Below are 57,061 nucleotides of genomic sequence, written 5' to 3'. Positions count from 1 at the left end.
CCGAACGGGCCTTGTTCGGTGAGATCGCGCCGGTGGCGCCGCATGACGAAGTCGACTTTATCGCGCTGCGCGAGGCGATCGACCGCTATTTCCGCAAGCGTATACTGGATGGCGGCGACGACCAATTGCTGGCCGAATTGCTGGAGGCGCTAGCGAAGATCTTGCGCCAGGCAAGCCCGGCAAGCTTGGCGGCGGCGACCGCCCATTCGGTGCTCAGGCTGATTGCCATGCCGGATACCGAGCGCATGAAGATCTGCGGCAATTGCGGCTGGCTGTTCATCGACCGCAGCAAGAACAAGAGCCGCGCCTGGTGCGACATGGCGATCTGCGGCAACCGCGCCAAGGCGAACCGTCACTATCGCCGTAAGAAGGAGGAGACGCCATGAGAAAACGTCTAATCGTAACAGCGGCGGCAACAAGCCTTCTGCTGTCCGCCTGCCAGCGCCAGGCCGAAAATCTCGTCGAAGTCACCGGCCATCTTTTTGTCTTCAATTATCGCGTCGCGAGCGCCACCTATCTGCTGACGCTGAAGAAGACAGGTCCTATCCCCGACGGTTCGGTCATCATCGCCGAATTCGAGAACCCGCAAGGCGGCGACCCGCTGGTGCTGAACCAGAAAATCTACCCGATCGACGACAAGATCGCGCTGCAGAGCGAAAACCTGCACTGCGTGCGCAAGGACCGCCCCTATTCGGTGAATGTTCGGCTGGTCGACAAGGACGGCAAGGTGCTGCAGCAATTGAAGACGGAGTTCCGCTCCGACCTCGACCAGACGGTGCTGCCGAGCAAGCCGCTCGTCGTCGGCGCGCTTTACGACAAGAACCCGGAGGTCTTCAAGCCTGACGGCAGCGTCGATTTCTCGAACACCGACAAGTGCCCATCATAGAAAAAGCCGGGGCGAGGCCCGGCTTTCGAGTCAATTCAACGCATTGCGCAGCAATGCCGAAGCGCGACCTCAGCCGACGATTTCGGTGTCGGAGAACCAGTACTTGATTTCCTGGGCAGCCGTTTCCGGAGCGTCGGAGCCGTGAACGGAATTTTCGCCGATCGACAGGGCGTGAACCTTGCGGATCGTGCCTTCGGCAGCGTTTGCCGGGTTGGTCGCGCCCATGACTTCGCGGTTCTTGAGGATCGCGCCTTCGCCTTCCAGGACCTGAACGACGGTCGGGCCGGAGGTCATGCCTTCGACGAGTTCGCCGAAGAACGGACGGTCCTTGTGAACGGCGTAAAAGCCTTCAGCTTCGCGGCGGCTCATCCAGACGCGCTTGGAGGCGACGACGCGCAGGCCGGCATCTTCGAGCATCTTGGTGATGGCGCCCGTCAGGTTGCGCTTGGTTGCGTCAGGCTTGATCATCGAGAAGGTGCGTTCAATCGCCATAGTCAAATCCTCTGTTTTCTCGGGAAAAGTGGGCGGTCTTTACCCGCCCCAACGGCCGAAAACAAGAGGCTGGCGGCAATTTCACGCCGCTGTCACAGTCCTGCCGCGGCTTTCGTGGAGATCGAGGCAGCGTTCGAACCAGGCCATGACGGGATCGTCGGCGGCAAGCATGGTCAGTCCTGCGGACACCCGCAGCCATTGCAGCGCGCCAAAGACGATATAATCGGCAAAGAGCGGCGATTGCCCGCCGATGAAGGGCTGAAACTTCAGCATGTGACGGAGCGGCTCCAGCTTGGCGCCGAAGGCAGCCTTCTCCGGCTCGCTGTCGGCGGCAAAGACTTCCAGAGGCTTGCCGAGCCTGACCTCGCGGCTCTGACGAAAGTAGGCCTTGTCGCCTTCGTCGAGGATCGCGTGGATATCGAGAAGGGCGATCCGCATGATCGCCGGGTGGATGATCATCTGCGAATAGCCCTCAACCATGCGCGACAGCGCCTTGCCGCCCTCGCCATTGAACAGCGACGGCCGCTCCGGATATGCCTCTTCGAGATAGAGGGCGATAGCAAAACTGTCCGAGATCAGCCGGCCATCATCATCGAGCACGGGCAGGGTCGACGAGACGCCGCCGCCGATGTCGCGGATGCGGGCGTAAGTCGTCGGGATCTCCTCGAAATCGAGCCCCTTATGCGCGAGCGCCATCACTGCTTTCCAGCAATGGGGCGAAAAGAAGCGCCGTTCGTCAGCGCCGCAGAGGGAATAGAGGGCTCTAGTCATGACAATCCTTTCGAGGTCTGATCTGCCTCCATTCGACGACAGAAAGCGAACGCGATCAAATCAGGAAATTTCATGGCGCCATCACTCGGATTTCTCGGGAAAGCGGCTAGACTGCACCAACAACGCCAGGGGGACCATATGCTTAGACATTTCAGGATGCTCGCGGCCTATAACCGCTGGGCCAATGCCCAAGTCTATGCGGCTGCGGCCGAACTCAGCGAGGCGGAGTTCCGCAGCGACCGCGGCGCCTTCTTCGGCTCGCTGCATCGCACGCTCAATCACCTGCTCGTCGCCGACCGCATATGGATGAAGCGCTTCACCGGCATCGGCGAAGCGCCTGTGACCCTCGATGCCGTGCTTTTCGAAGAGCTGGACGCGCTTGCAGCCGCGCGCAAGGGGGAGGACGAGCGCATCATTGCCTGGACGGGTAGTCTCGATGAGGCGAGCCTCGCAGGCGACTTCACGTATGTCCCGGTGACGCAGCCGATCCAGATCACTCAGCCGCTGTCGAGCGCGCTCGCGCACCTCTTCAATCACCAGACGCATCACCGCGGCCAGTGCCACATGACGCTGACGGCGCTGGGCAAACCGAGCCTCGGGCTGGACCTTATCTATTTTCTGCGCAGCGAAGGCCGCGAGTGGCTGTGAGGCAACGGCTTCATCAAGACTGAATTAACCGCCTTCGCCGGTTCCCATCGCCAATCCGGCGCTTCCCTTCGCAAGTTCAGCTTCTTTTAAAAGCTTGAGAGCATAGCGGAAGTGACAAATGAGGCCGGGCGCGAGGGATCGTCATGCAGAATGCAAGCACAAACGCACTGGTGGCGCGCGAGGCTGTAGGCCCAGGGTCAATGACGGATATCCAAAAGATCGCGCATCACATGGCGCGGCTCAACGTTGCCGCGCTGCCGCGCAACTACGAACTCTTTCATGAGGCCATCATCGGCCACAATCCTGGTCTTGCGCAGGATATCGCCGCGCTCGGACCGCAGCCGCAACAGGCGATGCTCGACGAACTCGGACTGAAATACCGGCTTGTCGGCCATTGCGGACTGGCGGGCGAGACGTCGCGCAACGAGGCCAGCCTAACGCTGCGCGCGGTGGCGGAAAGGCTTGCCGAAGGATTGCGGCACAGAGACGCCTTTGCCCGCGCCTGCGGCATGATCCTGAGATCTGTCGGCGGTCATGAGGACCAGAGCCTTGCCGCCTTCATCGGCGAGGTCGATTACCTCTCCGCCTCGCTTGCAACTGTAATGTCGGCGGAGATGGAAATCAGCGCCAGACTGCAGGACGACATCAACAAGCTGGACACGCTGGAGCGCGGCATTTCGGCGATGCAATCGGCCACCGTCGCCGACAAGATCACCGGCCTTGCGAACCGCATCGCGCTGAACCGGCAGATTACCGAACTCTACGAACGTAAAGAGGGTGCCGCCGGCAGCGCGCTGATCATGGTCGATATCGACGATTTCACCGAGTTCAACGACAGATACGGCACTCAGGCAGGCAACAAGCTCTTGAAGAAGCTTGCCGCCCTGTTTCGGAAATCGGTGAAGAAGAACGACTTCGTCGCGCGCACAGAGGCCGACGAATTCGCCTTGCTGTTTGCCAATGTCGGCATGCAGGATGCGATTGCCATCGCCGAGCGCTTGCGCGCCTCGGTCGAAGAAAATCTCGTCTTCGCCACCTCAGACAAGGATGACAGCGGCAGGCTGACCATCTCGGTCGGCGTGGCGCTCAGCGCCGATGCGGCGACACCGGGACATCTCCAGGCCAACGCCCGGGTCGCGCTGCTTGCCGCGAAATCGAACCGCCGCCTGCCGGTGCAAGCTTTCGGCCGCTGAGGCGTATGAACGCTGTCGGTGCGGCGAGCAAGCTCGCGGCCGGACGAGCAAGCTCGCCGCCGAGCGAGCTCGCCGGGGGATAAGCGGTCTTGCCTTGCCGGGCGGTTTCGGCCAAAAAGCCGGCCATGATCACAATTACCGACATTTCCGCCCGCATCGCCGGACGCCTGCTTCTCGATAATGCCAGCGTTTCGCTGCCTTCGGGCACGAAAGCGGGGCTGGTCGGGCGCAATGGCGCCGGCAAATCCACGCTGTTTCGCGTCATCACTGGCGAGCTCGGCTCGGAGACCGGCTCGGTGTCGATTCCGAAGGCGGCGCGTATCGGTCAGGTGGCCCAGGAAGCGCCGGGAACCGAGGATTCCCTGATCGAGATCGTGCTTGCCGCTGACAAGGAACGCGCGGCCCTGCTTGCCGAAGCAGAAACGGCAAGCGACCCGCACCGCATCGCCGAAATCCAGATGCGCCTCGTCGATATCGATGCCCATTCGGCCGAGGCGCGGGCTGCGAGCATCCTCGCCGGCCTCGGCTTCGACAAGGCGGCGCAAGCCCGCCCCGCCTCCTCCTTCTCCGGCGGCTGGCGCATGCGCGTAGCGCTCGCCGCGGTGCTGTTTGCCGAGCCGGACCTGCTTCTGCTCGACGAGCCGACCAACTACCTCGACCTCGAAGGCACGATGTGGCTGGAGGACTATATCCGCCGCTATCCGCACACGGTCATCATTATCAGCCACGACCGCGATCTCCTGAACAATGCGGTCAATTCCATTGTCCATCTCGACCAGAAGAAGCTCACCTTCTACCGCGGCAATTATGACCAGTTCGAGCGGCAGAAGACGGAAGCCGACGAGCTGCAGACGAAGGCCAGGGCGAAGAACGAGGCAGCGCGCAAACATCTACAGAGCTTCATCGATCGCTTCAAGGCCAAGGCTTCCAAGGCCCGGCAAGCGCAATCGCGCGTCAAGGCGCTCGAGCGGATGGGGACGGTCGCCGCTGTGATCGAAGACCACGTTCAGCCGATCAGCTTTCCCGAGCCCGAGAAGCAGCCGGCCTCGCCGATCGTCGCGATCCAGAACGGCGCCGTCGGCTACGAACCCGGCAAGCCCATCCTGAAGAACCTCAACCTGCGCATCGACAACGACGATCGCATCGCCCTGCTCGGTTCGAACGGCAACGGCAAGTCGACCTTCGCCAAATTCATCTCAGGGCGACTGGCGCCGGAGAGCGGCGAAGTGAAGCTCGCACCGAGCCTGAAGATCGGCTTCTTCGCCCAGCATCAGCTCGACGATCTGATCCCCGAACAGTCGGCGGTGGAACATGTGCGCCGGCTGATGCCGGCCGAACCGGAGGCCAAGGTGCGCGCCCGCGTTGCGCAGATGGGGCTGGCGACCGAAAAGATGGCTACCGCCGCCAAGGATCTTTCCGGCGGCGAGAAGGCACGCCTGCTGATGGGGCTCGCCGCCTTCCATGCGCCGAACCTGCTCATTCTCGACGAGCCGACCAACCATCTCGACATCGACAGCCGCCGTGCTCTGATCGAGGCGCTGAACGATTACAACGGCGCCGTGATCCTGATCTCGCACGACCGCCACCTCATCGAGGCGACCGTCGACCGGCTGTGGCTGGTCAACGGCGGCACTGTCACCACCTTCGAAGGCGATATGGACGAGTATCGCGACCTCATCGTCAGTTCCGGTAAAAAGAAGGAAGACAGGCCGCAGACCAGCGACGATACGACTTCGAAGGCCGACCAGCGCAAGCTCAACGCGGAAAAGCGCGCCTCGCTGACGCCGCTGAAGAAAAAGATCAACGAAATCGAATCCTTGACGGCGAAGCTGGAGAAACAGATTCAGGCTCTTGATGCGGAGCTTGCGGATCCGACTCTTTATGAGAAGACGCCCGCCAAAGCCGCCGAAAAGGCAAAACAGCGCGGCGAGGCCGCGGCAAAACTCACTGCTGCCGAGGAAGAGTGGCTGATGCTGTCGTCCGAATATGAAGAGGCAATGGCAGGATAGCCACAGTCTTTTAGGAAACGCCGCGGACTGCCACGCGTTACGAGAATTCCTGCCGATCTCAACCGATCGTTAATCATAATTCGAAAGGTTGTCTCAACATTCATTACTGATTTGTTGAGCCCTTTCCATGCATCGATTTCTCGTTCTTTCCTGGATCGCCCTTGCGGCCGCCCTCTCCGCCTGCAGCACGACCAGACAAGCTCCCGACACCTCGATCAAAACCGCCTCCGTAGTTGCGCCCGAGGGGCGGACGCCTTCCGGCAATCCGGCCAAGGATGATGATGCAACGCCGCTCTTTCTCGGCCCGCATCACCTTTCCGGGAGGACGCTGGAGGTCTCTTCACTTGCCGATTTCAAGCTCAACGACAAGGAAGTGATCCTGAGCTTCGACGATGGCCCGATCCCCGGCCGGACGGACAAAGTGCTGGCGATTCTCGACCAGTTCGGCGTCAAGGGCGCCTTCATGATGGTCGGCGAGATGGCCGAGATGCATCCGGCGCTGGCGCGCAAGGTGGCAATGGAGGGCAATGCGGTCGGCAGTCACACCTATGACCATGCCAACTTGACCTCGCTGAGCTTCGATGCGGCAATGGACGAGGTGCTCAAGGGCGAGCTGGCGGTGACCAAGGCGACGGGAACAGACGTCTCCTTCTTCCGCTTCCCCTATCTCGCCGAGAGCCAGAGGCTGCGCGCCGCTATCGCCATGCGCGACATGGTCGTCATGGATGTCGACATCGACAGCAAGGACTACTTCACCAGCACACCCCTGTCCGTGACGCAGCGGACGATGAACCTGCTGCACAAGCGCGGCCGCGGCATCGTTCTGATGCACGACATCCACAAGCGCACCGCGAGGATGTTGCCGACCCTGCTTTCGAAACTCGAAGCCGAAGGCTACAAAGTCGTGACGCTGAAGTTCAAGAAGCCGCAGGTACCGAACGATCTCGTCGCCTCGGCCGATGTGGTGATGACCCGCTAACGCGCCTTGCCAAGGCGGAGCAGGCTGCCTAGATCTGGGCGACGTCAATGCAAGCGGCAGCTCAGATATGAACCTTCATCTCGAAACGGACGAAGATCCGCGGACCCGCCAGTTCATCGCTGAACACAATGCGCTCTCCGAGGCCGCATTGAGAACGCAGCAATTTGCCGAAGATCGCGACGCGATCAAAGCGCTTATCGAGCGGCAGGACAGGCTGATCGTGCCGATGCGCCGCGGGGGCTGGCTGTTCGATTTCCGGCAGAGCAAGGACAATCCGCTCGGCGTCTGGCTCCGCCTGCCGGCGGACCAGGCTCCCCTGCCCGATGCAGCCTGGGAGCCGGTCTTCGATCTCGATGCCTTCTGCGCCGGCAAAGGCAAGCGCTGGAACTGGCGCGGCGCCGTCACCTGCCCGTGGGAACCGACCCGCGTCCTGCTCATGCTTTCGGACGGCGGTTCCGACCTCATCCGCCTGCTCGAATTCGACGCCGAACACAAACAGGTCGTGAAGGGCGGTTTCGACACGCCCGCCGCGCGGTCGCATGGCACGTGGCTCAGCCGCGACGAGATCTGTTACTTCGGTTCGATCGACCGATTTTCGGCGACCCGCTCGGGATGGCCGCGCGTCGGGCGGCGGTTGAAGCGCGGGCAGCGGCCGGAAGAGGCCGCCATCATGTTCGAAGCCGCAGACGAGGATGTCTATGGCTTCAATCTCGTCATCGACCCTGCCCTATCGGGCGGTTCGACAGATACCGGGCTGATCGACATTTTCGTCGCCAGCCATGAAATCGGCGTGGCCAGCGCTTTCCTCATTGCCGATGACGGCGCGCAACGGCGCATCGATCTGCCCAAGGAAGCCGATTTTCAGTTCAATCATAATCATTGCCTCTGGCGAGCAAAGACCAAGGAGCGCGTTGCGACCGGCAGCCTGGTGCTGCAACGCTTCGACCCCAGTTCGGAGACGATGCCGCTGGGGCCGGAGCGGATCCTGTTTCAGCCCGGCGAAGGCCAGTCCGTCGCGCAGATGATGCTGATGCGCGAATGGTGTGTCTTCATCGTTTCCGACCGGCTGCGGCCGCGACTTCTGGTGCTCGACCTCACAAAGCCTGATGCCGAACAGCGGGAAATCGCGCTGCCGGCGGAGATGCAGACGGCTTATGTCAGGCCCCTCTATGCGGATCTGCATCATGGCGACGACACACTCCACATCGTCGGCCAGGGTTTCCTGCAGCCGCCGACCTGTTACCGTCTCGAACTCTCCGATCGCAGCAGAGAGCCCGAGCCGATCTTCACAGCGACGGCGCCGAGCTATTTCGATGCGACTGATATGTCGTCGGAACTGCTGGAGGCTGTGTCCGAGGACGGAACCAGGGTCGCCTACCGGCTGGTGCTGCCGCGGCAGTGGACCAATGGCGCACTGCCGGTGCTGATCTACGGCTATGGCGGATTCGACGTCTCGCTGTCGCCGAATTACTCCGGCGTAACCGGCCGCTGGCTAGAGCAAGGTGGCGCCTATGTGCAGGCCTATATCCGCGGCGGCGGTGAATTCGGGCCTGACTGGTATCGCAGCGCCAAACGGCACGGGCGAGACCGGGCCTTTGCCGATTTCGTCGCCATCGCCCGCGATCTGGTCGCTCGCGGTTACACCATGCCATCCCGAATTGCCTGCCAGGGCGGCAGCAATGGCGGCCTGCTGACGGGCGTGATGCTGACGCGCTACCCGCATGATTTCGGCGCGGTCTGGTGCCAGGTGCCGGTGCTCGACATGACACGCTTCCACCTGTTCAGCGCCGGCCAGGCGTGGATGGATGAATATGGCGATCCAGATACGCCGGCGGACAGGGAATTCATGCTCGGCTATTCGCCGCTTCACAATATCCGGCCGGCCAGCGAGGTCACTTATCCGCCGATCTATATTGAAAGCTCCAGCAATGACGATCGCGTGCATCCCTCGCACGCACGCCGTTTTGCTGCGCGGCTGGAGGAAGCGGGACATCAACTGCTCTTCCACGAATTCGGCTTAGGCGGGCATGGCGGCGACGGCAGTTCCGAGGAGCGCGCCGCCCGCGCGGCGATGGGTTACAGCTTCCTTCGCGAGACCATCATGCGATAGGATAGAAAGGAATGGGAGGAGCAGAGCTTGTCGGCGCTCTTCTTTCTGCTACAACACGCCCAATAAATCATACTTTTCATACAGGCACGAGCGAAACACATGTCCCCTATCAACCTCGCCATCGTCGGCGTCGGCAAGATCGTCCGCGACCAGCACCTCCCTTCCATCGCCAAGAACCCGGACTTCAAGCTCGTCGCCACGGCAAGCCGTCACGGCACGGTCGAAGGCATCAACAGCTACACCACGATCGACGCGATGCTCGACGCCGAGCCTTCGATCGATGCCGTGTCGCTCTGCATGCCGCCGCAATATCGCTATGAAGCCGCCTATAAGGCGCTCGTCGCCGGCAAGCATGTCTTCCTGGAAAAGCCGCCGGGTGCAACGCTGAGCGAAGTGGCCGACCTCGAGGCGCTGGCGAACAAGCAGGGTGCTTCGCTGTTTGCCAGCTGGCATTCGCGTTATGCGCCGGCCGTCGAATCCGCCAAGGCCTTTCTTGCTTCGACGACGATCAAAAGCGTGCATGTGATCTGGAAAGAGGATGTCCGCCACTGGCATCCGAACCAGGACTGGATCTGGCAGGCCGGCGGCCTCGGCGTTTTCGATCCCGGCATCAATGCGCTGTCGATCGTCACCCATATCCTGCCGCGGCAGGTCTTCATCACCGGGGCTGTGCTGGAATTCCCAGAAAATCGTGATGCGCCGATCGCCGCCGACATTCACTTCCGCGATGCAGACGGCCTGCCGGTTCATGCCGAATTCGACTGGCGCCAGACTGGCAAGCAGAGCTGGGACATCGTTGCGGAAACGGCAGCCGGCCAGATGGTCCTCTCCGAGGGCGGCGCCAAGCTTTCCATCGACGGCACGCTGACATTCGCCGAACCGGAACAGGAATATCCTTCGCTCTATCGCCGCTTCGCTGAGATCATCAAGGCGGGCAAATCGGATGTCGATCTCGCACCCCTGCGCCACGTCGCCGATGCTTTCATGCTCGGCAAGCGGAAATTCGTCGAGGCGTTCCACGACTGAGCCATTTGAGGTCCTTGCCTGTCGGCTCCGACGGCAAGGACCCGCTCAAGCCTTCTTCTCCCACCGCCCTTCCGGTGTCTGCTGCCAATAGGTGAGGTTATGCCCCTCGCCTTTCAGCTTCTTCCATTGCGCGCGGGCAGTTTCCAACTGCTCCTGATCGTGACCGTCGAACATGAAGACGACGCGCTCATAGGCATCGGCCGGCGGCGGCTCGGCACCGTCGACAACGAAACGAACCGTCGCCGCATTGGCATTGTCCCCCGTCGCAGTCAAAAGCACCGGCTGGCTTTCGGCAAAATCGCCTTCGTCGGTCCCATGCGGCAGGAAACTCTCCTCCCGGAACGTCCAAAGATGCGCATCGAGTGCATCGCGCCGCGCCGCCTCGCGCGTCTGGACGACGACGCGCCAGCCGCGCTCGACACTTTTGTCGAGGAGCGGTGGAAGCGCGTCTTCCAGCCTGGTTTCGGTCAGATGATAGAAGAGAACGTCGGTCATCGGGATTCATGATGCGCGCGAACGAGCTCGTCGAGCAGGCGCACGCCGAAACCGGAACCCCAGGACTGGTTGATCTCATCCTGCGGCGAGCCCATCGCCGTGCCGGCGATATCGAGATGCGCCCAAGGCGTCTCCTGCACGAAGCGTTTGAGGAAATGCGCCGCGGTGATCGAGCCGGCCTGGCGGCCGCCGGTGTTCTTCATGTCGGCGAATTTGCTGTCGATCAGCTTGTCATAATCCTTGCCGAGCGGCAGGCGCCAGAGTTTCTCGTTTGTGGAAAGGCCGGCCGCCGTCAGCTGTGCGGAAAGCTCGTCGTCATTGGAGAACAGGCCGGCGTGCACGTTGCCAAGCGCCACCACGATTGCACCGGTCAGGGTGGCCAGATTGATCATGAACTGTGGCTTGAAGCGATCATTGCAATACCAGAGCGCATCGCAGAGCACGAGGCGGCCTTCGGCATCGGTGTTGATCACCTCGATCGTCTGGCCGGACATGGAGGTGACGATGTCGCCCGGGCGCTGGGCGTTGCCATCGGGCATGTTCTCGACCAGGCCGATGATGCCGACCGCGTTGACGGCGGCTTTGCGGGCGGCGAGCACGTGCATCAGGCCGGTCACGGCGGCGGCACCGCCCATATCCCCCTTCATATCCTCCATGCCGGCGGCCGGCTTGATCGAAATGCCGCCGGTATCGAAAACGACGCCCTTGCCGATGAAGGCGACCGGACGGTCCTTGCTCTTGCCGCCCTTCCACTGCATGACCGCCAGACGCGGCGGACGCACGGAGCCCTGCGCAACACCGAGCAACGCACCCATGCCGAGACGGCGCATTTCCTTCTCTGTTAGGATCTCCACCTCGACGCCCAGCTTTTCCAGTTCCTTCGCCTTGGCGGCGAATTCGACAGGTCCAAGCGCGTTCGGCGGTTCGTTGACAAGGTCACGGGCGAGATTGACACCGCCTGCGATCGCTTCGGAATCGGAAAACGCCTTCCTGGCGCCGGTCGCATCGGCGGTGACGATCGTCACCTTAACGGGTTTTGCCGGCTTTTCCTCGTCATCATTCCTCTTTGTCTTATAGGCATCGAAGCTGTAGGCGCGCAGCAGCATGCCGAGCGCGAAATCAGCGGCGGCGCGCGCGTTCGTCTCAAGGCCGGGCACGTCGACGAAGATGGCGGCCTTGTCGGTATTCTTGATTTTCGACGCCGCGGCGCCGCCGGCTTTCAGCCAGTCGTGAGCGGTGAGTTCGCTGGCCTTGCCAAGCCCGACGACAACGATGCGCTCGACGGGGGCTCCTTCCGGGGCGACAATATCAAGCGCGGCCATTGATTTAGCGGAGAATCGAGCGATCTTGGCAGCCTTGGCGATCACGCCTGCCGGATCAGCCGTTTCGGTGCCTGCGGCGCTGTCGGCCTCCGCAGTTTTCAGCAGGATCGCGAGCCCGCCATTGAGCTTTACCGACTTCGAGAATGAAATTTCGAACTTTACTGACATGTCTTCTCCGCTGGGATTCTTGAAATCCGTCCCTGGCGGATAATTTCGCGTTTGGCGGGTCTGTCAATGGCTCGCGACTATTGTTATGGTCGCCCGCGGCCGTCCAGGCTCTCGTGTTTTCGTCAGTTTCGTAGATATTCGCGTTGACAGTTTTTTCGAAAAATCGATGGCAGGGCCCTGTGATCCGCCTGCCGAAAACGACTTTCGGTGCATTCCTGTTTCTGTTCTGGGCGTGGTGGGCGCTGCTTGCCATCTTTCGCGCCTTCCCTGGAATAGACGTTTATTTTTCCCAGCTTTTTTTTGTGGGCGCAGATTGTGACGCGACTGCCGCTGCCGGGAGCATCTGCGGCGGCTTTCCCTATCGCGACTCGGGGAATTTCGACCTGCTGCGAACCATCTTCTTCCGCCTGCCCTACGTCGTGGCGATCGTCATGGCGTGGAAACTGATCGAATGCTACCAGCAGCACGGCGCGACCTTCAACGCCGAGCGGGCGCGTAAGCTCAAGGTCGCGCTCGGAACGCTGCTGATCGGGCCGGTGCTGCTCGTCAATGTTATCCTGAAGGAACATTGGGGCCGGCCGCGGCCGGTGCAGACGGACATTTTCGGCGGGAGCCTGCATTTTGTCGAGGCCGGCTCACTTGCCGGCAAATGCGTCTCGAACTGCTCCTTCGTGTCCGGCGAGGCGGCGAGCGCTGGATGGCTGTTCTGCCTTCTGCTCTTCGTCCCGAAATCGCTGCGTTATGCGCTGGTGCCACCGGTCGCCGCGATCTCGCTCCTGACGCCCGCCATGCGGCTATCCTTCGGCGCGCATTATCTTTCCGACGTGACGCTCGGATGGCTCTCCTCGCTTGTCATCTTCGCAGCGCTGCTGGCGTTAACTGAGTCGCAACAGGGCCAAAAAAATTCTGAAAATTGAATGAATTTTTGACACCTGCTTGTCGCAAAAGCGCGACAAAGAGCGTAGAGGGATTCTCCTGCAAGCCGTTTTGGCGTGCAGGTGCTTTCAAGGGCCGGCATGAAACTACTCGAGACATACATATTGCGGCGCGTCGGCCAGATGTTTCTCGTGGCGCTCCTGCCCGTGTTGGCAATCATCTGGACGACACAGGTCCTGCAGCGCATCAATCTCGTCACCGACAGCGGCCAGTCGATCGGCTCGTTTGCCAAGCTGGCGACGATGATCCTGCCGTCGATCATTCCCGTGGTGCTGCCCTTCGCCCTCGTCATCGCCATCACCCAGACGCTGACGACGATGAACAACGATTCCGAGCTGACCGTCATCGACGCGGCCGGGGCACGGCGCACCATTCTGGTCCGGCCGATCCTGCTGCTTGCCGCCGTCATCAGCGTTTTTTCCTTTTTCGTCGACAACATCGTCGAGCCACGGGCAAAGACGGTGGCGCGTCAGATGATCGCCGAAACCTACGCCGATCTCCTCTCCTCGGTTATCGAAGAAAAGACCTTCCGCAAGCTCGACGAAGGTCTCTATGTGCAGATCTCACAACGCCTGGCGGGGCGGATGCTGAAGGGCCTATTCGTCGCCGACGAGCGGGACCCTGCCTACGAGCTCATCTATTACGCCAAGGAGGGCGCCGTCGACGATACCGGCACGACGCTGATCATGCACGACGGCGAGGTGCATCGCAAAACGCCCGACGGCAACGTCTCGGTCATCAATTTCGATTCCTATTCCTTCGACCTCTCCGACATGACGGAGAGCCGCGGTCAGGCGACGCTGAAAGCCAGCGACCGTGACCTGTGGTTCCTGTTCAATCCGGATCCGAACGACAAGGACTATACGATCCGCCCCCAGAGCTACCGCGCCGAATTGCATCGACGGCTGACGGACTGGATCCTGCCCGTCGTCTTTGCATTGTTCTCACTGGCGATCGCCGGCGACGCGCGCTCGCACCGGGAAGCGCGACTGCATCCGATGGTGAGCGCGCTCGGCTATGCTTTCGCGCTACGATGGGCTGCTTTCTACGCGGCAAACCAAATCGACACCGATCCGGAATATATCGCGGTTCTCTACGCCATCCCGATCGTCAGCAGCATCATCTCGATCATCTTCCTCGGCCTGCACAAGCGACTGGTCATGCCTTCGTTCGTCTGGGACCGGATATCGGTTTCCTGGAGACGCATGCAGGAAAGACTGCTTACCGCGACCAGCAGGTCCGGCGGGGGCGCGGCCCAATGATGTTCGGGACATTGTCGCGTTATTTCTTTCGCCGTTATCTGGCGACGACCTGCTGGTTTCTGATCGGCGTATCGGCGATCGCCTTCCTGCTTGATTTCAGCGAGACGGCTGGGCGCATGTCCGGCCTGCCCGGCTACACGATCGGCGGCGGCATCGTGATGACCGCCGTGCGCTTGCCGCTCATCCTGCAGCAGACTATCCCCTTCGTCGCCCTCTTCGTCGGCATGACGGTGCTGATCGGGCTCAATCGGAAATATGAGCTCGTGGTCACGCGCGCGGCCGGCATCTCGGTCTGGCAATTCATGTTTCCGTTCATCGCCGGCTCAATTGCGCTCGGCGTGCTGACGATGACGGCGCTCAACCCGCTTGCCGCCTGGGGACAGCGCCAGGCGCTGCTGGTCGAGTCCGACTGGCGTGGCGAAAACGCGGTTCTGCGCAAGGCGCCGCAGATTCCGTGGCTGCGCCAGATCAGTGGCCGCGACGATGTCATCATAGGCGCCCAGACGGTCCAGGAGAACGGAACCAAGCTGATCGACGCCGTATTGATCCATTTCGATTCAAGCGGCCGAGTCATTTTGAGACAGGATGCCGCCACGGCAAAGTTGGAAGATGGTTACTGGCAGCTTAACGGCGTCGTCGAGCGCAAGCCTGGCGAAATCCCACTGCGCAAAGCTTCGGTCCAACTTCGCACCAATCTGAAACAGGATTTTGTTCAGGAGCGGCTGACAGCGCCGGAAACAATTGGTTTCTTTGACCTTTCCAATCGCATTGCGGCGGCCAAATCCTTCGGCATCTCGACCAAGGCCTTGGAGACGCAATTCAACTCCCTGTTGTCTCAGCCTTTGCTGCTGGTGGCCATGACTCTCATTGCTGCAACAGTGTCCCTAAAATTTAGCCGGTTCAACCAATCCCGCTCCGTGATTCTGGGTGGAATCCTGTCAGGCTTCATGCTTTATGTCGTCACCGTGCTTGTTAAAGCATTCGGAAGCAGTGGAGTCGTGCCTCCCTTCGTGGCGACCTGGATACCGGTTGTCGTCGCGTTGGCCTTGGGCGCGACTATTTTGCTTCATCAGGAGGACGGCTAGTGGCGGTAGGCGACCGCAAGTATTTTAGTAAACAGTTGGTTGCCCTGCTTGTCGGTGCGGCTCTATGTTCCTATTTCGGCAGCGCCCCGGCCTCCTATGGCCAGGCCAACACGCCTGAACAAAATATCGAGAATAAGATTCCCGAAGGGGCCAAGCTTCTGCTTTCGGCCAATGAACTCGTCTATAACCGTGACGCCGAACTCGTGTCGGCGATCGGCGGCGTGCAGATCAACTATGGCGGCTACAAAATGGTCGCGCAGAAGGTCGAGTACAACCAGAAGACCGGCCGGATGATGGCGCTCGGCAATGTCGAGCTCGTCAGTCCGGACGGCAACCGCATCTATGCCGACAACCTAGACGTGACCGACAATTTCGCCGACGGGTTCCTGAACTCGCTGCGCATCGAAACTTCCGACAATACGCGTATCGTCGCCGAAAGCGGCGAGCGGGTCGGCGGCACGAAGATGATTCTCAACAAGGGCGTCTATACCGCCTGCCTTCCCTGCGCCGAAGATCCGAAGCGCGCACCGTTCTGGCAGGTCAAGGCCAAGCGCGTGATCCAGAATGGCGAAACCCATACGATCCGCCTGGAGCGGGCGCGTTTCGAGCTGCTTGGTTACCCGATTGCCTTCGTGCCGTTCATCGAGGTTCCCGACAATACGGTGAAGCGCAAGTCCGGCTTCCTGTTCCCGACGATGAGCCTGTCGCAGAACCTCGGCTTCGGCCTTTCCATTCCTTATTATTACGTGATCTCGCCGAGCATGGATGCGACGGTCACGGCGACCGGCTACACGGCCCAGGGCTTCCTGGTCGAAGGCGAATTCCGTCAGCGATTCGAAAACGGCACGCATATCCTGCGCGTCGCCGGCATCGACCAGGCAAAGCCGGACAATTTCAGCTCGGGCACCAGCGATGCCGAAGCCGAGCAGCGCGGCATGGTGGCGTCAAAGGCGGAGTTCCGCATCAATCCGCGCTGGACGTTCGGCTGGGACGTCATGGTGCAGAGCGACAACAATTTCTCGAAAACCTACAAGCTGCGCGGCCTGAGCGGCACCGATCGCACGAACCAGATCTACCTGACGGGGCTCGGGAAACGGAATTATTTCGACATGCGGGCGTTTTATTTCGATGTCCAGGATGCCGATCGGACGAACACGGCCGAAAAGCAGCAGGCCATCGTCTATCCCGCGCTTGATTATCACTATGTCGCGCCTCAGCCGCTTGCAGGCGGTGAACTTTCTGCGGACGTCAACCTGACGAATATTTCGCGCACACACGACGATTTCTATACCGTCGACGGATTCGACCGGTTCCGTGGCCTGAAGGGCCAGACTTCGCGTCTGACGGCCGAACTTCAATGGAAACGCACCTATGTCACGCCGACCGGTCTGGTGATCACGCCGCTTCTGGCCGCGCGCGGCGACGCTTTCGCGTTGAACATGAACGACCCGACCGGTTACGCCGGCAATTATCTTGACGACGAATCCGCCACTCGCTCGATGTTCACCGCCGGGCTGGAGATGCGGTATCCGATCCTGATGACGACTGATAACAGCACGCATATTCTGGAGCCGATCGTCCAGATCTATGCGCGCCCCGACGAGCAGCTCGCCGGCCGGCTGCCGAACGAGGATGCACAGAGTTTCGTTTTCGATGCCACCTCGCTCTTCGACCGCGATAAGTTCTCCGGTTACGACCGCGTCGAAGGCGGCACCCGCGCCAATGTCGGCTTCCAGTATACCGGGACGTTCGACAGCGGTTACAAGCTGCACGGCATTTTCGGCCAGTCTTATCAGATCGCCGGCCAGAACTCGTTCGCGACCGATGACCTCGTCAATGTCGGCGCGGATTCTGGCCTCGAAACCGACCGCTCCGATTATGTCGGCCTCGGCGGCGTCGAAACGCCGTATGGTGTTTCCGTTGCGGCCTCCTACCGGCTCGACGAGAAGGATTTCGAGTTTCGCCGTGGCGACCTGACGACAGCCTACCAGAACGACACCTTCCAGACGCAGGTGACTTACACGCATCTCAGCGCCCAGCCGGCCTATGGCTTCGCCGAGGACAACGACGAGATCCAGACCAGCAGCAAGGTCAAGTTCAAGGACTATTGGTCGATCTTCGGCGGCATCGCCTGGGATCTGAACAACGATGTGATCAGCCGCCGGACACTCGGCCTTTCGTATGAGGACGAATGCACGATCTTCACGATCGCCTATACGGATAGCAGGGATTCCGACGACGAGTCGGCAAGCGACTGGACGATCGGCGCGCGGCTGACGTTCCGCACGCTCGGCGACATCAAAATCGGCTCCGACACTCTCTCCAACTAGCCGGTGGACGGCGTAAACATGGCCTCAAGTCATTCTTTCGCCGTAAGCCTGTGCAGGACATTGCCGCCAGTCGATATCCGAGGCATAGGAGTTTCGCGCCGCGATGGAAGCGATTTCCGCGTGTCTCGCACTGTGGTAAGGACGCCGCGATCAAAGTCTCGCGGCGCTATTGGGAGGTCAACAGATGATTGACGCGAAAAAAGCCATAACCGCCTTTCTCGCCGGCGCAGCGATCGCTTTGCTGACGGGCCTTGCCGGCCCGGCGCTGGCGGCAAGCGGAGTCCAGGCCGTGGTAAACGGCACAGCCATCACCAGCGGCGACGTCGCCAAGCGTCAGGCCTTCCTGCGCCTGCAGCATACCAAGGCCGACGCCAAGACCGCCACGGAGCAATTGATCGACGAGACGCTCAAGCGCCAGGAGGTCGCCCGCGTCCATATGTCGGTTTCGCAGCAGGACGTCGATGCGTCTTTCGCACGCTTTTCGGCCGGCAACAAACTTTCCGTCGAACAGATGTCGCAGATCCTCGATCGCGCCGGCGTGGGCGTCGACCATTTCAAAGGCTTCATCGCCGTGCAGATGAGCTGGCCGCGCGTCGTCAATGCCCGCTACGGTTCGACCTCGCGACTGTCGAATTATGATCTCGTCTCGCGCATGATGCAGAACAACAAGCAAAAGCCGGTGACGACGGAATATATGCTGCAGCAGATCATCTTCGTCATTCCTGAGGCCAAGCGCGGCGCCATCACCGGTAAGCGCAAAGGCGAGGCCGAGGCATCGCGCTCGAAATTCCCCGGCTGCGATCAGGCAAAGACCTTTGCCGCAACGATGCGCGATGTTTCCGTGCGCGATCTCGGCCGCATGCTTGCTCCCGAGATCCCGCCGGATTGGAAACCTCTGGTCGAGCAGGCCAAGGGCAACACGACAGGCACCCGCGTTACCGAGAAGGGCGTCGAATATCTGGCGATCTGCAGCCAGCGCCAGGTCTCCGACGACCAGGCCGCCGAAATGGTCTTCCGCCAGGAGGATCTCGACAAGTCCAAGGCCGGCAAGAACGGCCCACCGGAAAACGAAAACAGCAAGAAATACCTGGACGAACTGCGCAAGAAAGCGCAGATCGCCTATCGCTGACCGACGATGGCGATACCCTTCTCACGACCGCTTGCGCTGAGCCAGGGCGATCCCGCCGGCATCGGACCGGATATCACCCTGACGGCCTGGCTCCGGCGGCGTGAACTCGGGCTTCCGCCTTTTTTCCTGATCGGCGATCCGGATGTTTTGGCTCTACGGGCCCGCCAGCTCAATCTGGCGGTTTCCATACGTGAGGTCGACACGGCCGGCGTGGCCACCGGCATATTTGCCGATGCTCTGCCCGTTATGAGCGTGCCGGCCGGCATTGAGGTGGTGGCCGGCGAGCCGCATGCGGCAACGGCGAAGGGCACGATCGCGGCGATCGAGAAAGCAGTCTCGCTTGTCATCGGCGGCGAGGCACTCGCAGTCGTCACCAATCCGATCGCCAAGGGCGTGCTCTACGAGGCGGGTTTCAGGTTTCCCGGCCATACCGAATTTCTCGCCGATCTTGCCGCCAGGGCGACCGGCAGGCCGGTGACGCCGGTCATGATGTTGTCGGGACCGAAACTGAGGGCCATTCCAGTTACCATCCACATTCCTGTCCGCGATGTGCCGCAAGCACTGACCGGCGAACTGATCATCGAAACCTGCCGGATCGCCGATGCGGATCTCAGGCAGCGCTTCGGTATCGACGCGCCGCGCCTTGCCGTCGCCGGCCTCAACCCGCATGCTGGTGAAGGCGGAGCGATCGGCACGGAGGATGAGGACATCATCCGTCCATCGATCGAGCAACTGCGTGACGAGGGTATCGACGCGATCGGCCCCCTGCCCGCCGATACGATGTTCCATGACGATGCGCGGGCGCGATATGATGTCGCCATCTGCATGTACCACGACCAAGCGCTGATCCCCGCCAAGGCACTCGGTTTCGACGACAGCGTCAACGTGACCCTCGGACTTCCCTTCGTGCGAACCTCGCCGGACCACGGCACCGCTTTCGGCATTGCCGGCAAGGGACTGGCGCGCGAGCAGAGCCTGGTTGCAGCACTGAAGCTTGCCGCCCAGCTCGGCCGCACCGCCGAAGGCCGCCGCTGATGGCAGCACTCGATGGCCTGCCGCCGCTTCGCGACGTCATTCAGCGTCACGGCCTCGATGCGCGCAAGGCGCTCGGGCAGAACTTCCTGCTCGACCTCAACCTCACGCAGAAGGTCGCCCGCACCGCAGGCGCGCTCGAAGAGACCACCGTTTTCGAGGTCGGCCCCGGCCCCGGCGGGCTGACCCGGGCGATTCTGGCGCTCGGCGCCAAGAAGGTCATCGCCATCGAGCGGGACGCGCGCTGCCTGCCGGCGCTTGCCGAGATCGCCGACCACTATCCCGGCCGACTGGAGGTGATCGAAGGCGATGCGCTGAAGACGGATTTCGAGTCACTGGCGCCGGAAGGACCCGTCAAGATCATCGCCAACCTGCCCTACAATGTCGGTACGCAGCTGCTGGTCAACTGGCTGCTGCCGAGGGCCTGGCCGCCATTCTGGCAATCGATGACGCTGATGTTCCAGAAGGAGGTCGGCGCCCGGATCGTTGCCGGCGAGGACGACGACCATTACGGCCGTCTCGGCGTGCTCTGTGGCTGGCGGACCGAGGCGCGCATGGCCTTCGACGTGTCGCCGCAAGCCTTCACACCGCCGCCGAAGGTGACTTCGACGGTAGTGCATCTTGTCCCCAGGGCGAACCCGATCCCGTGCGCCATCGCCAATCTGGAAAAAGTAACGCAGGCCGCCTTCGGCCAGCGCCGCAAGATGCTGCGCCAGAGCCTGAAGCCACTCGGCGGCGAGAGCCTGCTCATCAAGGCGGGAATCGATCCGGCGCGGCGGGCGGAGACCCTCTCAGTCGAAGAATTCTGCCTTCTCGCAAATAGCCTTTAGCGCCACATCTCCTGTTGGATGCACAAAGGACGTGCCTTAGGTCGCAGGCCGTCCCTTCGCACAGGCGATCGGACGGCTGGGTTGATGAGGAGCGCTTTACCTGCAGATCGCTTCGGCCAGAAAGGCGCGCATCGCCTCGCCGAAGGGCGGCCGCATCATAAGTTCCGCCTCCACCATCTTGCTCTGGTGATAGACGGCGCGCGGATGCGAGAAGGCGAGGAAACCGAACTTGCCGTGATAGGCGCCCATGCCGGAATGACCGACGCCGCCGAAGGGCAGGCCTTCCGCCGTAACGTGGCTCATGCAATCGTTTATGGTCACGCCGCCGGAGATCGTATTGTCAAGAACGCGACGCTCCTCTTCGCCATCCTGGCTGAAGTAATAAAGGGCGAGCGGACGCGGCCGGGCGTTGATCCGATCGATGACGTCGGCGACATCGCGGTAGGAAAGAACCGGCAGAACCGGCCCGAAGATTTCCTCCTGCAGCGCGCGCATATCGTCGGTGGGATCGAGGATCAGGGTCGGTGGCATGCGGTGGACCGGTTGCTGCGAGAAGTTCTCTCCTGCCGGGTTGATTTCGACGATGCGGGCGCCCTTGGCCCTGGCGTCGTCGACCAGGCCCTGCACGCGGCCATGATGACGGGCATTGACGATCGAGGTGTAGTCAGGATTGTCCTTCAGCGTCGGATACATCGCACCGACCGCCGCAACGGCGTGCTCGGCAAAGGCTTCAACGCCTTCCTCGGGCACGTAGACATGATCCGGGGCCAGACAGATCTGGCCGGCGTTCAGCGTTTTGACCGTCATGACCCGACGCGCCGCGTCTGCGAGATCGGCCGAACGGCCGACGATAACGGGCGACTTGCCCCCGAGTTCGAGCGTCAGCGGCGTCAGATTTTCCGCCGCCGCCCGCATGACCTGATGGGCAACCGCCGTGCCGCCGGTGAAGATCAGATGGTCGAAGGCAAGCGAGGTAAAAGCGGTGCCGGTCGCCGGTCCGCCTTGTACCACCGCAATTTCCGTTTCGTCGAAGGAGCGGGCAACGAGTTCCGCCATCAGCGCGGCCGAAGCCGGCGTCACCTCCGACGGTTTGATCATGGCGCGGTTGCCGGCGGCGAGGATGCCGGCAAGCGGGGCAAGGGCGAGCTGATACGGGAAATTCCACGGGCTCAGGATGCCGACCACCCCCTTAGGCTGATAGACTACCTCGGCAACAGCGTCCGGGAACAATGCCTCATGCTGCTCCGGCTTCAGCCATTCGGCAAGATGAGCCTTGGCATATTTGAGCGAACCGACGCAGGTGAAGACGTCGAGAAGCAGGCTCGCCTCGACGCTGCGGCTGCCGAAATCATCCGACAGGGCCGCCGCAATTGCATCCTTGTGATCGACGAGAAGGGCGATGACGCGGTCGATGCGGTCGATGCGGGTCTCGATATCAGGCGGCCCCTCCCTAAGGAAAGATGCCCTTTGCCGGGCAAGCAGCGCCTTCATGGTGTCAGCACTGGTATCGGTGGCGATTGGGGTGACGGTGTTCATTGATTCCTCCCTAAAACGATGTCAGGCGGCAGGCTGGCGCACGATCGGTTTCAGCACGATGCCTCTTTCCGAGTCCTCCACCGCCCGGTTGATGTCGGCAAAATCGTAGAAGCAGACGAGCCTGTCGAACGGGAATCGCCCTTGGCGATGAAGGTCGATCAATAGCGGGATCAGCACGTCGGGATTGGAATCGCCCTCGACGATGCCGCGCACCCGGCGTCCGCCGGACAGGATATGGGTGAGGTCGAGCGTCAACGTCGCCCCGTGCGGCGAAGCCCCGACGATGCCGCATGTGCCACGCGGCGCCAACACCCGCACGCATTGGTCGATGACGGCCGGCACGCCGGAGGCATCGATAGAATAGTCGACGCCGGCACCGGTCAGCGCCATAATCGCGGTGACGGCGTCGATCTTCTTGCCGTTGACGATGTCGGTCGCCCCGAGTTCGGCGGCAAGCGCCAGCCGCGTCTCGTTGACATCAACCGCGATGATTCGTGACGCGCCGACGACGCGCGCCGCCATCACGGCGGCCAGACCAACAGAGCCCATGCCGAAAACTGCGATTATTTTTCCAGGCTCGACGTCGAGCGCGTTCATCACGGCGCCGGCGCCGGTCTGGATACCGCAGGCGAGTGGGCCAAGCAGCGCCAGATCCGCATCTTTCGGCACTTTCACGATATTGCGTTCATGGCAGAGCGCGTGGCTTGCAAAGGACGATTGTCCGAAAATATTGCCATGAATCCGCTCTCCCTCGCATGAGAGTCCGGTCGAACCGTCGGCGCGCGCACCGAAGAAATTGCGCGGGAAAAATTCGTGGCAATAGGTTTCCTCGTGATCTCTGCAGCTCGGGCAATGACCGCAGGAATTGAAGGTCATGACCACGTGATCGCCTGGCGCAACCTTGGCGACGCCCGGCCCGACACGTTCGACGATGCCCGCGCCTTCGTGACCGAGCACGACCGGCTGCGGCACCGGCAGATGCTGGTCGCGCATGACGATATCGGTATGGCAAACGCCGGTCGCCACGACGCGAACCAGGATCTCCCCCTCGCGCGGCTCCTCCAGATCGAGCCTTTCCAGCGAAAACGGCATATGCGGCGCACGCGCCACCGCGGCATGGATCTTCATTCTATCCTCCTCCCGAGATCAATCCGCGCCCTCAGCCGCGCCTGTAGGCGCCGAGTCCCGGCTGATAGGTCTTGTCGTCGAGGAACTGCTTCAGTCCCTCGTCGCGCCCCTTGGTCTTGTCGAGAAACAGCATCTGCTCCAGCTTGGCGTAGATGTAATCGTCGGCGAGATCCCACGGCAGGTTGCGCACCCGCTTATAGGTGTCCTTGGCGGCCTTCAGCGTCACCGGGTTCTTTTCGAGCAGGCTCGCGCAAATCTTGCGAACCCGGGTTTCGAGTTCGGCGAGCGGCACGGCCTCGTTGACGAGACCCATTTCGGCAGCCTTGCGCCCGCCGAAGAGTTCGCCGGTCATGATGTAGTAGAGGGCGTCGCGATGGCGCATCACCTCGGCCACCGCACGCGTGACGTTGCCACCCGGCAAGATGCCCCAATTGATCTCGGAAAGGCCGAAATTCGCCTCCTCGGCGGCGATGGCAAGGTCGCAGGAAACAAGCGGTGTGAAGGCGCCGCCGAAGCACCAGCCATTGACCATGGCGATCGTCGGCTTTTCGAAATACATCAGCCGACCCCACCAGCCGCCGGATTGGCGCCGCGCCTTCAATGTGGCATCGCGCGGCTTGTCGTCATTGTCGCGAAAATATTCCTTGAGATCCATTCCGGCGGACCAAGACTCGCCGGCGCCGCGCAGGACGAGCACGCCGCAGCGCTGATCGCCCTCGAGCTCATCGAGTACCTCCAGCATCCGTGCATTCAAGGCCGGATTCATCGCATTGCGCTTTTCCGGTCGGTTGAGGGTCACGAAAGCGATGCCGTTATCGAATTCGACCAGAACCGGCGATTGGTCTTCAGTCATGAGGTCACTCCATTGGTTTCGGCGTGATTGCCGAGGGCCGTTTCATCAGGCCTGTCGTTGAAGGGTTTCGTCGGCATGAAGCTGGCGCAGAACATGTTTCTGCACCTTGCCGGAGGCGGTGCGGGGAACGGCTTCGACGAAGAGGATCTGCGCCGGGCGCTTGAAGGCGGCGAGCCTCGCCGCGCAATGGCCAGCAATCGCCTCGCCCGTCACCACGGCGCCCGGCCGCAGCACGACACAGGCGACGCCACATTCTCCCCACCTGTTATTGGGAATGCCGACGACCGCGACGTCGAGGACATCGGGATGGCTTGCGAGTACGGCCTCGACTTCGGCCGGATAAACATTCTCACCGCCGCTGATATACATATCCTTCAGCCGGTCGACGATGCGATAGAAGCCGTTTGCTTCGCGCCGGCCGAGATCGCCGGTACGGTACCAGCCATCGGTGAAGGCGGCGAAGGTTTCGGCAGGCCTGTTCCAGTAGCCCGGCGTCACCGCCGGTCCACGCAGCCAGAGTTCGCCAATCTCGCCGCGGCCAACGTCGTGGCCACCCTCGTCGACAATGCGGATGTCGACCAATGGTGCGGGAAGACCGACGCTGCCGGGATTGTCCTGCACCGCGCGCCGGTCGATCGGCACATGCAGCACCGTTCCGGCCTCGCTCATGCCGTAACCGTTGACCAGCGCAACGCCGTCATCGAGATAGCTTTCGATCAGCGCCTGCGTCAGCGGCGCGCCGCCGACGAAGAGCGCATGCAGGCCAGAGAGAGCCGCGGCGCTATAGGCGGGATCGTTGCGCAGAGCGAGGGCGATCTGCGGCACGGCGAAATAATGGGTGACGGCGCGCTCACGCAAGACGGCCAGCGTGCGCGCCGGGGTGAAGCGGTCGGAGATGACGAGCGTACCGCCCAGCATCAATGTGGTGCGGGCCACGGCGATCAGGCCGATCGTGTGGAAGAACGGCAGATCGCACAAAGCGACCGAAGCCGGCCCGATTTCCCCGACGAAGGAAAAATTGATGGCGGCAAAGAAAGCATTGCGGCCGGTGATAACGACGCCCTTCGGCTGCCCTGTCGTGCCCGAGGTGTAGAGAAGGACGCACGCCCGATCGGCATCTCCGGACACCGGATCGGCGGAGGCGCTCGCCTCGATGCGGGCCGAAAGCCCGGCTGGGCCATCTGCCGTGGAGATCACCGCCATGTCGGGATCGGCATCTGCGAGGCTTGCCACAACTTCCGAAAACTCTTCGTCGCGGACCAGGAGCGCCGGCGCGCAATCGGCAAGGATCGGCAGCAGTTCGGCGGCGGCGAGACGCCAGTTGAGCGGCACATAAACCGCGCCGACGCGCTGGCAGGCAAAAGCCAGCACGATCGAATCGATCGAGTTGCGCGCCAGCATAGCGACCCGCGCCCCGTCCTGGCGTGCTCCGAGAATATCATCGAGGAAACCGGCGCATCGAGCGATCCGCATATTGAGCTCGTCATAGGAGAGCTCCCGGCCGGTGGCGATCTCGAACAGGGCCTGTCGATCCGGCGCGACACGGGCGCGGTAAAGGACGGGATCATCCGCCACCAGTCCGCAATCGACGGACGAAAACACTCCGGAAAAGGAATGCGCCATTTTTCCCCCAACGCCTGCCGCTCCTCCGCGGCCGACAAATTTGTATGTAACACATACTAATATTTTTTGAGCAGGATGCAAGAGGCTGCTCGCAGCAAATCCGTCTACGCCGACAAGCTCTGGGAAATCTTCGGGCGCATATTGACTAAGCTGCTGATTTTGATGGTTATGGCGCCTTGACCGGGCGAGAACGAATAATGGCCGCAAAACCACCGAAGGATGATTTTGAGAGCGAGGATGCTCCGGCGACGCCATTGCTCGACGTCGGCCGGCTTGGCAATCTCCTTGGTTTCCATCTGCGTATGGCGCACGTCGCAATCTACCGCGACTTCGCTGAAACCATGGAGGAGCTGGGGCTGACGCAGAAACAGCTCGCGGTGATGGAACTGCTTGCAGTCAATGCGGGCGCATCCCAGATCGACCTTGCCAATACGCTCGGCACTGACCGCGCGACCATGATGGCCCTCGTCAACCGGCTGGCAGCCCGCGGTCTCATCGAGCGCCGCCCTTCAGCTGCGGACCGGCGCCGCCAGGAACTGCGTCTGACGATGGGGGGTCACGCCATGCTCGCGCGGGCGCGCAAGCTGATCGATGCGCACGAACAGCGTTTCATCGACCTGTTTTCGCAAGATGAAATGGATGCTCTGCTGGCTGGTTTGAAGCGGATATATAAGCGCGACTGAAACCTGCTTCCGCCCTTTGCCGGCTTGCCAGAACAGAATAGGAGCCTTGGCAACTCCGGCGATGCAATGCGCGCAAACCTAAGGCCAATCCGCATAACCCGAGGAAAGCATGCTGTTTTCCGAGCCGGTGGAAGCGCGGGCGATCTCACGGTAGCCGGCGGGGGAAAGGCCGGTTTTGCGCTTGAAGAAATGGCTGAAATAGGTCGGGTCGCGAAAGCCGAGGCTGTCGGAGATTTCCTGGATGTTGCGGGCCGAGCGCTCCAATCTCAGCTTTGCCTCCTGCACCACGCGCTCGTGCAGAAGCTGGATCGGCGAGCGGCCGAGCGCCCTTTGGCAGATCGAATGCAGGCGGTCGGCGGTGACGCCCAATTCCGCGGCATAATCGCTGATCGGCCGGTGCTGGCGGAAACCGGCCTCGACCAGTTGGCGATAGCGCTGCAGGATCGATCCGGTTTCGCCTTGCCCGCGCGGCTCGCTTCTTTCGCCGTCGCTGCCGCGCCACAGCGTCATGAGGATCAGCCTGAGATAGGCCGAGACCACCATCCAGGAGGCCCGGGCGGGATCGCCGAGTTCCCGCACGAAGCCTGAGATCAGAGGGCTGATTTCAGCCACCAGCAAGGACTCCCGTGCCTCGACCAGCTTGCGCTGCTCGGTGAAGAGGCGCAGCGAGTAGGATTCCACCTTGTCGCCGATCGCATCGACCATTATCTGCGCCGAGGCGCCGATGAGATGGGCGGCACTTCCGGCAGCAATCGACAGATCGCAGCGTGCTTGCGGCGGTAGGAAGGCAAGCAGCGGCCCGTGCAGCGGCCGGTCTTCGCCGCTGTCGAAATGAAGGTCGGCCGCGCCGTCGCCGAGCAGCAGGAAATGGTGGAAATCGGTATAGAGCCCTTTTTGCAGACGGATACGCCGATGCGACAGCGCCGGCGCATGCCACTCGCCCCTGGCATAGTGATGAATGCCTCCGTCCGTAGCCAAAACCGCTCCTTCGCTTCTGTCAAATAGTGCCGCAATCGCCGGATAATTACAATATTAACCCAATAAATCGCATTCCATCCGTAAACGATCGGCGTAACTTATCGTCATCAGCCTTTGGGAGGAGGCATTTCATAGACATCGGAACGCTTAAGCGGCCTCCAGGCCGGCGCGTCCGCTCGTCTTCTCCCGTGGCAATAATGCGGCGTCAGCACTTGGCGCCAGCATGTGACAAATGGGTGAAACCGTGTTTTCGGCAAAGCTGATGATCAACAACGAGGCGATGGATGCTTCCGAGGGGGCCACCTTCGAACGCATCGATCCGCTGACCGGCGATGTCGCGACGATCGCTCCGGCAGGATCCGTCGCCGACATGACCCGGGCCGCCAATGCAGCCGCTGCCGCCTTTCCCGATTGGTCGCAGACCGGCCCCGGGGAACGGCGCAAGCTGCTCAATGCCGCCGCCGAACTTCTCGATGCCCGTGCGCCGGAACTGGTTGCCGCCATGACCGGCGAAACCGGCGCCACGACGCAATGGGCGGCGATCAATTGCCGGCTCGGCGCCGATATTTTCCGCGAGGCGGCGGCGATGACCACGCAAATCTCGGGCGAGCTCATTCCATCGGGCATTCCCGGAAACCTTGCCATGGCGGTGCGCCAGCCGGCCGGCGTCTGCGTCGGCATCGCGCCCTGGAATGCGCCCATTATTCTCGGCACCCGCGCCGTCGCCATGCCGCTTGCCTGCGGCAACACCGTCGTCCTGAAAGCCTCCGAACTCTGCCCGAAGACCCATGGCCTGATCGGCGACATCCTGCGTGACGCCGGTTTTCCCCCCGGCGTCGTCAATGTCGTTTCCAATGCGCCGAGCGATGCCGCCGCCGTCGTCGACGCCCTGATCGCCCATCCGGCCGTGCGCCGCATCAACTTCACCGGCTCCACCCGCGTCGGCAGGATCATCGCGGAAACGGCGGCGCGGCATCTGAAGCGCTGCCTGCTCGAACTCGGCGGCAAGGCGCCGTTCATCGTGCTGGCCGATGCCGATATCGACGAGGCGGTGGGGGCTGCCGCCTTCGGCGCCTTCATGAACCAGGGCCAGATCTGCATGTCCACCGAGCGGATCATCCTGATGGACGAGATCGCCGACAGCTTCGTCGGCAAATTCCGGGCGAAGGCCGAAACCCTCGTTGCGGGCCATCCCGGGGACGGCAATACGCCGCTCGGCACGCTGATCAACGCCGAAGCGGCGCGGCGTGTGAAGTCGCTCGTCGACGATGCCCTGCAGAAGGGCGCGGTGCTCGTCTGCGGCGGCCGGCCCAACGGCACGCTGATGGATGCAACTGTCATCGATCACGTGACGCCTGCCATGCGCATCTACCGCGAAGAGAGTTTCGGGCCGGTGGCGGCGATCCTCCGGGTCCGCAGCGTCGACGAGGCGGTGACGGTTGCCAACGACAATGAATACGGGCTCTCGGCGGCGGTTTTCAGTGCCGACGTCAATGCGGCAATGGCCGTTGCCATGCGGCTTGAATCCGGCATCTGCCACATCAACGAGGCCACGGTTTCCGACGAGCCGCAAATGCCGTTCGGCGGCGTCAAATCAAGCGGCTACGGTCGCTTCGGCGGCAAGGCCGCAATCGACGAATTCACCGAGCTCAGATGGATCACCATGGCATCGGGGAAACGACGCTACCCGATCTGAGTCCGGATCGGGATGAACACAGGAAACGGGCTGGGGAGGCCCGCATCAAGAGGGAGGAACGATTTCATGAACGGCATTTTCCGCAACGGCAAACTCAACGCGGCGTCTCTCACCCGCCGCTCTTTCATCGCATCGGCTGCCGCAGGCAGTGCAGCGCTGGCGCTTTCCGGCCGCACGACTTTCGCCCAAGGCGGCGATACGCTGAAGGTCGGCTTCATCAGCCCGCGCACCGGCCCTCTCGGCGGCTTCGGCGAGACCGACGGCTATGTGCTGGAACTTGCGCGCAAGGCGCTGGCGAACGGCCTGCAGGCGGGCGGCAAGACCTGGAAGGTGGAGATACTCGACCAGGACACCCAGTCCGACCCCTCGCGCGCCGGCCAGCTGGCGAAGGACCTGATCAACAATGAGGCGATCGACCTGATGCTCGCCGTCTCGACGCCCGAAACCATCAATCCGGTGGCCGATGCCTGCGAGGCGGCAGGCATTCCTTGCCTCTCTACCGTGATGCCCTGGGAAGCCTGGTATTTCGGCCGCGGCGCCAAGCCCGGCGCGCCCTCGCCGTTCAAATGGACCTATCATTTCGGTTTCGGCGTCGAAGAGTTCCACAAGGCCTATGTCTCGCAGTGGAACCTGATCGAGACCAACAAGAAGGTCGGTGTCATGTATCCGAACGATGCCGACGGCAACGCGATCCGCACCCATCTGGCGCCTGCACTTGCCAAGGCGGGCTTCACCATCGTCGATCCCGGCGCCTATGAAACCGGAACCACCGACTTTTCGGCCCAGATTGCTCTTTTCCGGCAGGAAGGCGTAGAGATCTTCAACTCCTTCCCGATTCCGCCCGATTTCGCCGCCTTCTGGCGTCAGGCGGCACAGCAGGGTTTGACCCAGCAGATCAAGATCTGCCAGGTCGCCAAGACGGGCCTTTTTCCATCAGACATCGAAGCGCTTGGCGATCTTGGCCTCAACATCGGCAGCGCCGCCTACTGGCACAAGGCCTTCCCCTACAAATCCACGCTGACAGGCGTCTCCGGAACCGAACTCGCCGACGGCTATGAAGCGGCGAGCGGCAAGCAGTGGACACAGCAGCTCGGCGCGAGCCTGGCGCTGCTCGACGCCGGCTTCGATGCGCTGAAGGCGAGCACCGACGTCAAGAGCAAGGAGGCGGTGGCCAAGGCGCTCGCCACGCTGAAGACGACGACGATCGCCGGCAAGGTCGACTTCACCAGCGGTCCCGTTGCCAATGTTTCTCCCGGGCCGATCATCGGCACGCAGTGGGTGAAGGCGCCGGAGGGCTCGAAATTCGCGCTCGACTACGTCGTCACCGAAAACGCCACCGACCCCAATGTTCCGGTCGGCGCCAAGCTCACCGCCTACAACGGATAGCAACAGTGCAGAGGCAAGAAGCGCAAAGACGGCCCGGGGACGCTTTTCTCTCGGCCAGGGGGATCCACAAGCGGTTCGGCGCGCTTGTGGTGCTGGAGAATCTCGATTTCTCCATGGGCGATGGCGAGGCGGTCGGTATCGTCGGGCCGAACGGCGCGGGCAAGACGTCTCTGCTCAGCGTGCTCGCCGGCGCCTACCCGCCGAGCGCGGGAAGCATCATCTTCGATGGCGCCGACGTCACCAGCCGGTCGGCGGCGGAACGCTGCCGCTCCGGCCTCGTGCGGACGCATCAGATCCCCAAACCCTTCAACGGCATGACGACCTTCGAAAATGTCTTCGTCGCCGCCTCGCACGGCAATGCGGCAAGCCGCGACGAGGCCTATGAGCGGGTGGTGGATTCACTGTCGCTCTGCGGCATGCTCGGGGTCGCCAACCGCCAGGCCGACACGCTCGGCCTGCTCGATCGCAAACGGCTGGAACTTGCCCGTGCGCTCGCCACCCAGCCGCGGCTGCTGCTGCTCGACGAAATCGGCGGCGGACTGACCGATGGCGAAGCGAGCGAACTCGTCGAAGCCATCCTGGAATTGCGCCGCCGCGGCATAGGCATCGTCTGGATCGAGCATATCGTTCATATCCTGCTGCAGGTAGCCGAACGGCTGATCTGCATGGATGCCGGCCGGATCATCGCCGATGGCGAACCGAAGACTGTCATGAGCGATGCGGAAGTGGTCAAGGCCTATCTTGGAGGGACGCCCGCATGAGCCTTCTTTCCATTGAGAATCTCGACGTCCGGCACGGCCTGCTGCAGGCGGTGCGCGGGGTCAGTTTCGATATCGCCAAGGGCGAGGTGCTGGCGCTGGTCGGCGCGAACGGCGCCGGCAAGACGACGCTGCTCCGATCGATCGCCGGCGCCCATCTGCCCTCCTCCGGCCGAGTCCTTCTCGGTGATGAAGACCTGGCTGCCGTCCCGTCCCACAAGCGGATCGCCAAGGGCATCGCCCTGGTGCCGGAAGGCCGGCGCCTGTTTTCGCAGATGACGGTGGAAGAGAACCTGCTTCTCGGCAAGAGCTGCGGGCGCAAGGGCGAGTGGAGCATCGACCGCATTCTCGACGCCTTTCCGAACCTGAAAACCCGCCGTCACGCGAAGACCGGGCACCTCTCCGGCGGGGAGCAGCAGGCGACCGCCATCGGCCGGGCGCTGATGAGCAATCCCGATATTCTTCTCCTGGACGAGGTCTCGCTCGGGCTTTCGCCCCTGGTCGTCGACCGCGTCTATGCCCAGCTGCAGGCGCTGCTGACTTCGGGAACGACCATCGTGCTGGTCGAGCAGGATCTCGGCCGCGCCATGAGCGTCGCCAGCCGCGTCATCTGCATGCTGGAAGGCCGCATTGTCCTCGACCGGCCGGCAGCCGCCGTCACCCGCGACGAGGTCACCAAAGCCTATTTCGGATTGCACCGGGCATCAGGCGAAAGGAGCGCATCATGATCAACACCCTGATCCAGGGCCTCCTGCTCGGCGGTTATTACGCCGTCATCGCCTGTGGCCTGTCCTTCATGTTTTCGGTCATGCGGATCATCAATCTCGCGCATGGCAGCCTGGCCGTCGCGGCCGCTTACGGCCTGTGGCTGCTTGCTGCCAAAGCCGGCATTCCGCCCTTCGCCGGCCTTTTGATCGTGCTGCCCGTCATGGCGGTGATCGGCTGGCTGCTGCAGCGCTACATTCTCGAACGCAGCGCCCGCGGCGGCACGCTGCTGCCGATTCTCACGACCTTCGGCCTGTCGATCGTCATCGACAATCTGCTTTTCGAACAGTTCGGCGCCGACACCCGGTCGCTCGCGCCCTTCATCGGCAACCTCTCCTATGCATCCTGGCAGCTGCCGGGCCACATCTTCGTCGGCAAGCTTGCCGTGATGATGATGGTGACGGCGATCCTCATTCTCGGCGGGTTGCAATTCTTCCTCAGCCGCTTTGCATTGGGCCGCGCCATCCGCGCCACGGCAGAAGATCCGGACACGGCAGGGCTCGTCGGCATCGATGCGCGTAGGGTGAACGCGGTCGCCACCGCCATCACCATGGTCACGATCGGGATTGCCGGCGCCTTTCTCGGCATGCGTGCGACCTTCAGCCCCTATGCGGGCGGCCCGCAGCTTCTCTTTGCCTTCGAGGCCGCGGTCATCGGCGGAGCGGGATCGCTCTGGGGCACGCTTGCCGGCGGCATCGTTCTCGGCCTTGCCCAGTCGCTCGGCGCGCAATTGCATCCGCAGGGCTTTCTGATCGGCGGCCATGCCGTGTTCCTGCTGGTGCTTTTCATCCGGCTGTCCCGATCCCGCCTGCCGGTTCTCGACAAGATCGGAGCGCTTCTGAAACCCAGCGCGCTCCTCAACCTTCGCGCACGCCATCGGAGCCCGACATGACATTCGTCTCCAACGGAATATCGATCGAGCGCTGGACGACCTCGTCGCGGCTGGCGCTCGGCTCCATCGCCGCGGTGTTTGCCCTGCTGATCCTCGCCCCGGCCGTGCTCGGCGCCGGTGCGATCGACCGGATGACCGCCCTGTTCATCTATGTGATCCTGGCCGCCATGTGGAATGCGCTCGCCGGTTTCGGCGGGCTGGTGTCGGTCGGCCAGCAGGTGTTCTTCGGTCTCGGCGCCTATTTCACCATTCGGCTCGCCGATGCGGGGCTCGATCCCTTCGTCTCGGTCTTTGCCGCGGCGATCGTGACCGGCGCACTGTCGATCCCGCTTTCGCTGTTCATGCTGCGGCTGAAGGGCGGCGAGTTTGCGATCGGCATGTGGGTCGTGGCCGAACTCGCCCATCTGCTGGTCAATCTCGACCGGCTGATCCAGGGAGAAACGGGAACCTCGCTGATTTCGCTCAACGTCTATGACAGCGGCACGCGGCGGGCGGCAATCTATTGGCTCGCCCTGGCCTCCACGGTGGCCCTGCTCGGCTCGCTCTTCATGCTGATGCGCAGCCGCGCCGGTGCGGCGATGCAGGCGATCCGCGACAATGAAGAGGCGGCGACCTCGGTTGGCGTGCGGGTGACGGCCACCAAGCGGCTGCTCTTCGTGCTCGCCGCCTTCGGCATCGCCGTCGCCGGTGGCCTGTGGCTGGCGACCGCCACGACCTTCCAGCCGAAGACCTATTTCAGCGTCCAGTGGACGGCCTACATGATCTTCATGGTGCTGGTCGGCGGGATCGGCAAGTTCGAAGGCGCCATCCTCGGGGCCATCCTGTTCTTCGTCATCGAGACCTTCTTCGGCAGTGCCGGCGTCTGGTACCTGATCGGGCTTGGGGCCACCGCGCTGATCTTCTCGCTCTACCTGCCGCGCGGCCTCTGGGGAGGAATCGAGCGTCGCTTCGACTTCCAGCTTCTGCCCGTCGGCTACCGGCTGAAACTGCCCGGCCCGTCCAAAATCAAATGGGAAGAATGAACCGGCCTGCTTCCTGGTTTTCTTGCGAAAGGAGAAATCCATGCTTTTTGGTAAAACAATCCTGGTGACCGGCGTGGCCTCCGGCATCGGCGCCCGGACCGCGGAACTGGCCGGCCAGATGGGCGCCGAGGTCATCGGCGTCGATGTGCGCGAACCGGCAAATGGAAATGCCGCCTTCATCAAGGGCGATCTATCCACGCCATCGGGCGTTGCCGAAATCGTCGCGCAGCTGCCGGCGCGCCTTGATGCCCTCGCCAATGTCGCCGGCCTTTCCGGCAGCACCGGCGTCGTCTCGACGCTCGCCGTCAATTTCTACGGGCTGCGTGCCTTGTCGGAAGTCGTGGCACCCCGCCTGCGCGAAGGCGGCGCCATCGTCAACGTCGCCTCGATCGCCGGTTACGGCTGGCGGGCCAATCTCGAGCGGGCCAAATTGCTGACCTCGATCGAAGGCTTTCCGGATGTCGCGGCCGTTGTCGCCGAACACGGCCTCAAGGACGAGCAAGGTTATCCGCTCTCCAAGGAACTGCTGCTGCTCTGGACCATGCGCGCGGCCCACCAACCCTTGTTCAAGAACCGCGGCATCCGCGTCAATGCGGTGAGCCCCGGGCCGGTGGAAACACCCATCCTCAAGCAGTTCCGCGCCGTGCTCGGCGACGCCAGGGTCGACAGCGATATCACCCGCGTCGGCCGTGCCGGCACATCAGCCGATATCGCGCCCGCCGTGCTCTTCCTCTGCTCGGATGGCGCACGCTGGATCAACGGCGCCAATCTTGCCGCCGACGGCGGCCTCGAAGCCTCCATCAACGCCGACGTCCTCGGCTTCTAATCATTTCCAGGAGACCCACGATGAATATTTCCCTACTGATAGACGGCGCAGACCGGACAGCCTCCGGCGGCCGGACCTATGACCGCATCGATCCCTTCACGGAGAAGCTTGCGAGCCGCGCCGCCGCTGCAAGCCTGGAGGATGTTGCCGCCGCCGTCGGCGCCGCCTCGGCTGCCTTCGGCGCGTGGTCGAAGACCGGACCCGGCCAGCGCCGCGCCATCCTGATGAAGGCCGCCGATATCATGGATTCCAAAGTGGTTGAGTTTACCCGGCTGATGATCGAGGAGACCGGCGCTACCGCGCCCTGGGCCGGCTTCAACGTCATGCTCGCTGCCAACATCCTGCGCGAGGCGGGCGCCATGACGACGCAGATTTCAGGCGAAATCATCCCTTCCGACAAGCCCGGATCGCTTTCCATGGGCGTTCGCCAGGCGGCCGGCGTGTGCCTGGCGATCGCGCCCTGGAATGCACCCGTCATCCTCGCCACCCGCGCCATCGCAATGCCGATCGCCTGCGGCAACACTGTTATCCTCAAGGCATCCGAACAATGCCCGGGCACGCACCGGCTGATCGCTACGGCGCTGACCGAAGCGGGGCTGCCGGCGGGCGTCATCAATGTTCTCACCAATGCGCCGGAGGATGCGCCGGAGATCGTCGCAGCACTCATCGCCCATCCGGCCGTCAGGCGCGTCAATTTCACCGGCTCGACCAAGGTCGGCAGGATCATCGCCGAGACCTGTGGCAAATATCTCAAGCCTGCTCTGCTCGAGCTCGGCGGCAAGGCACCGCTCGTCGTTCTCGACGACGCCGACATCGACGGCGCCGTCAATGCCGCGATTTTCGGCGCCTTCATGCATCAGGGCCAGATCTGCATGTCGACGGAGCGGATCATCGTCGACACGGCGATCGCCGATCAGTTCGTGGCTAAACTGGCCGCCCGCGCCAGCCAGTTGCCGGCCGGTGACCCGCGCGGTCATGTCGTTCTCGGCTCGCTGATCAGCCTCGATGCCGCCAGGAAGATGGAGGAGCTGATCACTGATGCCACCGCCAAGGGCGCAAAACTCGTGGCCGGCGGCAAGCGCTCCGGCACCGTGGTCGAGGCGACGCTGCTCGATCACGTCACCCCTGACATGCGCGTCTATTCGGAAGAATCCTTCGGCCCGGTCAAGCCGATTATTCGCGTCTCCGGCGAGGAGGAAGCTATCCGCGTTGCCAACGATACCGAATACGGCCTGTCATCCGCCGTCTTCAGCCGCAACATCCAGCGGGCGATGGCGGTTGCGGCGCGCATCGAATCCGGCATCTGCCACGTCAACGGCCCGACGCTGCACGACGAGGCGCAAATGCCCTTCGGCGGCGTCAAAGGTAGTGGCTACGGCCGCTTCGGCGGCAAGGCAGCGATTGCCGAATTCACCGACCTGCGCTGGATCACGGTGGAGGATTCTGCCCAGCACTATCCCTTCTGAGAGGTCGGGCAGCGCCGGCGAAATTTCCGAGGGGGCGAGCGCCATTACAATGCCGTGGTGGGTGACCTGGCGCGGTGCTGTCTCAAACCTGACGTCAGCGAATTCCCAGTGTCGGAATGGCTGTCACTGGCGAGCGCCGCATCAGGGCACGAATCCACGCAATCAGCTCGCTAGAGCGACGGCGTCTCTTCCAGCAGCTCTCGGACGAAATCGAACATGCCGTGGCGGCGGTCGCGGCGCAGGCGTTCGGCCTTGACGATCGACTGGACGGCGTCGAAGGCGGTGTTGAGATCGTCATTGACGATGACATAATCATATTCGCGCCAGTGGGCGATCTCGGCGCGGCTGTTGGCCAGACGCGTCTGAATCACCTCCTCGGAATCCTCGGCACGGCGATGCAGCCGCGACTGGAGCTCCGTCATGGTCGGCGGCAGCACGAAGATCGAGACGACGTCGGCCGACATCTTCTCCTGCAACTGCTGGGCGCCCTGCCAATCGATATCGAAGAGCATGTCGCGGCCTTCGGCCATGGCCTGCTCGACCGGCTCGCGCGGCGTGCCGTAGAAATTGCCATGCACTTCGGCCCATTCGAGCAGCGCGTCGCTATCGCGCAACCGCTCGAACTCGCGCACACTCTTGAAATGGTAATGCACGCCTTCGACTTCGCTCGGGCGGCGCTGGCGCGTGGTGACGCTGACGGAGAGGCCGATATGCTTGTCGGTCTCCAGAAGCGTGCGCGCAATCGTGGACTTGCCGGCGCCCGACGGCGACGAAATGACAAGCATCAGACCGCGGCGGGCGATCTGCACGGGCGAGGATTTCGCCGGTTTCATGTCCTACTCCAAATTCTGGACCTGCTCGCGGAACTGGTCGATCACGACTTTCAGCTCGATGCCGGCGGCGGTGACCGCCGAGGCATTGGACTTCGAGCAGATGGTATTCGATTCGCGGTTAAATTCCTGTGCAAGGAAGTCCAGCCGGCGCCCGGCAGGCCCGCCTTTCGCCAGGAGATCGCGCGCGGCGGCGATATGCGCCTTCAGACGATCGATTTCTTCGCGCAGATCCGCCTTGGTCGCCAACAAAGCGGCCTCCGCGTGCAGCCTGTCACGGTCGAGGGCGGCCATGCCGTCCATCAGCAAGGCAACCTGTGCCGCAAGCCGGGCCGCGATCTCCGCCGGCGAACGTGAGGGATCCATCTCGATCGTCCGCGTCAGGCTCTCGATCGTCGCGACATGATCGAGAAGGATGCGGGAAAGCGCCGCGCCTTCCTGTGCGCGCATTGCCTTGAGATCGGCAAGCGCGGCGAGCAGCCCAGCGCTAATATCTGCATCACGGGCGGCAAGCGCCTCCTCGCCATCCTCGCCTTCACGGAACTCCAAGATGCCGCGCACGAGAAGCAGCGTATCGAGCTTCAAAGGCGCCGGATCGATCACATCAACCAGTTGTTCGCGCATGGCGAGCACGGCAGCGAGCGCCTCTTTGTTCAAAACTGCCTCGAAACGGTTCTCGTCGGCGGTGACCGAGAGCGATGCCTGCAGGTTGCCGCGGCTGAAGGTTTCGCCGGCAAGGCGGCGGACCTCCGCCTCCATGCGTTCGAGACCGGGCGGCAGGCGCAGGCGCAGGTCGAAACCCTTGCCGTTGACCGAGCGCAGTTCCCACGCCCAACGCCAGCGGCCGCTCGTTCCCTCGCGCCGCGCAAAACCGGTCATCGACTGCAAAGCCATGCGAGCCTCCCGAAACTGTCAGTTGATCTTCTTTTTCTTCGGCGGCACGACGGTCGCGCCGTTTTCGCCCGGCTGCTCTTCCGGCTGGCCGTCGACGGCGATATTCGGGTCCGAACCCTTGTCGGCCTCGAGCTTGCGCCAGCGCTTGACGTTGGCATTGTGCTCCTCGAGCGTAGCGGCAAAGACGTGGCCGCCGGTGCCGTCGGCGACGAAATAGAGATCCTGGGTTTTCCAAGGGTTGGCGACGGCTTCCAGCGCATCCTTGCCGGGATTGGCGATCGGCGTCGGCGGCAGGCCCTTGATGACATAGGTATTGTAAGGCGTGTCCCGTTTCAGATCCGATTGGTAGATCGGCCGGTCGGCCGGTTTTCCCTCGCCACCGAACAGCCCATAGATGATCGTTGGATCGGACTGCAGGCGCATGCCCTTGCCAAGCCGGTTCAGGAACACCGAAGCGACATGGGCACGTTCGTCGGGAATGCCGGTCTCCTTTTCGACGATCGAAGCGAGCGTCACGAATTCTTCTTTGGATCGGAGCGGCAACGAAGCGTCGCGCTTATCCCAGATCTGATCGACCAGCTTCTGCTGTGCAGCCGCCATCTGTTCGATGATTTCCGAGCGCTTGGTGCCGCGCGAGAATTTGTAGGTGTCCGGACGCAGGCTGCCTTCGGCCGGCAATGCGGCCGGCAGATCGCCTTCCAGCACCGGATCCTGCAGCATGCGGTCGAACATTTGGCGGACCGTCAGGCCTTCAGGAAAGGACACCGAATAGAGAATGGACTTGCCCGATTTCAGCAGCTCCATGATATCGCTCATGGAAGCTCTCGCCTTGATCTCATATTCGCCGGCCTTCAAGCTCTCGCCGGCGGAAAGATGCGTCGCGGTCAGATAACGGAAGATACGGGCGTCGGAGATGATCGCGTTGCGCTCGAGATTCGAGGCGATTTCGGCGAGACCCGCGCCGTTGCGGACGATGAAATTGGTGTTGGTTTGCAGCGGGCCCGGGCTCTGATAGGTCGAGGTCGCGTAGTAGAAGCCGATGACGGCGAGGACGCAGACCAGCACAGTCATCGTCATGATGAAGTTCAGGAAAAGGACGATCTGGCTGCGAGCGTTCTTGGAGCGTTTCGGCGGCTCGGGAACACGTTCCGGACGCAGGGCTTCGCTCGGCGACTTCGGAATGATCGGTCCCTTCTGCGCCTGGGTATCGTTGCTCTGGTTCGTCGTATCGCTCACCGGCAATCCTCTATAACTCGGCCGTCATTTCGCTATTTCGCGAAGCAATGCGGCAAAAAGCAGGTTCTGCCACCGTTCAACGAAGCCGCTGCCGGTCCCTGTGCTTTCACACGGCCTGCTACGACGGGACCCTTACTGTGCGTAGCGGCGCAGCACGAGCGATGCGTTCGTACCGCCGAATCCGAACGAGTTGGACAGCGCCACATTGATTTCTCGCTCACGAGCCTTGTGCGGAACAAGATCGATCGCCGTCTCGCGTTCGGGATTGTCGAGATTGAGCGTCGGCGGCGCGATATTGTCACGGATTGCAAGTGTCGCGAAGATCGCCTCGATCGCGCCGGCAGCACCGAGAAGGTGTCCCGTCGCCGACTTGGTGGAGGACATGGAGATCTTTGATGCCGCGTTGCCGACCAGGCGCTCGACCGCCCCGAGCTCGATCGTGTCGGCCATAGTCGAAGTACCGTGGGCGTTGATGTAATCGATATCGGCCGGCGTCAGTCCGGCGCGCTTCAGCGCCGTCGCCATGCAGCGGCCGGCACCCTCGCCGTCTTCGGAAGGCGCGGTAATATGATAGGCGTCGCCCGACAGGCCATAGCCGACGATCTCGGCGTAGATCTTGGCGCCGCGCGCCTTGGCATGCTCCAGCTCTTCGAGCACGACAATGCCGGCACCCTCGCCCATGACGAATCCGTCACGATCACGGTCATAGGGGCGCGAAGCCTTCTGCGGATCGTCATTGTGCTGGGTCGACAGCGCCTTGCAGGCGGCAAATCCAGCCAGCGAAATACGGCTGACGGGAGATTCCGTGCCGCCGGCGACCATGACATCGGCGTCACCAAGCGCGATCAGCCGCGCGGCATCGCCGATCGCATGCGCACCTGTCGAGCAGGCGGTGACGACCGAATGATTGGGTCCGCGCAGCTTGTGACGGATGGAAACCTGACCGGAGACGAGATTGATCAGGCGCCCCGGAATGAAGAAGGGGGAGATGCGGCGCGGGCCCTTGTCGCGCAGGGTGTAACCTGCCTCGACGATGCCTTCGATGCCGCCGATGCCGGAGCCGATCAAAACGCCGGTGGCAATCTGATCCTCATCCGTCTCGGGATGCCAGCCGGCATCGGCAAGCGCCATATCGGCGGCGGCCATGCCGAAGATGATGAAGGGATCGACCTTGCGCTGTTCTTTCGGCTCCATCCACTGATCGGCATTGAAGGTGCCGTCGGTACCGTCACCGATCGGGATACGGCAGGCGATCTTGGCGGGAAGGTCGTCGACTTCGAATTCGGTGACCAGACGGGCGCCGTTCTGGCCGGCAAGCAGCCGCGACCACGTCACCTCAGTTCCGCATCCCAAGGGTGATACCATGCCGGTACCGGTGATGACGACACGTCTCATCGCGTGCTTTCCCCCGTCTCTTATGTTCTATGGAGAAATATGCCGAAAAGAAAAGGGCGGACTCCAGGCCCGCCCTTTCTCAAATATATAGGATCAGGCCTGGGCCTTCTCAATAAATTTCACCGCATCGCCGACCGTCAGGATCGAGTCGGCAGCATCGTCGGGGATTTCAACGCCGAATTCTTCTTCGAAAGCCATGACAAGTTCGACCGTGTCGAGCGAGTCAGCGCCCAGATCGTCGATAAAGCTGGCGCTCTCGACGACCTTGTCGGCATCCACGCCAAGATGATCAATAACAATTTTCTTTACGCGTTCTGCGATATCGCTCATGTCGGTTTCCTCGACCTTATGTCCTGATCGGAGTGCCGTTGCGGCACCCTTACCCTGTTTCAGCCTGCGATGTTTTCAGACATCCTCGGCAAACTCGTTTACCCGGCTTCAGAGATGTCCCAGGCTTGCGAAAAGCCCGCCGGTCCGTCTGCTTTCTCGGGACGACTGTTCACAGTCATTGGCCCGCTTAACATGGTTTAAGTCTGCCGCAAAGCCAGAAAATCAACGCTTCGTGATTGCTCAACATGCTATTGCGGGAAATATCTCCGTGCCGACAGTTTGTCGTTTCAGATCATCGCCATGCCGCCGTTTACGTGCAGCGTCTGGCCGGTCATGTAGGCGGCTTCGGAGGATGCAAGGTAAGCAACAGCCGAAGCGACCTCGCCGCCCGTGCCCATGCGCTTCATCGGGATCGCCCCCATGATCGCTTCCTTCTGCTTGTCGTTCAGCTTGCCGGTCATGGCGCTTTCGATGAAGCCGGGCGCGACGCAGTTGACCGTCACGTTACGGGTGGCAATTTCCTGCGCCAAGGACTTGGTGAAGCCGATCATGCCGGCCTTGGAGGCGCAGTAGTTGGCCTGCCCCGGATTGCCGGTGACGCCGACGACGGAGGTGATGTTGATGATACGGCCATAGCGGCGGCGCATCATCGGATGCGTTAACTCGCGCGTCAGGCGGAAGGTCGCCGTCAGATTGAGCTCGAGGACCGCATCCCAGTCCTCGTCGCTCATGCGCACGAACAGGCCGTCCTTGGTGATGCCGGCATTGTTGACGAGAATATCGACACCCTCGAGATCGGCCTCGGCCTTCTGGCCGAGCGCCTTGACCTCGTCACGGTCCGACAAGTTGGCCGGAAAGATCTTGACGCGCTCGCCGAGCTCGGCCGCCAGCGTTTCCAGCTTCTCGACACGGGTGCCGTGCAGACCGACGATGGCGCCCTGCTTATGAAGAAGGCGGGCGATTTCCTCGCCGATACCACCCGATGCGCCGGTGACGAGAGCCTTGCGGCCGGAAAGGTCGAACATGGGAAGGTTCCTTATATCTGGAGATATCAATCAGGCCACGAGGGCGGCGACGGTCGCGTCGATATCCGAAGGACCATTGACCGAGACGCCGTTGATCGTCTTATCGATGCGGCGGGCAAGGCCGGTCAGCACTTTGCCGGAACCAAGCTCGTAAAGCGTCGTGACGCCGTTTGCCGCAAACCATTCCACCGTCTCGCGCCAGCGGACCTGACCTGTCACCTGCTCGACCAGGAGGCTGGCGATCTCGTCGGCGCCGGTCACTGGCGCCGCGCGGACATTGGCGATCAGGGGCACGGCGGGAGCGGACTTGGCAACCGTTGCCAACGCCGCGCGCATGGCCTCGGCCGCAGGCGCCATCAGCTTGGAATGGAAAGGAGCGGAGACCGGCAGCAGGATGGCGCGCTTGGCGCCCTTGTCGGTCGCAAGGCCGGCGGCCTTTTCGACGGCTGCCTTCTCGCCCGAGATGACGATCTGGCCGCCGCCATTGTCGTTGGCGATCTGGCAGGCGCCGGTAGCGGCGGCCTCCTCGCAAACGGCAACGACGTCGGCATGTTCGAGGCCGATGATCGCGGCCATGGCGCCGACGCCGACAGGGACGGCCGCCTGCATGGCATTGCCGCGAATACGCAGCAGCCGCGCCGTATCCGCGAGCGAAAAGGTGCCGGCGGCGCAAAGCGCCGAATATTCGCCAAGCGAGTGGCCGGCGACATAGGCGACCTTGGACTTAAGATCCACCCCCTTGGCCTGAAGAACACGGACGACGGCGATTGATACCGCCATCAGCGCCGGCTGGGCGTTCGCCGTCAAGGTCAACGTGTCCTCAGGACCGTTGAACATGACGTCGGAAAGCTTTTCACCAAGTGCCTCATCAACCTCTTCGAAAACGGCGCGGGCTTCGGCGAAATTCCCGGAGAGATCCTTGCCCATGCCGACGGCCTGGCTGCCCTGGCCGGGAAAAGTGAAAGCGATGGTCATGTTCATGTCCCTGACTATGCCCCTCAAGGCTGTTTTGCCTCCAATTGACATTCTTTCCGGCAGAGTCAAGTGGCGCTCCATTCTCCGCAAAGCCTTTCGCGCCCGCGCAAAAGCCCGGATTTTGCTCTTGCGCCCCGTTAAATCCAGCCTAGATTCACCCAGACCCTTCCAAGGCTTCCCTCTCTCTCCCAAGGTTTTTCCATGAAGTACAATTCCCTAGGCCGAACCGACATTACCGTTTCAGAAATCTGCCTTGGCACCATGACCTGGGGCTCGCAGAACAGCGAAGCCGACGCTCATGCGCAGATGGACTACGCCGTCGAGAAGGGCGTCAATTTCTTCGATACCGCCGAACTCTACCCGACCACGCCGGTTTCGCCCGAAACACAGGGCTGGACTGAAAACTATATCGGTAGCTGGTTCAGCAAGTCCGGCAAGCGCCGAAATATCGTGCTTGCGACCAAGGTCGCCGGCCGCGGCCGCGATTATCTGCGCGGCGGCGAAGGCGCGGACGCAAAGAACATCCGCCTGGCGCTCGAGGCCAGCCTGAAGCGGCTGAGGACCGATTACATCGACCTCTATCAGGTCCACTGGCCGAACCGCGGCCATTTCCACTTCCGCCAGAACTGGAGCTACAATCCCTTCACCCAGGATCGAGACCAGGCCGTCGCCAATATGCTCGAAATCCTGGAAACACTGGGCGCGCTGGTGAAGGAAGGGAAGATCCGGGCGATCGGCCTTTCCAACGAGACTACCTGGGGCATCCAGAAATATCTGACGCTCTCAGAACAGAAGGGCCTGCCGCGCGTTGCCAGCGTCCAGAACGAGTACAATCTGCTCTACCGCCATTTCGACCTCGACCCTGCCGAACTCTCGCATCACGAGGATGTCGGGCTGCTTGCCTATTCGCCGCTCGCCGGCGGCATCCTGACCGGCAAATATATCGATGGTCTGAGGCCGAAGGGTTCACGCGCGTCGATCAATCCTGATATTGGCGGCCGGTTGCAGCCCCTGCAGGAGCCGGCCACCAGGGCTTATCTGGCGCTCGCAGCCCAGTACGGCCTCAATCCGACAGTCATGGCGCTCGCCTTCTGCCGATCGAGGCCCTTCATGACGTCGGTCATCATCGGGGCGACGTCGATGGAGCAGCTCGATACTGACCTGAGTTCCGTCAATCTCAATCTGTCGATCGAGGTTTTGGCTGAAATCGAAAAGGTTCACCGCCAGTACCCGATGCCGATGTGAGGCAAACGGACAGCCCGCAATCGATGAGGCCATTCGCAGTCGGATTCCCTCGCGGTCGAGCGTACATCGCCTGGCCTCGCACCACGAACTGCAACGACGAGTTTACGCTCCGGAGGCAATTTCGCTTCTCCGTTCTCGGCATTTCAGCTAGATTTGTATAGCTCTGGCAGCGCCGCAGGAGCGCTCACCCCCGTGGAACGGAAGCTCGCAGTGATACTTGCCGGCGACGTTGCCGGTTACAGTCGCCTTGTTGCAGCCAACGAGGAAGACGCCCTTGCGACACTCAGTGTCTATGGCGCCACCATCGGTGATCTGGTGCGCGAGCATGGCGGGCGGATTTTCGGCAGCGCCGGAGATAGCATGGTCGCCGAATTCCACAGCGCAGTACAGGGCGTCCGTGCAGCCGTCGCGATCCAGCGCGCCCTCCATCGCCGAAATGCTGACCTGCCTGTGGATCGACGCATGGAGTTCCGCCTTGGGCTCAACCTTGGCGATGTCGTCGTCTCGGGAGACAACTTGCTTGGCGACGGCGTGAACGTCGCCGCCCGTCTTCAAGAAGTGGCGCTGCCTTCAGGTATCTGCATTTCCGGCGCTTTGCGTGAGCAGATCGAGGGCAAGCTGGACTTTCCGCTCGTGTCGATGGGCGATCGCACACTGAAAAACATTCCCCGTCCGGTGCCCGTGCATCGGGTTGACTGGAGCCGCGAGGACCCTATCGAGGCGGGGGTGCTCGGCGGGCCACTCAGACTGCCTGACAAACCCTCGATCGCCGTATTACCCTTCGTCAACATGTCCGATGACCCGGAGCAGGAGTACTTCGCCGATGGCTTGACCGAAGACATTATAACGGCGCTCTCGCTTTATCGCTGGTTTTTCGTCATCGCTCAGAACTCGTCCTTTGTGTTTAAAGGGCGCGCGGTTGATGTGAAGCAAATCGGGCGCGATCTCGGCGTGCGCTACATCGTAGAAGGCAGCGTGCGCAGGGCCGGGATGCGGGTTCGCGTCACAGGCCAGCTGATCGAGGCGGAAAGCGGCGTGCACCTCTGGGCACAACGCTACGACCGTGAGATCGCCGATATCTTCGCCATTCAAGACGAACTCACCCAAAACGTCGTCGGTGCCATAGAGCCTGAAATCCTTATCGGCGAGAGCCGCCGTGCGCTGCTGCGAACCACGGACAACCTCGACGCCTACGAGAGCCACATGCGCGGAACCTGGCTGCACAACGCACAGGATACGGCCGAACATTTCATCGAGGCCATCAACTGGCATCGGCGAGCCATCGAACTCGATCCCAGCTTTGCGCGCGCCCACATGATGTTGGCCCGCTCGCTCTACGCCCGCTGTCTTCGCGGCTTCAGCGACGACGTCGACAGGGACAGTACTGAACTTCGCGTCGAGGCAGAACGTGCTGTCGCGCTCGACCCGCGCGATCCCTACTCTCATTATGTTATGTGCCTCAGCCATTTTGCGGCCCATAACGCTCCAGCCGCGGTCGAGGCGTCCCAGCAGGCGATCGATCTCAACCCCAATTTTGCACTAGCGCATATGGCGCTCGGATGGGCTCGCATTTTCACCGGCCATTTCGCCGAAGCCTGCGACCCGCTCCACATGGCCCTGCGGCTCAGTCCGCATGACCCCTTTACCTTTCTCTTTTTCGACCGACTGGCTTTGTCTCACTACCATCTCGGCAATTACGAGGAGGCCGTTCACTATTCCGAACGCGGACTGTCGCTCCGTCGCGCTTATTTCAACCGACTCGTGCTCCTCGCGAGTCTAGGACAGCTCGATCGCCACGATGAAGCACGGCGACTAATACCGGAAATTCTAGCGCACGCACCGATGGACCTCGAACACTACTGGAAGTTCCTGACACCATATGTCGCCGCCAACCACTACGACCATTTCGTCGACGGTTTACGCAAAGCAGGACTATCTTTGTTGAACTCGCCGCGAGAACAATGCTGACTGCCCCTTGCGTTTCGCGCGAAAATCCGTATAAGCGCGCCTGTTCGTTAGCCCGGTCTTCTGGCTGGTGGCTGAACGGAGGGCCGGTTTCCTGTCTGGAAATCGTTCGGAACGGAAGCGTTCCAGCCTCCCGTGTCTCCGCTCTCGACCGTCTCGGAAACGCTTTTCTTGCCTGGGTCCGCCCAATCAGGAGCAGTCGTTGAGGCTTAGCCGCCGAATATCGGGTTGAACCAAACGCAAGAAAGGCAAAGCTGTCATGGCTCTTTATGAACATGTATTCCTTGCCCGGCAGGATATTTCCGCTCAGCAGGTCGATGCCCTCGTAGAACAGTACAAGGGTGTGATCGAAGCTAACGGCGGCAAGGTCGGGCGCATCGAAAACTGGGGCCTCAAGTCCCTCACCTATCGCATCAAGAAGAACCGCAAGGCGCATTACGCTCTGATGGACATCGATGCACCGGCAGCAGCGATCCAGGAAATGGAACGTCAGATGCGCATCAGCGAAGACGTTCTTCGCTACATGACCATCGCCGTCGAAAAGCACGAAGAAGGCCCATCTGCGATGCTGCAGAAGCGTGACCGCGACGACCGCGGCCCGCGCGAAGGCGGCGACCGCGGCCCGCGCCGCGAATTCGGCGACCGTCCGCCGCGCCGCGACGGCGAGTTCCAGCGCGCCCCTCGTCCGGACCGCGCTCCCCGCGAAGACCGTGCATAAGGAGATATAAGAATGTCTGAAGCTTCCTCCGCTCCGGTCCGCCGTCCGTTCCATCGCCGCCGCAAGACCTGCCCGTTCTCCGGCGCAAACGCTCCGCGGATCGACTACAAGGACGTACGTCTGTTGCAGCGCTACATTTCCGAGCGCGGCAAGATCGTTCCGTCCCGTATCACGGCCGTTTCCCAGAAGAAGCAGCGCGAACTCGCCCAGGCGATCAAGCGCGCCCGTTTCCTCGGCCTGCTGCCTTACGTCGTCGCTTAATCGGCCGATGTGATGACATTTAGGGGAAGGCATTCGTGCCTTCCCCTAATCCCTTCCGCGATGGGCGCGGATCGGAATTCTTAAAACCCATGTTGAGATGTTTCTGAATTCGATTCAGCAACGGCCTCTAACTGCTTGATGAAGCAGGACAGCGACCTTGAAACGACCTGATCTTAAAACGCTGCTGATCGGCGCACTCGCCGGATTGACCGCCGCCTTGCTGGTGCTGGGCGCGAGCATGCAGCCGTCGTTTTTCAGCGCGCTTCTCTATACGGCCTCGGCGCTGCCGATCCTGCTCGTCGGGCTCGGCTGGGGCAATGCCGCCGCAATTTCAGCGGTCGTCACGGGAGCGGCGCTTGGTGCGGTCCTCATCTCCCCGTCTTTCGCGCTCATCATGACGCTGGTGACGCTGCTGCCGGCCGGCTGGCTTAGCCATCTCGCCAATCTCGCGCGTCCCGCCTCCGAACTCGGCGGCCCAGACCATCTGCTTGCTTGGTATCCGCTCTCCGATATCCTCCTGCATCTGTGCGGCCTGGTGACGCTTGCTGTCATCGTCATCGGCGTGATGATCGGCTATGGGCCTGATATCACCGACCCGATCGTCGATCTGCTGATCACCTCGGTCAAGCAGCAGCAGCCGGAATTCATGCCCGATCCGGCGGCAACCGCGCAGACCAAATCGCTGATCCTGCTGATGCTGCCGGCCGTGCAGGGCTGCATGTGGGTCAGCATGCTGTTTGCCGCCTATTATTTCGCCGTGCGCATCGTCGCCGCATCCGGCCGCGGCCTTCGACCGCGCGAGGATATTCCTTCGTCGCTGCGCATGAACCGCAATTCGATCTTCATCTTCCTGGCCGGGCTAGCCGCCTGCTTCTTCGGCGGCGTTCCGGCGCTCGTCGGCGCGACCGTGATCGGCACCTTCGGCGCCGGTTTCATGCTCTCCGGCTTCGCCTCGCTGCATTTCCGCACACGCGGCAAGGACTGGCGGATACCGGCCCTCATCCTCTGCTACCTGGCTTCGATGCTCATGTTGTTGCCAGCTCTCCTCATCCTCGTCCTGGGTCTCGCCGATACGCGCAAGGCGATCGCACTGACCCCGGCGAAAGATGCCGATGCCCCCAAACAATCCGATACGAAAATCTGAGACACAAGAAAGGAACAAGAAAATGGAAGTCATCCTTCTCGAACGCATCTCCAAGCTCGGCCAGATGGGCGAAACCGTAAAGGTTCGCGACGGCTTTGCCCGCAACTACCTGCTGCCGCTCGGCAAGGCACTGCGCGCCAACGCCGCCAACAAGGCCCGCTTCGAATCCGAGCGTGCAACGCTCGAAGCCCGTAACCTTGAGCGCAAGTCGGAAGCCCAGAAGGTCGCCGACGTCCTCGACGGCAAGTCCTTCATCGTCGTACGCTCCGCCGGCGAAACCGGCCAGCTCTACGGCTCGGTCGCTGCCCGTGACGTTGTCGAAGTTCTCGCCGCGGAAGGCTTCAACATCGGCCGCAACCAGGTTCACCTCAACACGCCGATCAAGGCGATCGGCCTGCACAAGGTCGAGCTGCAGCTGCATGCCGAAGTCGAAATCAACATCGAGCTGAACGTTGCCCGTTCGGCCGAAGAGGCAGAGCGTCAGGCCAAGGGCGAAGAGCTCACCTCGGTCGACGCGATCTACGGCGTCGACGAAGACGCACTGCGTCCGGAAGATTTCTTCGATCCGGAAGCCGACGGCCTCGACGAAGACGAAGCATAATTCTCGACGGATATTCCTCGATAGGGAGAGCCCGGCCACCGTGCCGGGCTTTTTCTTTTCGTACGTTCCGAGTCCGCGCAGCCCTCGGGTCACTTTTTTAGCGGGGGATTACCCGGATGTTTTTGCTGCGTGCCCGATGTCATCGGGCTAACATATCCTTCTCCGGAACGGATGAGCTGAGTCGGCTCCGTACCGTGTCCCACGGGTGACACTGCCAGAATTTCTTAGTTGTGGCGCCCGGGACTGTGGAGAAGTCGAACAATGGGCACAGCGTTCAGGATTTAGGCGGGACGAGCCCCGCTCCTTTGGCAGCCCCTTGATTTTCTCCATCCGGAATTGCAAATCCGGAGTTGGAAAAAGACAGAACGGATGATGATGAACGACGCCGCTCGAAAGATTGCAGCCGTTGCTCCGTCGGAGCAGCATTACCGCGAAGCACCCAACAATATCGAAGCCGAGCAGGCGCTTCTCGGCGCCATCCTGATGAACAACGACGCCTATTACCGGGTGTCGGACTTTCTGAAGCCGATCCATCTTTACGAACCGCTGCACCGGAAGATCTTCGAGGTCGCCGGCGACATCATCCGCATGGGCAAGATCGCCAATCCGGTGACGATCAAGACTTTCCTGAAGGCCGACGAGAAAGTCGGCGAGATGACGGTTTCGCAATATCTGGCAAGCCTCGTCAGCAATGCCGTCACTGTCATCAATGCCGAGGATTACGGCCGGGCGATCTATGATCTCGCGCTGCGCCGGGCGCTGATCACAATCGGCGAGGATGTCGTCAACATCGCCTACGACGCGCCGCTTGACATGCCGCCGCAGTCGCAGATCGAGGATACCGAGCGCCGGCTGTTCGAGCTCGCCGAAAACGGCCGCTACGACGGCGGCTTCCAGTCCTTCAACGACGCCGTCGCGCTCGCCATCGACATGGCGGCGGTCGCCAAAGAACGCGACGGCGGCCTTTCCGGTATTTCTACCGGCATCCATTCGCTCGATGCGAAGATGGGCGGCCTGCAGCGTTCGGACTTGATCATTCTCGCCGGACGCCCGGGCATGGGCAAGACCTCGCTTGCGACCAACATTGCCTATAATATCGCTGCCGCCTATGAGGGCGAGGTGCAGCCGGACGGCAGCATGAAAGCCAAGAACGGCGGCGTCGTCGGGTTCTACTCGCTCGAAATGTCGTCCGAACAGCTCGCCACCCGTATCATCTCGGAGCAGACGGAAGTCTCCTCCTCGAAGATCCGCCGCGGCGACATCAACGATGCCGACTTCGAAAAGCTCGTCGCCTGCTCGATGATGATGCAGAAGGTGCCGCTTTATATCGACCAGACCGGCGGCATCTCGATCGCCCAGCTTTCAGCGCGGGCGCGCCGCCTCAAGCGCCAGCGAGGCCTCGACGTGCTCGTGGTCGACTACGTGCAGCTGATGACCGGCTCCGGCAAATCAAGCGACAACCGCGTCCAGGAAATCACCCAGATCACTACTGGCCTCAAGGCGCTCGGCAAGGAGCTCAACGTTCCGATCATCGCGCTGTCGCAGCTCTCACGTCAGGTCGAAAGTCGCGACGACAAGCGCCCGCAGCTCTCCGACCTTCGTGAATCCGGTTCGATCGAGCAGGACGCCGACGTCGTGCTCTTCGTTTTCCGCGAGGAATATTACGTCAAGAACCAGGAGCCGCGCGATCCTCACGATCCGAAATATCCGGAATGGGAAGCGCTGTTCGACAAGGTGAAAGGCACCGCCGACGTGATCATCGCCAAGCAGCGTCACGGACCGACAGGCACGGTGAAGCTCGCCTTCCAGGCAGAATTCACCCGCTTCGCCGATCTCGCAGATCCTTCCTTCATCCAATACGAAGAACATTGACGCGTTTTTCCGCGTCGATTTTCTTCAGAGCCCTGCAACCCGCAACAATGCAACCGTTGCGACGCCGACCACGACGCTTGCAAGCATCGGCAAACGGCGCGCGGCAATTGCGGTTACCGCGCAGGCTAACGTCTCCGCCCAGCCGGTCGCAAAGGCGGTCGGGGCGATGACGGCCATCAGCACGGCCGGCGGAATGGCTTCGATTGCCGTTCTCCGGCGCTCGTCGATCTCGACATGCCGGATCAGGACGAGACCGCTGATGCGGGTAAAGACGGTTGCGGCAGCCATCGCGAGGATGGCGATGAGGATATCGAAATGCAGCGTCATGCCGCCTGCTCCCGCGCCCTGCCCTGCCAGAGGGCCATTGCCAGCCCAGCCAGCGCCCCGGCGGCGATATACCAGACCCCTGGCACGAAATGGTGGACAGCAACGGAAGCGGCACCGCTTGCGGCAAGCACGGCGCCAGTTTCCGGCCCCTTCCAGAAGCCCATGACGAGCACGACGAAGACGGCCGGAAAGGCGAAGTCGAGGCCGATGACGGCAGGATTGCCGAGAAAGGCGCCGAGCAGTGCGCCTGTCAGCGAAGAGCCGACCCAAGTGAGGTAGAAGGGCGTGACGATGCCGGCGTACCAAGCGGGTGTCAGCCGCGTGTTGCCGGCGCGGAATTCCGCCATGGCCCAGAGCTCATCGGCGAGGAAGAGCATGGCGATATAACGTTTGACGCCGGGGAAGGACTGCATCTTCGTGCCGATCGACGCGCTCATCAGCACGTGGCGGATATTGACAAGCAGGGCCGCGAAGCCAATGCCGATCCAGCTTGCCGGATGCGTCCAGATGTCCATTGCCACGAATTGCGAACCGCCTGCAAAGACAAGCGCGCTCATCAGTGTCGTTTCCAGCGACGAAAGACCCTTGGTAGCCGCGACCGCGCCGAAGACGAGACCGATGGGCAAGACAGCGACGACGAGCGGAAAGATGGCACGCATTCCGGCGAGAAATTCCGAAAGACGAAATTCGCCGGATGGCCGGCTGTGCTGCAACATGGCAACCTCCTGATCAAGATCGCGGAGGGTTAGCCCAGGCCGCCACGGCTGTATTGAACGAAAGTGATCAGCCCAGGCGGAACTGGCCGGGCGTCACGCCCGTGCGTGCCTTGAAGTGCCGAGTAAAGTGCGCCTGATCGGCAAAACCGCATTCCAGCGCGATGTCGGCTGGCATGCGACCCTGCCGCAGCAGCAGCCGGGCCACCTGCACCCGCCGATCCGTCAGGAAGGCGTGCGGTGTGATGTGATATTCCTTGCGGAAGGCGCGGATGAGATGAGCCCGGCTCAATCCCGCCACTTCGGCCAGTTCCTTGAGGCCAACATCGAGGTCGAAGTTCTCGATCAGGTATTCGCGAGCTCGGGCGACGGCGCTTCGCTCCTTGGTATCGACAGGCACGACAATCGTGCTGCCGTGACGCGCAAAGATCGCCGCCAGCACCGAGAACATTCCTTCATCGGTCTCGAGGGCGCCTGCGCCGCTCTCCAGCGTTCGGTGAGCGGCGTGAAAGGCATTGGCAAGCTCGGGATCGCGTGGGAGCGCGCCGGAAAAAGAGGGCGTCGCATGGAAGGCCTTGCCGGTGACATCCTCCAGAATATCGACGAACAGCTTCGTGTCGGGATAGATCATGCGGTAGCGGTAGCCTTTACCGCCCGGAGCGCCGTCATGGATGACACCGGGGTCGATCAGATAAAGGTCGCCGGGCCCGGTTTCCTCCCGCCTGCCGCTGAGGGTGGCGATCTGGGTGCCGCTTTCTATCGCGCCGATGCTGAACGTATCATGCGCATGCGGCGCATATTCATGGGTGAGAAAAGTGGCGCTTAGGCATTCCATGTCGCGGAAGCGGCTATCCCGCCAGAAGCGGGCCGATTCCACATTGGCGAGCGGCATGGCCTCCGCCGCCTCTTTCTGCGATACATTCTGCATCCGGCAAAATTAACGCGAAAGCCTGCATGCGTCTTGAACAAAAGTGATCGTACAAGAAGCAAAGGGTGATATGTGACCGCCTGCGCTTTTCCTTGGCCACAATGCTCTCTAAACTGAGCGGGACGGGCTCCTTCCATTTTTTCACGGCGATTCATGACAGATTTTCCCATCCCCTCCGAAGACGATGATCTTTTCACTTCCGCGGGCCTGCGGCTGACCGTTGATCTGAGTGCGCTCACGGAAAACTGGCGCGACATGGCGCGCCGCTCGGGTGCGGCGCGCGCCGCAGCCGTCGTCAAGGCGGACGCCTACGGCATGGGTATCGAGGATGCCGGCGAAGCGCTCTACTTGGCGGGCGCCCGGGATTTTTTTGTCGCGACCGCCGATGAAGGGGTGACGCTTCGTCTCTATGCGCCCGAGGCGCGCATCTTCGTGCTCTCGGGCATATGGCCGGGCACGGAACGGCGGTTCTTCGACAATGATCTCGTACCGGTGATTTCCTCCGACGAGCAGCTCGCCTTCTGGATGGCGGTGCTTGCCGATTACGGCGATTACCCCTGCGCCCTGCATGTCGATACCGGCTTCAATCGGCTCGGGCTGCACATCGACGACGCTATCGCCCTTGCCGACGACGTCTCGCGGCCTGCGAGCTTCGCGCCGGTGCTGGTCATGAGCCATCTCGCCTGCGGCGACGATCCCAGCCATGCGATGAACCGACAGCAACTCGAATCATTCCGTAGGGTTGCGGCCGTCTATGAAGGCATCGATTCAAGTCTTGCCGCCTCGGCCGGCATCTTTCTCGGCGACGATTATCATTTCGACCTGACCCGGCCGGGCATCGCGCTCTATGGCGGCGAGGCGGTCAGTGGCATGGCGAACCCGATGCGGCCGGTCGCGACCGCGGAAGCACGCATCATCCAGGTGCGCACCGTCGAGGCCGGCGAGACCGTCAGCTACGGCAGGGCACTGCAGCTTTGCCGCAGAAGCCGGCTGGCAATCGCGTCTGCCGGTTATGCGGACGGTTACATGCGCAGCCTATCGAGCGCCGGCGTGCCGCTGCGCCAGGCTGTGCCGCAGGGCGGGCAAGGCTTCATCGCCGAACACAAGGTGCCGGTTGCCGGCCGGATCACCATGGACTTGACGATCTTCGACATCACCGACCTGCCCGAGAACGCCGTGCGCGCCGGCGACTATGTCGAATTGTTCGGTAAAAACATGCCGCTGGACGACGTGGCGCGGGCGGCGGGCACGATCGGATACGAGATCCTGACCAGCACGGGGCTGCGCCATGAACGACGCTATGTGGCCGAGGAGTAGGAATATCCTTGGCGGATCGCTAAATATCCAGCGCAGGAGTCCGCCATGCCTCCTGCCCCTTCCCGCAAGGCCATCGACAATCTAACGTCCATATTACACTAGGGACGATTCCCTGCCGCCAAGCGCCTCATCGGCGGGGAACACCTCACCAGAAGATTTTATCGAAAGCAGTCATCGATGGCGAAGGCCAGGACACAATTCATCTGCCAGAATTGCGGCGCGGTCCATAATCGTTGGGCCGGCAAATGCGATGGTTGCGGCGAGTGGAACACCATCGTCGAGGAAGACCCGATGGGCGGCATCGGCGCCGGCCCCGGCAAGACGCCGAAGAAGGGCCGGCCGGTGACGCTGACGGCGCTCTCGGGCGAAATCGAGGAGGCGCCACGCATCCACACCGCCATGTCAGAACTCGACCGGGCGCTCGGCGGCGGTTTCGTGCGCGGCTCGGCGGTTTTGATCGGCGGCGATCCCGGCATTGGCAAATCGACGCTGCTGATGCAGGCCGCCGCCGCCCTTGCACGGCGCGGCCACAAGATCATCTATGTCTCCGGCGAGGAGGCGGTGGCGCAAGTCCGGCTGCGGGCGCAGCGGCTTGCCGCAGCCGATACCGACGTGATGCTGGCGGCCGAAACCAATGTCGAGGATATCCTGGCGACGCTTGCTGAGGGCAAACGCCCCGATCTCGTCATCATCGATTCCATCCAGACGCTGTGGAGCGAACTTGCCGAATCTGCGCCGGGAACGGTGACGCAGGTGCGCACCGGCGTTCAGTCGATGATCCGTTTCGCCAAACAGACGGGAGCCGCCATGGTGCTCGTCGGGCATGTGACCAAGGACGGGCAGATCGCCGGGCCGCGCGTCGTCGAGCACATGGTCGATGCCGTTCTCTATTTCGAAGGCGACCGCGGCCATCACTACCGCATCCTGCGCACGGTCAAGAACCGCTTCGGCCCGACGGACGAGATCGGCGTTTTCGAAATGTCCGACAAAGGACTGCGCGAAGTCGCCAATCCCTCCGAGCTCTTCCTCGGCGAGCGCAATGAAAAATCACCTGGAGCCGCGGTCTTTGCCGGCATGGAGGGGACGCGGCCCGTGCTCGTCGAGGTGCAGGCGCTGGTGGCGCCGACCTCGCTCGGCACGCCGCGGCGCGCTGTGGTCGGCTGGGACTCGGCCCGGCTGTCGATGATCCTGGCGGTGCTGGAGGCCCATTGCGGCGTCAGGCTCGGCCAGCACGACGTCTATCTCAACGTCGCCGGCGGTTACCGCATCTCCGAACCGGCGGCCGATCTCGCCGTCGCCTCGGCGCTGGTTTCGTCGCTCGCCGGTATTGCCCTTCCCGCCGATTGCGTCTATTTCGGCGAAGTCAGCCTGTCGGGCGCCATCCGGCCGGTTGCGCACACCGCCCAGCGCCTCAAGGAAGCCGAGAAGCTGGGCTTTTCCGCAGCGCTGCTTCCTTCCGCCTCCGCCGAGCTGCCGAAGGGTTCCGGCGGGCGATGGAGCGAGGTCGAAAGCCTGCCGGATCTGGTTGCGCGCATCGCCGGGTCGAAGGGAGCGCTGCGTGTGGAAGACGAGGTTTGATCCTTTCATTGCCGCGAATGGTAATGTTATAGGAGGCACACGATAAGGCCGACACGGCCGCCGAGCGGCAGTCCTGGAGTTGAATTTTCATGCCCATTACGATTTTCGACGGTATTGTCATCGGCGTCGTGCTCTTCTCCGCCGTGCTGGCAATGGTCCGCGGTTTCTCGCGCGAGATCCTTTCGATCGCGAGCTGGGGCGGTTCGGCCGCCGCCGCCTACTACCTCTATCCGTACCTGCTGCCCTATGCGAAGAAGTACACTGATGACGATCGCATCGCGATCGCCGGTTCGGCCGCCGTCGTCTTCCTGATCGCGCTCATCGTCATTTCCTTCATCACCATGAAGATTGCCGATTTCATCATCGACAGCCGCATCGGCGCTCTCGACCGCACCCTCGGCTTTCTGTTCGGCGCGGCCCGCGGCCTGCTGCTGATGGTCGTTGCCGTCGCCTTCTGGAACTGGCTGGTCGATGTCGACCACCGGCCGGCCTGGGTCAACGAGGCCAAGTCGAAGCCCTTCCTGGATTCGATGGTCGTGAAGCTAAAGGCGGTGCTGCCGGAGCAGTTTGCCCAGATGATACAGGCAAGCTTCCGTGATAAGATGCAGCCGGCACAGGGCAGCGAAGGCGCCACGCCGCCGGCGGCCGATCAAGCGCCGGCGGACGACGCGCCCGCAGGCGGCGCGCAGCAGCCGGCGAATTGACACAGTGTTCAGCAGCTTGACTCGCCTCGCGGCAATTGCCATTTGAGCGGGACGTGAAATAAGGGTCCGGCCGGGCATTCCAGCTCCGCCGGACCTAAGCCGTTTCAGAGCCCGCTGAACGGGCTTTGAAAGCAGATGTCGTTCAGCACGAAGCTATCGGAAACCTGCGAGATTTCCGGTATCGTGCTATTGGTAATGCCGATCCATTCTTGTGAGAGCAGAGGCCCGCAGAAATGAACCAGTCCCATTCCTTCCCAATCGACGATCCGCTCGACGGAGATACGCTGCATGAGGAATGCGGCGTTTTCGGAATTCTGGGACATCCCGATGCCGCAGCTCTCACTGCTCTCGGGCTGCACGCCCTGCAGCACCGCGGACAGGAGGCAGCCGGCATCGTCTCGTTCGATGGCAAGCGCTTCTATCAGGAACGCCATATGGGCCTGGTGGGAGACCACTATACCAATCCAATGACGCTGGCCCGCCTGCCCGGCAGCATAGCGATCGGCCACACACGCTATTCCACGACAGGCGAAGTAGCGATGCGCAACGTGCAGCCGCTGTTTGCTGAACTGGAAGAAGGCGGCATCGCCATCGCCCATAACGGCAATTTCACCAATGGCCTGACGCTGCGCCGCCAGATCATCGCCACCGGCGCCATCTGTCAGTCGACATCCGATACCGAAGTCGT

General features: G+C 62.1%; 54 protein-coding genes (2 of these 54 only partly in view). 35 read left to right on the top strand and 19 right to left on the bottom strand.

All coding sequences use genetic code 11. The annotated features are described in order from the left end of the window. Together AC13QO_RS03745 and AC13QO_RS03740 are read left to right on the top strand one after the other, a co-directional pair. Positions 1-386 carry the 3' portion of a CGNR zinc finger domain-containing protein gene (locus tag AC13QO_RS03745; protein WP_488539958.1) on the top strand. Its footprint begins 160 nt before the window's first position, so the window shows 386 of its 546 coding nt (coding positions 161-546); its start codon lies beyond the left edge, outside the window; it ends in the stop codon at positions 384-386. Continuing rightward, positions 383-886: a hypothetical protein gene (locus AC13QO_RS03740; RefSeq protein ID WP_221138577.1), complete on the top strand. Its 504-nt coding sequence runs from the start codon at positions 383-385 to the stop codon at positions 884-886. The genes AC13QO_RS03745 and AC13QO_RS03740 overlap by 4 nt, the downstream gene beginning before the upstream one ends. A 69-nt stretch (positions 887-955) precedes the next feature. Here the strand turns inward: AC13QO_RS03740 and ndk are convergent, their stop codons facing one another. Together ndk and AC13QO_RS03730 are read right to left on the bottom strand one after the other, a co-directional pair. Then, on the bottom strand, positions 956-1,378 hold the full coding sequence (gene ndk / locus AC13QO_RS03735) for a nucleoside-diphosphate kinase (RefSeq protein WP_488539957.1): 423 nt from the start codon (positions 1,376-1,378) through the stop codon (positions 956-958). Between the two features lie 81 nt (positions 1,379-1,459). Then, positions 1,460-2,149 carry a glutathione S-transferase family protein gene (locus AC13QO_RS03730; RefSeq protein ID WP_488539956.1) on the bottom strand — a complete coding sequence of 230 codons (690 nt, stop codon included), beginning with the start codon at positions 2,147-2,149 and terminating at the stop codon, positions 1,460-1,462. A 138-nt stretch (positions 2,150-2,287) separates the two neighbouring features. Between AC13QO_RS03730 and AC13QO_RS03725 the strand changes: the two genes are divergently transcribed. From AC13QO_RS03725 to AC13QO_RS03700, 6 genes are all read left to right on the top strand, one after another. After that, positions 2,288-2,797 (top strand): DinB family protein, encoded by a 510-nt coding sequence (locus AC13QO_RS03725; protein ID WP_488539955.1) that lies wholly within the window; start codon positions 2,288-2,290, stop codon positions 2,795-2,797. A 143-nt stretch (positions 2,798-2,940) separates the two neighbouring features. Further along, entirely contained in the window at positions 2,941-3,990 is a 1,050-nt protein-coding gene (locus AC13QO_RS03720) for a GGDEF domain-containing protein (RefSeq protein ID WP_488539954.1), read from the top strand. Positions 3,991-4,115: 125 nt separating this feature from the next. Further along, a complete protein-coding gene (locus AC13QO_RS03715; protein ID WP_488539953.1) occupies positions 4,116-5,999 on the top strand; it encodes an ABC-F family ATP-binding cassette domain-containing protein in 1,884 nt (627 codons plus the stop codon). A gap of 127 nt (positions 6,000-6,126) precedes the next feature. Beyond that, the gene (locus tag AC13QO_RS03710; RefSeq protein ID WP_488539952.1) at positions 6,127-6,978 is read left to right on the top strand and encodes a polysaccharide deacetylase family protein; all 852 of its coding nucleotides are present in this window, start codon (positions 6,127-6,129) and stop codon (positions 6,976-6,978) included. Positions 6,979-7,045: 67 nt separating this feature from the next. Next, positions 7,046-9,088: a prolyl oligopeptidase family serine peptidase gene (locus tag AC13QO_RS03705; protein WP_488539951.1), complete on the top strand. Its 2,043-nt coding sequence runs from the start codon at positions 7,046-7,048 to the stop codon at positions 9,086-9,088. A 99-nt stretch (positions 9,089-9,187) separates the two neighbouring features. Next, positions 9,188-10,114, top strand: a complete 927-nt coding sequence (locus tag AC13QO_RS03700; protein ID WP_285192785.1) for a Gfo/Idh/MocA family protein — start codon at positions 9,188-9,190, stop codon at positions 10,112-10,114. 45 nt (positions 10,115-10,159) lie between these two features. On the opposite strand, the gene AC13QO_RS03695 is transcribed toward AC13QO_RS03700, so the two are convergent. Both AC13QO_RS03695 and AC13QO_RS03690 read right to left on the bottom strand, forming a co-directional pair. After that, positions 10,160-10,609 (bottom strand): DNA polymerase III subunit chi, encoded by a 450-nt coding sequence (locus AC13QO_RS03695; RefSeq protein WP_285192784.1) that lies wholly within the window; start codon positions 10,607-10,609, stop codon positions 10,160-10,162. Continuing rightward, positions 10,606-12,099 (bottom strand): leucyl aminopeptidase, encoded by a 1,494-nt coding sequence (locus AC13QO_RS03690; RefSeq protein ID WP_285192783.1) that lies wholly within the window; start codon positions 12,097-12,099, stop codon positions 10,606-10,608. The genes AC13QO_RS03695 and AC13QO_RS03690 overlap by 4 nt, the downstream gene beginning before the upstream one ends. Positions 12,100-12,242: 143 nt before the next feature. Here AC13QO_RS03690 and AC13QO_RS03685 point away from each other — a divergent pair, with 143 nt between their 5' ends. From AC13QO_RS03685 to rsmA, 7 genes are all read left to right on the top strand, one after another. Continuing rightward, on the top strand, positions 12,243-13,016 hold the full coding sequence (locus AC13QO_RS03685) for a phosphatase PAP2 family protein (protein ID WP_488539950.1): 774 nt from the start codon (positions 12,243-12,245) through the stop codon (positions 13,014-13,016). A gap of 99 nt (positions 13,017-13,115) precedes the next feature. Next, positions 13,116-14,297, top strand: a complete 1,182-nt coding sequence (gene lptF / locus AC13QO_RS03680; RefSeq protein WP_085777662.1) for an LPS export ABC transporter permease LptF — start codon at positions 13,116-13,118, stop codon at positions 14,295-14,297. Continuing rightward, entirely contained in the window at positions 14,294-15,382 is a 1,089-nt protein-coding gene (lptG, locus tag AC13QO_RS03675; RefSeq protein ID WP_085777661.1) for an LPS export ABC transporter permease LptG, read from the top strand. Before lptF ends, lptG begins: the two co-directional genes overlap by 4 nt. After that, complete coding sequence (locus tag AC13QO_RS03670; RefSeq protein WP_488539949.1) at positions 15,382-17,712, top strand: LPS-assembly protein LptD; 2,331 nt, start codon at positions 15,382-15,384, stop codon at positions 17,710-17,712. Before lptG ends, AC13QO_RS03670 begins: the two co-directional genes overlap by 1 nt. A gap of 184 nt (positions 17,713-17,896) precedes the next feature. Next, a complete protein-coding gene (locus AC13QO_RS03665; protein ID WP_085777659.1) occupies positions 17,897-18,841 on the top strand; it encodes a SurA N-terminal domain-containing protein in 945 nt (314 codons plus the stop codon). A 6-nt stretch (positions 18,842-18,847) separates the two neighbouring features. Further along, a complete protein-coding gene (gene pdxA / locus AC13QO_RS03660) occupies positions 18,848-19,876 on the top strand; it encodes a 4-hydroxythreonine-4-phosphate dehydrogenase PdxA (protein ID WP_488539948.1) in 1,029 nt (342 codons plus the stop codon). Beyond that, entirely contained in the window at positions 19,876-20,703 is an 828-nt protein-coding gene (gene rsmA, locus AC13QO_RS03655) for a 16S rRNA (adenine(1518)-N(6)/adenine(1519)-N(6))-dimethyltransferase RsmA (protein WP_488539947.1), read from the top strand. Before pdxA ends, rsmA begins: the two co-directional genes overlap by 1 nt. 96 nt (positions 20,704-20,799) lie before the next feature. Here the strand turns inward: rsmA and AC13QO_RS03650 are convergent, their stop codons facing one another. From AC13QO_RS03650 to AC13QO_RS03635, 4 genes are read right to left on the bottom strand one after another with little or no spacing between them, the layout of a single operon-like run. Then, positions 20,800-22,239: a coniferyl aldehyde dehydrogenase gene (locus AC13QO_RS03650; RefSeq protein WP_488539946.1), complete on the bottom strand. Its 1,440-nt coding sequence runs from the start codon at positions 22,237-22,239 to the stop codon at positions 20,800-20,802. A 21-nt stretch (positions 22,240-22,260) separates the two neighbouring features. Then, on the bottom strand, positions 22,261-23,367 hold the full coding sequence (locus tag AC13QO_RS03645; RefSeq protein WP_285192775.1) for an NAD(P)-dependent alcohol dehydrogenase: 1,107 nt from the start codon (positions 23,365-23,367) through the stop codon (positions 22,261-22,263). 31 nt (positions 23,368-23,398) lie between these two features. Further along, positions 23,399-24,220 carry a p-hydroxycinnamoyl CoA hydratase/lyase gene (locus tag AC13QO_RS03640; RefSeq protein ID WP_488539945.1) on the bottom strand — a complete coding sequence of 274 codons (822 nt, stop codon included), beginning with the start codon at positions 24,218-24,220 and terminating at the stop codon, positions 23,399-23,401. Between the two features lie 45 nt (positions 24,221-24,265). Continuing rightward, on the bottom strand, positions 24,266-25,843 hold the full coding sequence (locus AC13QO_RS03635) for an AMP-binding protein (protein ID WP_488539944.1): 1,578 nt from the start codon (positions 25,841-25,843) through the stop codon (positions 24,266-24,268). 197 nt (positions 25,844-26,040) lie between these two features. Between AC13QO_RS03635 and AC13QO_RS03630 the strand changes: the two genes are divergently transcribed. Next, entirely contained in the window at positions 26,041-26,526 is a 486-nt protein-coding gene (locus tag AC13QO_RS03630) for a MarR family winged helix-turn-helix transcriptional regulator (protein ID WP_488539943.1), read from the top strand. Positions 26,527-26,604: 78 nt separating this feature from the next. Here AC13QO_RS03630 and AC13QO_RS03625 read toward each other — a convergent pair whose 3' ends face one another. Continuing rightward, the gene (locus AC13QO_RS03625; protein WP_488539942.1) at positions 26,605-27,504 is read right to left on the bottom strand and encodes a helix-turn-helix transcriptional regulator; all 900 of its coding nucleotides are present in this window, start codon (positions 27,502-27,504) and stop codon (positions 26,605-26,607) included. A 232-nt stretch (positions 27,505-27,736) separates the two neighbouring features. On the opposite strand from AC13QO_RS03625, the gene AC13QO_RS03620 reads away from it, so the two are divergent. From AC13QO_RS03620 to AC13QO_RS03585, 8 genes are all read left to right on the top strand, one after another. Continuing rightward, positions 27,737-29,200: an aldehyde dehydrogenase gene (locus tag AC13QO_RS03620; RefSeq protein ID WP_488539941.1), complete on the top strand. Its 1,464-nt coding sequence runs from the start codon at positions 27,737-27,739 to the stop codon at positions 29,198-29,200. A 66-nt stretch (positions 29,201-29,266) separates the two neighbouring features. Continuing rightward, positions 29,267-30,586 (top strand): ABC transporter substrate-binding protein, encoded by a 1,320-nt coding sequence (locus tag AC13QO_RS03615; protein ID WP_488539940.1) that lies wholly within the window; start codon positions 29,267-29,269, stop codon positions 30,584-30,586. Between the two features lie 5 nt (positions 30,587-30,591). Continuing rightward, positions 30,592-31,347 (top strand): ABC transporter ATP-binding protein, encoded by a 756-nt coding sequence (locus tag AC13QO_RS03610; RefSeq protein ID WP_488539939.1) that lies wholly within the window; start codon positions 30,592-30,594, stop codon positions 31,345-31,347. Beyond that, the gene (locus tag AC13QO_RS03605; RefSeq protein WP_085777647.1) at positions 31,344-32,072 is read left to right on the top strand and encodes an ABC transporter ATP-binding protein; all 729 of its coding nucleotides are present in this window, start codon (positions 31,344-31,346) and stop codon (positions 32,070-32,072) included. The genes AC13QO_RS03610 and AC13QO_RS03605 overlap by 4 nt, the downstream gene beginning before the upstream one ends. After that, positions 32,069-33,001, top strand: a complete 933-nt coding sequence (locus AC13QO_RS03600) for a branched-chain amino acid ABC transporter permease (protein WP_488539938.1) — start codon at positions 32,069-32,071, stop codon at positions 32,999-33,001. The genes AC13QO_RS03605 and AC13QO_RS03600 overlap by 4 nt, the downstream gene beginning before the upstream one ends. Further along, positions 32,998-34,023 (top strand): branched-chain amino acid ABC transporter permease, encoded by a 1,026-nt coding sequence (locus tag AC13QO_RS03595; RefSeq protein WP_085777645.1) that lies wholly within the window; start codon positions 32,998-33,000, stop codon positions 34,021-34,023. The genes AC13QO_RS03600 and AC13QO_RS03595 overlap by 4 nt, the downstream gene beginning before the upstream one ends. 40 nt (positions 34,024-34,063) lie before the next feature. Beyond that, positions 34,064-34,849, top strand: coding sequence for a coniferyl-alcohol dehydrogenase (locus AC13QO_RS03590; RefSeq protein WP_085777644.1), 786 nt, complete (start codon positions 34,064-34,066; stop codon positions 34,847-34,849). A 20-nt stretch (positions 34,850-34,869) separates the two neighbouring features. Further along, complete coding sequence (locus AC13QO_RS03585) at positions 34,870-36,315, top strand: aldehyde dehydrogenase (protein ID WP_488539937.1); 1,446 nt, start codon at positions 34,870-34,872, stop codon at positions 36,313-36,315. A gap of 170 nt (positions 36,316-36,485) precedes the next feature. Here the strand turns inward: AC13QO_RS03585 and gmk are convergent, their stop codons facing one another. The 7 genes from gmk to fabD all read right to left on the bottom strand — a co-directional run bounded on the left by gmk (position 36,486) and on the right by fabD (position 43,000). Next, on the bottom strand, positions 36,486-37,148 hold the full coding sequence (gene gmk, locus AC13QO_RS03580; RefSeq protein WP_064810043.1) for a guanylate kinase: 663 nt from the start codon (positions 37,146-37,148) through the stop codon (positions 36,486-36,488). Between the two features lie 3 nt (positions 37,149-37,151). Then, positions 37,152-38,039 carry a YicC/YloC family endoribonuclease gene (locus tag AC13QO_RS03575; protein WP_488539936.1) on the bottom strand — a complete coding sequence of 296 codons (888 nt, stop codon included), beginning with the start codon at positions 38,037-38,039 and terminating at the stop codon, positions 37,152-37,154. Between the two features lie 18 nt (positions 38,040-38,057). After that, a complete protein-coding gene (gene mltG / locus AC13QO_RS03570) occupies positions 38,058-39,275 on the bottom strand; it encodes an endolytic transglycosylase MltG (protein WP_085780029.1) in 1,218 nt (405 codons plus the stop codon). Between the two features lie 132 nt (positions 39,276-39,407). Next, positions 39,408-40,670, bottom strand: coding sequence for a beta-ketoacyl-ACP synthase II (fabF, locus tag AC13QO_RS03565; protein WP_488539935.1), 1,263 nt, complete (start codon positions 40,668-40,670; stop codon positions 39,408-39,410). Between the two features lie 93 nt (positions 40,671-40,763). Further along, on the bottom strand, positions 40,764-41,000 hold the full coding sequence (locus tag AC13QO_RS03560) for an acyl carrier protein (protein ID WP_003547058.1): 237 nt from the start codon (positions 40,998-41,000) through the stop codon (positions 40,764-40,766). Between the two features lie 287 nt (positions 41,001-41,287). Continuing rightward, on the bottom strand, positions 41,288-42,025 hold the full coding sequence (fabG, locus tag AC13QO_RS03555; RefSeq protein WP_488539934.1) for a 3-oxoacyl-[acyl-carrier-protein] reductase: 738 nt from the start codon (positions 42,023-42,025) through the stop codon (positions 41,288-41,290). Between the two features lie 30 nt (positions 42,026-42,055). Continuing rightward, positions 42,056-43,000, bottom strand: a complete 945-nt coding sequence (gene fabD / locus AC13QO_RS03550) for an ACP S-malonyltransferase (RefSeq protein WP_488539933.1) — start codon at positions 42,998-43,000, stop codon at positions 42,056-42,058. 201 nt (positions 43,001-43,201) lie between these two features. Here fabD and AC13QO_RS03545 point away from each other — a divergent pair, with 201 nt between their 5' ends. The 7 genes from AC13QO_RS03545 to AC13QO_RS03515 all read left to right on the top strand — a co-directional run bounded on the left by AC13QO_RS03545 (position 43,202) and on the right by AC13QO_RS03515 (position 50,806). Beyond that, positions 43,202-44,245 carry an aldo/keto reductase gene (locus AC13QO_RS03545; RefSeq protein ID WP_488539932.1) on the top strand — a complete coding sequence of 348 codons (1,044 nt, stop codon included), beginning with the start codon at positions 43,202-43,204 and terminating at the stop codon, positions 44,243-44,245. 192 nt (positions 44,246-44,437) lie between these two features. Further along, the gene (locus AC13QO_RS03540; RefSeq protein ID WP_488539931.1) at positions 44,438-46,213 is read left to right on the top strand and encodes an adenylate/guanylate cyclase domain-containing protein; all 1,776 of its coding nucleotides are present in this window, start codon (positions 44,438-44,440) and stop codon (positions 46,211-46,213) included. A 256-nt stretch (positions 46,214-46,469) separates the two neighbouring features. Further along, a complete protein-coding gene (rpsF, locus tag AC13QO_RS03535) occupies positions 46,470-46,928 on the top strand; it encodes a 30S ribosomal protein S6 (protein ID WP_085777636.1) in 459 nt (152 codons plus the stop codon). 12 nt (positions 46,929-46,940) lie between these two features. Further along, positions 46,941-47,189: a 30S ribosomal protein S18 gene (rpsR, locus tag AC13QO_RS03530; protein WP_004680498.1), complete on the top strand. Its 249-nt coding sequence runs from the start codon at positions 46,941-46,943 to the stop codon at positions 47,187-47,189. A 157-nt stretch (positions 47,190-47,346) separates the two neighbouring features. Further along, positions 47,347-48,333: a DUF2232 domain-containing protein gene (locus AC13QO_RS03525; RefSeq protein ID WP_285192755.1), complete on the top strand. Its 987-nt coding sequence runs from the start codon at positions 47,347-47,349 to the stop codon at positions 48,331-48,333. A gap of 22 nt (positions 48,334-48,355) precedes the next feature. Continuing rightward, the gene (gene rplI / locus AC13QO_RS03520) at positions 48,356-48,934 is read left to right on the top strand and encodes a 50S ribosomal protein L9 (RefSeq protein ID WP_085777634.1); all 579 of its coding nucleotides are present in this window, start codon (positions 48,356-48,358) and stop codon (positions 48,932-48,934) included. 375 nt (positions 48,935-49,309) lie between these two features. Continuing rightward, positions 49,310-50,806 (top strand): replicative DNA helicase, encoded by a 1,497-nt coding sequence (locus tag AC13QO_RS03515; protein ID WP_064707063.1) that lies wholly within the window; start codon positions 49,310-49,312, stop codon positions 50,804-50,806. A gap of 24 nt (positions 50,807-50,830) precedes the next feature. On the opposite strand, the gene AC13QO_RS03510 is transcribed toward AC13QO_RS03515, so the two are convergent. The 3 genes from AC13QO_RS03510 to AC13QO_RS03500 form a co-directional block, all read right to left on the bottom strand. Next, a complete protein-coding gene (locus AC13QO_RS03510) occupies positions 50,831-51,133 on the bottom strand; it encodes an AzlD family protein (RefSeq protein WP_488539930.1) in 303 nt (100 codons plus the stop codon). Beyond that, positions 51,130-51,849, bottom strand: coding sequence for an AzlC family ABC transporter permease (locus AC13QO_RS03505; RefSeq protein WP_488539929.1), 720 nt, complete (start codon positions 51,847-51,849; stop codon positions 51,130-51,132). The genes AC13QO_RS03510 and AC13QO_RS03505 overlap by 4 nt, the downstream gene beginning before the upstream one ends. Positions 51,850-51,916: 67 nt before the next feature. Beyond that, positions 51,917-52,738 carry an AraC family transcriptional regulator gene (locus tag AC13QO_RS03500; RefSeq protein WP_488540008.1) on the bottom strand — a complete coding sequence of 274 codons (822 nt, stop codon included), beginning with the start codon at positions 52,736-52,738 and terminating at the stop codon, positions 51,917-51,919. Positions 52,739-52,927: 189 nt separating this feature from the next. Between AC13QO_RS03500 and alr the strand changes: the two genes are divergently transcribed. The 4 genes from alr to purF form a co-directional block, all read left to right on the top strand. After that, entirely contained in the window at positions 52,928-54,091 is a 1,164-nt protein-coding gene (gene alr / locus AC13QO_RS03495) for an alanine racemase (RefSeq protein ID WP_285192751.1), read from the top strand. A 177-nt stretch (positions 54,092-54,268) separates the two neighbouring features. After that, entirely contained in the window at positions 54,269-55,669 is a 1,401-nt protein-coding gene (gene radA / locus AC13QO_RS03490) for a DNA repair protein RadA (protein WP_488539928.1), read from the top strand. A gap of 89 nt (positions 55,670-55,758) precedes the next feature. Further along, on the top strand, positions 55,759-56,373 hold the full coding sequence (locus AC13QO_RS03485) for a CvpA family protein (RefSeq protein ID WP_085777628.1): 615 nt from the start codon (positions 55,759-55,761) through the stop codon (positions 56,371-56,373). A gap of 233 nt (positions 56,374-56,606) precedes the next feature. Continuing rightward, a protein-coding gene (gene purF, locus AC13QO_RS03480; protein WP_064801591.1) for an amidophosphoribosyltransferase crosses the window boundary here: on the top strand, positions 56,607-57,061 show its beginning. Its footprint extends 1,036 nt past the window's final position; only the first 455 of its 1,491 coding nucleotides appear in the window; its start codon is at positions 56,607-56,609; its stop codon lies beyond the right edge, outside the window.

It is taken from the genome of Rhizobium sp. CNPSo 3670, assembly GCF_057784555.1.
The sequence above is the reverse complement of the archived record's forward strand: the minus strand, read 5'-3'. Positions and strand labels throughout refer to the sequence as shown.

Excerpts from the sequence above, each read along its gene's own strand:
- AC13QO_RS03505 (WP_488539929.1), bottom strand. The coding sequence starts at position 51,849 with ATGTTGCAGCACAGCCGGCCATCCGGCGAATTTCGTCTTTCGGAATTT.
- AC13QO_RS03740 (WP_221138577.1), top strand. The coding sequence starts at position 383 with ATGAGAAAACGTCTAATCGTAACAGCGGCGGCAACAAGCCTTCTGCTG.
- AC13QO_RS03730 (WP_488539956.1), bottom strand. The coding sequence starts at position 2,149 with ATGACTAGAGCCCTCTATTCCCTCTGCGGCGCTGACGAACGGCGCTTC.
- AC13QO_RS03715 (WP_488539953.1), top strand. The coding sequence starts at position 4,116 with ATGATCACAATTACCGACATTTCCGCCCGCATCGCCGGACGCCTGCTT.
- AC13QO_RS03500 (WP_488540008.1), bottom strand. The coding sequence starts at position 52,738 with ATGCCGCTCGCCAATGTGGAATCGGCCCGCTTCTGGCGGGATAGCCGC.
- rplI (WP_085777634.1), top strand. The coding sequence starts at position 48,356 with ATGGAAGTCATCCTTCTCGAACGCATCTCCAAGCTCGGCCAGATGGGC.
- AC13QO_RS03545 (WP_488539932.1), top strand. The coding sequence starts at position 43,202 with ATGAAGTACAATTCCCTAGGCCGAACCGACATTACCGTTTCAGAAATC.
- rpsF (WP_085777636.1), top strand. The coding sequence starts at position 46,470 with ATGGCTCTTTATGAACATGTATTCCTTGCCCGGCAGGATATTTCCGCT.
- AC13QO_RS03700 (WP_285192785.1), top strand. The coding sequence starts at position 9,188 with ATGTCCCCTATCAACCTCGCCATCGTCGGCGTCGGCAAGATCGTCCGC.
- AC13QO_RS03485 (WP_085777628.1), top strand. The coding sequence starts at position 55,759 with ATGCCCATTACGATTTTCGACGGTATTGTCATCGGCGTCGTGCTCTTC.
- AC13QO_RS03585 (WP_488539937.1), top strand. The coding sequence starts at position 34,870 with ATGAATATTTCCCTACTGATAGACGGCGCAGACCGGACAGCCTCCGGC.
- AC13QO_RS03665 (WP_085777659.1), top strand. The coding sequence starts at position 17,897 with ATGATTGACGCGAAAAAAGCCATAACCGCCTTTCTCGCCGGCGCAGCG.
- AC13QO_RS03720 (WP_488539954.1), top strand. The coding sequence starts at position 2,941 with ATGCAGAATGCAAGCACAAACGCACTGGTGGCGCGCGAGGCTGTAGGC.
- rpsR (WP_004680498.1), top strand. The coding sequence starts at position 46,941 with ATGTCTGAAGCTTCCTCCGCTCCGGTCCGCCGTCCGTTCCATCGCCGC.
- AC13QO_RS03695 (WP_285192784.1), bottom strand. The coding sequence starts at position 10,609 with ATGACCGACGTTCTCTTCTATCATCTGACCGAAACCAGGCTGGAAGAC.
- AC13QO_RS03615 (WP_488539940.1), top strand. The coding sequence starts at position 29,267 with ATGAACGGCATTTTCCGCAACGGCAAACTCAACGCGGCGTCTCTCACC.
- AC13QO_RS03510 (WP_488539930.1), bottom strand. The coding sequence starts at position 51,133 with ATGACGCTGCATTTCGATATCCTCATCGCCATCCTCGCGATGGCTGCC.
- pdxA (WP_488539948.1), top strand. The coding sequence starts at position 18,848 with ATGGCGATACCCTTCTCACGACCGCTTGCGCTGAGCCAGGGCGATCCC.
- AC13QO_RS03705 (WP_488539951.1), top strand. The coding sequence starts at position 7,046 with ATGAACCTTCATCTCGAAACGGACGAAGATCCGCGGACCCGCCAGTTC.
- AC13QO_RS03650 (WP_488539946.1), bottom strand. The coding sequence starts at position 22,239 with ATGAACACCGTCACCCCAATCGCCACCGATACCAGTGCTGACACCATG.
- AC13QO_RS03600 (WP_488539938.1), top strand. The coding sequence starts at position 32,069 with ATGATCAACACCCTGATCCAGGGCCTCCTGCTCGGCGGTTATTACGCC.
- lptF (WP_085777662.1), top strand. The coding sequence starts at position 13,116 with ATGAAACTACTCGAGACATACATATTGCGGCGCGTCGGCCAGATGTTT.
- AC13QO_RS03595 (WP_085777645.1), top strand. The coding sequence starts at position 32,998 with ATGACATTCGTCTCCAACGGAATATCGATCGAGCGCTGGACGACCTCG.
- AC13QO_RS03560 (WP_003547058.1), bottom strand. The coding sequence starts at position 41,000 with ATGAGCGATATCGCAGAACGCGTAAAGAAAATTGTTATTGATCATCTT.
- radA (WP_488539928.1), top strand. The coding sequence starts at position 54,269 with ATGGCGAAGGCCAGGACACAATTCATCTGCCAGAATTGCGGCGCGGTC.
- AC13QO_RS03710 (WP_488539952.1), top strand. The coding sequence starts at position 6,127 with ATGCATCGATTTCTCGTTCTTTCCTGGATCGCCCTTGCGGCCGCCCTC.
- AC13QO_RS03635 (WP_488539944.1), bottom strand. The coding sequence starts at position 25,843 with ATGGCGCATTCCTTTTCCGGAGTGTTTTCGTCCGTCGATTGCGGACTG.
- AC13QO_RS03645 (WP_285192775.1), bottom strand. The coding sequence starts at position 23,367 with ATGAAGATCCATGCCGCGGTGGCGCGTGCGCCGCATATGCCGTTTTCG.
- AC13QO_RS03630 (WP_488539943.1), top strand. The coding sequence starts at position 26,041 with ATGGCCGCAAAACCACCGAAGGATGATTTTGAGAGCGAGGATGCTCCG.
- gmk (WP_064810043.1), bottom strand. The coding sequence starts at position 37,148 with ATGAAACCGGCGAAATCCTCGCCCGTGCAGATCGCCCGCCGCGGTCTG.
- rsmA (WP_488539947.1), top strand. The coding sequence starts at position 19,876 with ATGGCAGCACTCGATGGCCTGCCGCCGCTTCGCGACGTCATTCAGCGT.
- AC13QO_RS03605 (WP_085777647.1), top strand. The coding sequence starts at position 31,344 with ATGAGCCTTCTTTCCATTGAGAATCTCGACGTCCGGCACGGCCTGCTG.
- fabG (WP_488539934.1), bottom strand. The coding sequence starts at position 42,025 with ATGTTCGACCTTTCCGGCCGCAAGGCTCTCGTCACCGGCGCATCGGGT.
- AC13QO_RS03725 (WP_488539955.1), top strand. The coding sequence starts at position 2,288 with ATGCTTAGACATTTCAGGATGCTCGCGGCCTATAACCGCTGGGCCAAT.
- AC13QO_RS03690 (WP_285192783.1), bottom strand. The coding sequence starts at position 12,099 with ATGTCAGTAAAGTTCGAAATTTCATTCTCGAAGTCGGTAAAGCTCAAT.
- ndk (WP_488539957.1), bottom strand. The coding sequence starts at position 1,378 with ATGGCGATTGAACGCACCTTCTCGATGATCAAGCCTGACGCAACCAAG.
- fabD (WP_488539933.1), bottom strand. The coding sequence starts at position 43,000 with ATGACCATCGCTTTCACTTTTCCCGGCCAGGGCAGCCAGGCCGTCGGC.
- AC13QO_RS03620 (WP_488539941.1), top strand. The coding sequence starts at position 27,737 with ATGGGTGAAACCGTGTTTTCGGCAAAGCTGATGATCAACAACGAGGCG.
- AC13QO_RS03575 (WP_488539936.1), bottom strand. The coding sequence starts at position 38,039 with ATGGCTTTGCAGTCGATGACCGGTTTTGCGCGGCGCGAGGGAACGAGC.
- AC13QO_RS03640 (WP_488539945.1), bottom strand. The coding sequence starts at position 24,220 with ATGACTGAAGACCAATCGCCGGTTCTGGTCGAATTCGATAACGGCATC.
- lptG (WP_085777661.1), top strand. The coding sequence starts at position 14,294 with ATGATGTTCGGGACATTGTCGCGTTATTTCTTTCGCCGTTATCTGGCG.
- alr (WP_285192751.1), top strand. The coding sequence starts at position 52,928 with ATGACAGATTTTCCCATCCCCTCCGAAGACGATGATCTTTTCACTTCC.
- fabF (WP_488539935.1), bottom strand. The coding sequence starts at position 40,670 with ATGAGACGTGTCGTCATCACCGGTACCGGCATGGTATCACCCTTGGGA.
- AC13QO_RS03590 (WP_085777644.1), top strand. The coding sequence starts at position 34,064 with ATGCTTTTTGGTAAAACAATCCTGGTGACCGGCGTGGCCTCCGGCATC.
- AC13QO_RS03515 (WP_064707063.1), top strand. The coding sequence starts at position 49,310 with ATGAACGACGCCGCTCGAAAGATTGCAGCCGTTGCTCCGTCGGAGCAG.